Consider the following 49,324-nt stretch of genomic DNA (forward strand, 5'->3'; position numbering starts at 1 on the left):
TGCCGTCGGCCTGGCGGAACGCGTCGAAGATGATCGCGAGTTTGTCCGGGGCGATGCCGATCCCGGTGTCTTCGACGGCGAACGCGAGTACGCCGGGGGCCTGGCGGAGCGAGTCGGCCTCGACCTCGCCAGGGTCGGCCATCCGGATGTGCAGGCGCACGCCGCCCTCGTCGGTGAACTTCGCCGCGTTGGACAACAGGTTCCGCAGCACCTGCTGCAACCGGTGTTCGTCGGTGTGGATCGACGACGGCACCGGCGGGTCGATCAGGACGGCGAACTCCAGCCCCTTGTCCGAGGTGAGCGGACGGCAGATCGATTCGACGTACTCGACCACTTCGGGCAGCGTGACGTCGGACATCTGCAGGTCGAGGTGACCGGCCTCGACCTTGGCCATGTCGAGGATGTCGTTGATCAGCTGTTGCAGGTCGCTGCCCGCCGAGTAGATCGTCCGCGCGAACTGGATCTGTTTCCCCGACAGGTTCCCGTCCGGGTTCTCCGAAAGCAGTTTCGCGAGGATCAGCGCGCTGTTGAGCGGGGTCCGCAGTTCGTGCGACATGTTCGCCATGAACTCGGACTTGTACTGCGACGCCATGGTCAGCTGCCCGGCACGCTCTTCGAGTTCCTGCCGTGCCTGCTCGATCTCGCTGTTCTTGACTTCGATGTCGCGGTTCTGCTGGGCCAGCAGCGCCGCCTTCTCCGCGAGATCCGTGTTGGACCGGCGCAGTTCCCGTTGCTGTGCCTGCAACTGCTCGGACCGGGCGCGCAGTTCCTGTGCCAGGCGCTGGGATTCGGTCAGCAGCGCCTCGGTGCGCGAGTTGGACTGGATGGTGCTGACGTTGACCGCGATGGTCTCCTTCAGCTGCTCCAGCAGGTCGATGTGGACGGTGCTGAAGGCGTTGATCGTCGCCAGTTCCAGCACACCGAGCACCTCGCCCTGGAACAGGACCGGCAGCACGATCACGTTCACCGGAGCGGCCGAACCCAGCCCGGACGAGATGAGCGCGTACTCCGGCGGGGCCTCGTGGACCAGTATCGTGCGGCGGTCGACGGCGGCCTGCCCGATGAGCGACTCGCCGGGGGAGAACCGCAGACCCGTCTGGGATTTCGCCAGCCCGTAGGTGGCGATGCTCTCCAGGACCACCTCTTCCTGCTCGTCTTCGCGGGCGAGGAAGAACGCGCCCTGCTGCGCGGACACCAGCGGGGTCAGCTCGGACAGGATCAGCGACGCCACCGACGCGAGATCGCGGTGCCCCTGCATGAGCGCGGACAGCCTGGCCAGGTTGGTCTTGAGCCAGTCCTGTTCGCGGTTCGCCCGGGTGGTCTCCTTCAGGTTCGCGATCATCTGGTTGATGTTGTCCTTGAGTTCGGCCACCTCCCCGGACGCGTCGACGGTGATGTGCCGGGTCAGGTCACCGGCGGTCACCGCGGTGGCCACCTGGGCGATCGCCCGCACCTGGGTGGTCAGGTTCCCGGCCAGCTGGTTCACGCTTTCGGTCAGCCGCGACCAGGTGCCCGCGACGCCGGGCACCTCCGCCTGACCGCCGAGCGTGCCGTCCGTGCCGACCTCACGGGCGACTCGGGTGACTTCGGAGGCGAAGGCGGACAGCTGGTCGACCATCGTGTTGATGGTGGTCTTGAGTTCGAGGATCTCGCCGCGCGCGTCGATGTCGATCTTCTTCGACAGATCGCCCTGCGCCACCGCGGTGGTCACCGTCGCGATGCTGCGGACCTGGCCGGTCAGGTTGTCGGCCATGACGTTCACGTTGTCCGTCAACGCCTTCCAGGTGCCCGCCACGTTCGGCACGCGGGCCTGGCCGCCGAGGATGCCTTCCGTACCCACCTCGCGCGCGACCCGGGTGACCTCGTCGGCGAACGCGCGCAGCGTCTCGACCATGCTGTTGATCGTTTCGGCGAGGACCGCGACCTCGCCCTGCGCGTCGATCGAGATCTTCTTCGACAGGTCGCCGTTCGCCACCGCCGTCGTCACCGTCGCGATGCTCCGCACCTGATCGGTGAGGTTGGTGGCCATGACGTTGACGTTGTCGGTGAGGTCCTTCCAGGTCCCGGCGACGCCGCGCACCTGCGCCTGCCCGCCGAGTTTGCCTTCGGTGCCGACCTCGCGCGACACCCGCGTGACTTCGTCGGCGAAGGCCGAGAGCTGGTCGACCATGATGTTGACGGTGTTCTTGAGCTCCAGGATCTCACCGCGCGCGTCGACGATGATCTTCTGCGTCAGGTCGCCCTTCGCGACGGCGGTGGTGACCTGGGCGATGTTCCGGACCTGGTCGGTCAGGTTCTTCGCCATGAAGTTGACGTTGTCGGTGAGGTCCTTCCAGGTCCCGGCCACGCCGGGCACCTGCGCCTGCCCGCCGAGCCGCCCGTCGCTGCCGACCTCGCGGGCGACGCGGGTGACCTCGTCCGCGAACGCCGACAGCTGATCCACCATGGTGTTCAGCGTGTTCTTGAGTTCGAGGATCTCGCCCTTGGCGTCGACGGCGATCTTCTGCGACAGGTCGCCCTTCGCCACCGCCGTCGCGACCTGGGCGATGTTCCGGACCTGCGCGGTGAGGTTGTTCGCCATGAAGTTGACCGACCCGGTGAGGTCACGCCAGGTACCGGCGACGCCGGGCACCTGCGCCTGCCCGCCGAGCTGACCTTCCGTGCCGACCTCGCGCGCCACCCGGGTGACCTCGTCGGCGAACGAAGAGAGCTGGTCGACCATCGTGTTGACGGTCGTCTTCAGTTCGAGGATCTCGCCGCGCGCGTCGACGGTGATCTTCTGCGTCAGGTCGCCCTTCGCCACCGCCGTGGTGACCTGGGCGATGTTGCGGACCTGGTCGGTCAGGTTGTCGGCCATCTGGTTGACCGAGTCGGTGAGCCCGCGCCACGTGCCCGCCACACCCGGCACGGTCGCCTGACCGCCGAGACGTCCTTCGCTGCCGACCTCGCGGGCCACCCGCGTGACCTCGTCCGCGAACGACGACAGCTGGTCGACCATGGTGTTCAGCGTGTTCTTGAGTTCGAGGATCTCGCCCTTGGCGTCGACGGCGATCTTCTGCGAGAGGTCGCCCTTCGCCACCGCGGTGGCCACCTGGGCGATGTTACGGACCTGGTCGGTCAGGTTGTCCGCCATCAGGTTCACCGAGTCGGTGAGGTCGCGCCACGTGCCGGCCGCGCCGGGCACCTGCGCCTGTCCGCCGAGCTGGCCTTCGCTACCCACCTCGCGGGACACCCGGGTCACTTCGTCGGCGAAGGCCGAGAGCTGGTCGACCATGATGTTGACGGTGTTCTTGAGCTCCAGGATCTCGCCGCGCGCGTCGACGTTGATCTTCTGGGTCAGGTCGCCCCGCGCCACCGCGGTGGTCACCTGGGCGATGTTGCGGACCTGGTCGGTCAGGTTGCTGGCCATCACGTTGACGTTGTCGGTGAGATCACGCCAGGTGCCCGCCACACCCGGGACCTCGGCCTGACCGCCGAGCCGTCCTTCGGTGGCGATCTCGCGGGCCACTCTGGTGACCTCGGTCGCGAACCGCGAAAGCTGCTTGATCAGGCCGTTGACCGTCTTCGCGACTTCGGCGAACTGGCCCTGCAGCGGCCGCCCGCCGACTTCCAGCGGCATCGGCTCGGACAGATCGCCTTCCGCGACCGCGCCGAGGACCCGGTTGAGCTCGGCCGTGGGCCTGCTCACGTCCTCGATCAGCCCGTTGACGACGTCGACCGCGGTGGCCCAGCCGCCGGGACCGATCTCGGCGGCGACGCGCTCGGTCAGCCTGCCTTCCTTGCCCACCGCCTCGCGGACGCGCAGGAGTTCGGTCACCAGTCGCTGGTTTCGTTCGGCGATGTCGTTGAAGGCGCCCGCGAGCTGGGCCGCGAGCCCGTCTCCGTGCGCCACGAGCCGCCGCCGGAAGTTGCCGTCCCCGAGGTCACGAGCCGCCGCGAGCAGGCGTTCCAGGGTCGCTTCGTCCACCTGGCCGCCACCACCTTCCACGGGGAGCCGGTCCCTTTGGGAGTGCTGTGTCATCTGTGTCGACCCTCTCCACCACGCATGCCAAGCCATGGTCGTCGCATCAGCGTGCCATGATTCGACCTACACTTCGAGCCAGTCCGCCCGCTCACACTGCGCTACCCGCAAGGCAGGAGGAGGTCCGGGAATGGTGTCACGGCCCGCCCCGGCCTCGACGTCGCTCCCCTCGGAGTCGTCGACCACGACGAGCGAGGGTGCGCTGCCCGAATCCGGCAGGTTCTGGCGTGAGCTGCTCGAAGACGTCCGTGACGCGGTGCTCGTGCAGGACGTCGGCGGCGCGCTGCGCTGGTCGAATCCCGCCGCCCGTGAGCTGTTCGGCGGCGGCCGCCCGGTGCTGACCGCGGAAGGCCCCGACGTCGGGCATGTCGAACACACCGGCCGCCGGTTCCCCGCGCGGATCCGGACACTGCCCGGCGGCTGGCACGCGTGGACGGTGACCTCCGCGGTCGCGGCCGACGGCCCGCGCGTGGACGGCTTCCTCGCCGCTTCGGCGCCCAGGCTCGCCTCCGCACGCGGACGGCACGGGACGGCCAAAGTGATCGCCGAGGTCGCCGCGGCCGAACTCGCCGACTGCGTGTTCGTCCTGCTGCCGACCACCCGCGGCCGCTGGGAGTGGTGGAGCTGCGACCATCGCACCAACCACGGCCACGGCCGGATCCGCCGCGTCCCGGCCCAGCTGGCGCCGGTGCTCGCCGGCACTTTCGCCTCCACCGAGGAACCCGAGGCCAAAGCGGTCCCGGAGGAGGAGGTCGCGACGCTGCCCGCGGTCGTCGCGGAGCGGCTCGCCGTCCATCCGTCGGTGACCGTGGTCTCACTCGGGTTCGACGGCGGTGCCGGGGTCACCGGCGCGGTAGTGCTCGGCAGGCGTGGCGCGGCCGCGTTCGGCGAGGACCATCCGCGCGCGGTGACCGAGTTCGCCCGCGCGGCGGGCACGGCGCTGGCGAACGCGCACCGCTACGCCCGCCAGGAAGAGGCCACGCGCGGTCTGGAGACCACGTTGCGCCCGACCCCGCCGCCGGACGTGCACGGCGTCAAGTTCGACGTCTGGTACGAGCCGTCGGGCGGGCTGCTCGACGTCGGCGGCGACTTCTACGACGTCCTGCCGCGGGAAGACGGCAGCGCGATGTTCGTCCTCGGCGACGTCTGCGGAAAGGGCGCCGAAGCGGCGGCGCTCACCGGCAGGGTCCGGCAGACCCTCGCCGCGCTCGACCTCGTCGAGCACGACAACACGACGTTGCTGAGCCTGCTCAACTCCCTGCTCATCACCGGCGGCAGCGGCCGGTTCGCCACCCTGGTGCTCGGTTCGGTGCTGGCGGGCGAAGACGGTCTCGGCGTCACCTTGGCCTCCGGCGGGCATCCCGCGCCGCTGGTGGTGCGCCGCCGCGGCGGGGTCGAGGAGATCACCCTGCCCGGCACCCTGGTCGGCATCTCCCCCCAGGCCCGGTTCGCCGAGACGGCCATCCGGCTGGCCGAGGGCGACGTCTGCCTGCTCTACACCGACGGGATCACCGAAGCACGGCATCACGAGCGGCCGTCGGACCTGTTCGGGGACGAGCGGCTGCGTGAACTGCTGGTCGGCTGCCGGGGGCTGTCCGGCCGCGAGGTGGTCGTCCGGATCCGGTCCGCGGTACGGGAATGGCTCGGCAGCGGGGCGCACGACGACATCGCCGTCCTCGCCATCGAGGCGTCACGACCCGTTCAGTAGCCGCACCACCGCCCGCTCGACGATCTGCCGCGCTTGGCGGTGAAGCCGTCGCCGTTGCGATAAGCGAGCAGGCGCACGTCGCCGCCCCGCACCCGCCGGAGGGAGCGGACCAGCCGCACCCGTTTCGCGTAGCTTGGGCAGCTTCCGTGCCGGCGCGTCGATCCGCTCGATCGTTCGCCGGTCCTTCAGCGGCTCGCCGTCCGGGGCCAGACAGCCGAAGCCACGACCTCTGCGGGGACCCCAGGTCCGCTCGCCGAAGTCGCTTGCGGGCAGATACCCGCCGCTGCGGGACTTCATGCCCATGGTTCGGCCGGCCCGGTCCGGGCTTCGACGCGCTCGTACTGCCCGGCGGCACGATGAATCCGCGATCGTGACCGCCTTCGCGAGGTAAACGAGTGGCGCGCGTCACAGGGATGGGGGATCGTGGTGGCAGAAAAGGAGGTGCCGCGATGACCGTGCATTCCCGACGCTACGGCCGGTGGTGCCGTGAGCATTTCGACACCGAGCCCGAGCCGGATCCGAAACAGCCCGCGGAGTCCGCCGCCACCCCGGACGTCACCGATGCCAGGGCCGAGCAGGCCCAGGCCGGTGACGCCCCCGAGGCGAAGCCGGGTTCGCTCAACTGAGCGTGCGCCGGTACCAGACCCGTTTCGGCCCGGGGAGGCCGATCCGCGAGACCAGGTCGGTCACCACGCCGCCGATGATCAGCCACAGCAGCGCGGCGAGACCGTCGTTGAACAGGGTGCGCAGTTTGAGGCCCTCCGGGGTGAACAGGTTGCGGAGCCCGAGCGAGACGCCGCGCGACCACTGGTCGATCAGCCGCGCGAACCCGTTCCCCGGATTGGCCTCGCCGAATACGAGCAGGATGTGCAAGATCAGCACCAGCGCGAAGATCCAGCACACCGCGTGGACGACGGCGTTGATGATCCGCACCGCGCGGATCCTGGCGGGTGTCTGTTCGACGATCTCTTCCTGCGGCTCGCGCGGGTCGTTGAGGTAGCTCATCGCCGTCTCCCATCCACTGTGGACACCCCGGCTGGGCGGTCGCTCAGCCGGGTGGTCCTGGCCTGCTCTTGGTCGGCGGGTTGGGTCTCGTTTTGCTCGGTTTGACCGAGGTTTCCGGCCGGTCGCTGGAAGCGGTCGTGCTTTTCGGCGTCGAGGTGGCACCGGTGCTTTCGGTGGTGGCCGTCGGATTCGCGGAGACCGGGACGGCCTCGGTCACCTCGACCGTGCCCTGGGGCGCGTTCACGCCGCCTGTGGGCACTTCGACGGCCTCCGAGGATGGCGCTCCTCGGCCCGCCACCGGAGTGGACGAGCCGGTCGCCGCCGGGGGGAACATTCCGCCTGGCGGAGCCGGCGGGTTCGCCCCGGTCTGGTTGGCCGCCAGCAGGACACCGATGGTGATCGCGGCGGCGGGCGCGCTGATGGCGGCGACCACGGCCGCCCGCCTGCGGGTGGCGGGCGCGAGAAGGACGACCTTCGTCCCGGTGGAGTCCTCCAGCAGGATCCGCGAGATCGCCGCGGCCGTCGGGCGTTGCGACGGCTTCCGCGCGGTCATCCCGCGCAGCAGCGTCGTCATGGTCACCGACAGCCCCTCGGGGATCCGGGGCGGCCGGTGCAGCCGTCCGACCGCGGCTTCGACCGGCGTCCCGGTGTACTCCCGCTCCCCGGACAGGCATTCGAGCAGGACCAGGCCGAGAGAGTAGATGTCGGCGGGCGGGCCGACGTTCTCACCGCGGACCTGCTCGGGCGCCATGTACGCCGCCGTGCCGACGACACCGCCGGTCTCGGTCACCCTGGTCGCGTCGAAGGCGTGCGCCACCCCGAAGTCCCCGATCAGCGGGCCGTCGTCGGCCATCAGGATGTTCGCCGGTTTCAGGTCGCGGTGGGTGATGCCGTGCGCGTGGACGTGCGCGAGCGCGTCGGTCAGCCGGGCGGCCAGTTCGACGACCGCGTCCTGGGGGAGCGGGCCCGAGCGCAGGAGCTGGGCCAGATTCGGCCCGTCGACCAGTCGCATCGTCAGATAGGTGTAGCCGTCGTCGGACCCCGCGTCGTACAGCGGGACGAGCCCGGGATGGCGGACCGCGCTGAGGGTCTCGATCTCCTGCTCCCGGCGGCGCTCGTCCCTGAGCATCGTGTCGGCGTGGAACAGCTTCAGCGCGACTTCGCGCCCTTCGCGCAGGTCGTGGGCTCGGAAAACGCGCGAGGTCGCGCCGCGGCCGAGCAGTTCGCCGACTTCGTACCGGCCGGCGAGCCTGCGCGGCAGATGGTCCGGGTCGTGGACGTTCAGGCTGAACCGGCGCTCGGTGGTCCCGGCGTCAGGCTCGCCGGGGTCTTCGACCTCACCGTCAGCGCGCGGACCCGCGTCGTCCATCGGTGCTACCTCCGTCTCACCGGCCGAACGCCGTATACCCGGTCCGGCCCCGGGTGAAACAAGGTTCGACAGCGTACCCGAGATGATCTGCGGGTTCACCCCGAACGGCGGGCAACCCCGGCGGGGGCCGGACGTCTCGTGGTCATGAAGCCGAACCGGTGGGCCGCGCTCGCCGCCACCGCCCTGACCGCCCTGGCCGTCTTCACTCCGCCCGCCGCCGCTGATTCGGCTGTGCCCAAGGGTTTCGCTCCCGCGTCGACGAGCTGGACCGGGCCGCTGCGTGGCTTCGTCCTCGGCTTCTTTCCGTGTGGCAGACCGGGATGGTGCGCGTCCCTGCTGTCGACGACCGACGGAGGGAAGCGGTGGCGGCGCGTCGGCGAACCGCCGATCTCGTTGCCGGACAACCACAATCAGGTCAAGCTCACGGTGGTCGACGAACGCGACGTCTTCCTCTCCGACGGCACCCGGCTGCTCGCCAGCCACGACGGTGGCGGCAAGTGGTCGGAGGTCCGGCTCGCCGGGGCCAGGGAACCCTTCTATATTTCGAAAATCACCGAAGCAGGGCCTCGGGTGTTCGCGATGGTCACCGGTTTCGGCAGCCCGTCGACGACGACGCTGTACGCGGGGATCTCCGGAACGCGGCTCCTCCAGCCCGTCCCGGGGTTCACCGTCACCGGCTCGTCCACCTATGGGGACGTCGCCACCAGCGGCGGGATCCAGGTGTCGATGGGAGCGGACTACCGCGTCCAGAAGTACTGGACGTCATCCGACGGCCTGACCTTCGCGCCCGCGCCGCCGCCCTGCCCGGCGGACAGCGCGGCTTCGCTGAGCGGAGTCCGGCAGGGGCACGTGCTGGCGTTGTGCAGCGGGGGACCGGGGACACCGCAGCCGGGGGCGACCGTCCGGCGGCTGTGGCGCGCGCCGAAGCTCGGCGGCCACTTCACCGGAACGGCGCAGGCGCCCACTCTCGGGATCAACCAGAGCTTCAGCGCGGCGTCGCCCTCGTCGGCGACCGTCGCGGCGGAAGGCGGCGGCACCGGGTTCCTGCACAGCACCGCCGACGGCGGGGCGACCTGGACGACCACGGAGCTCAGTGGCCGCGGCGTCTGCCTCAACGACCTGGACTTCCCTGACGAACGGGTGGGCGTGGTCGTGGACGGGCTGCCCGATGCCGACGGCGGATCGGCCGTGTACCGCACCACCGACGGTGGTGGCACGTGGCGTGAGCTCGCTTTCGGGTGATCATCGCAGGTGGGCAAGGCCCTTGGGGAGGTTCACGTAGATGCACGCCATGTCGTAATCTGTGTACGGTCCGTCGATGTCGAGGGAGCCGTGGGCACGTTCACGTGGCCCGTGCGCGGCTGAAGGGTGGAACGTGTCCATGACTTCGGACGAGGTCCGGTCTGTGCCGAGGCGCCCGCTTCCCCTCGACTACAGCAAGCCCAACCTCGCCCGGATGAAGGACGCCCTTCTCGGCGGGCACGACCACTACGAGGTCGACAGGCGGGCGGTCGACGACCTGCTCGCCCTCGCCCCCGACGCCGCCGCGATGGCCAAGGAGTTCCGCTCCTGGGCGAACCGGGTGGTCCGGTTCCTCGCCGGCGCCCGCGGCATCGACCAGTTCCTCGACCTCGGCTCCGGCCTGCCCGCCGCGGAGAACACCCATCAGGCGGCGCAGCGGTACAACCCCGACGCACTGGTCGTCTACGTCGACCACGACCCGGTCGTCCAGGCACACGGGCTGGCACTGCTGGAAGACCACCTCGTCCACGTCAGCGGCGCCGATCTGACCGATCCCGAGCAGACCCTCGCCGATCCGGTGGTCACCGAGCACATCGAACTCGACCGCCCGGTCGCGGTGATCCTGAACTCGGTGCTGCACCACATCGAAGACTTCGGCAAGGCGCGGGCCGTCGTCCGCGCCTACGTCGACGCGATCGCGCCGGGATCCTACGTACTGATCACCCACGACTTCACCCCCGGCGAGGGCGCGCGCGGCGCGCTCGCGCGGAAACTCGACGACCTCATGGGCAGCACCGGGCATCGCACGGTGCACCGAAACCGCGAGGAGATCGAGTCCCTGTTCGACGGGCTGGAGATCCTCGAGCCCGGGCTGGTCCACCTGCACGAATGGTGGCCGGAAGGCCCGCGCCTCGCGCCGCTGACCGAGCTGAACCACCTGAGCCTCGGCGGCGTGGGGATCAAGCTCTAGGTCGCCGGTCCCTCTTCACGGAACTCGGAAGGGGCGATCCGGGCACCCGCGGCCTTGCCTTGTGTCCATAAAGGACGGTCGCGGACGAGTTCTCCTGGTAGTGAGGGCCTCCTTGCCTACTCTGACGGTAGTGAAGGAGGCTTTCGCTACCGTCGGATGTGGTCCCTGGTGACAGTGGGGCGGCTGCGACCTCCGGCGGCTGGTCGTGAAGTACATGAAGGCCCCCTTCCTTGCGCCTAGCGCAAGGAAGGGGGCCTTCATGTACTTCGGTAGGCGTGACTCGCGTGCCTGGATGCGAGAACCCTCACGACAGCGCCCGGCCTCAGACCTTCAGCGAGCTGAAGAACGCCTTCAGTTCGTCGTGGGCCGTGCCGAAGTCCTCGGTGTTGCCGGTCATCGCGAGTTCCAGCGTTTCGCCGTCGGAGAGCTCCAGCGTCAGGAACACGGTGAGTTTCCGGCGGGGGAAACCGCCGTCAACGATGTCCGCGAACGGGACCCGCCGCGCGCCCGGTTCGGCGCGCAGATCGTCGAGGCCGCGCTCCCGCAGCTTCCGGATCCGTTTGCGGTCCGACACCCCGCGCGCCCCGATCAGGCCGGCGAGTCCGCGGCGGACCAGCACCGAGCGCGCCATCGGCAGCAAGATCACTTCGGTGTCGCAGACGATCAGGTCGTAGAGCCTCCGGTTGGCCTTCAGCGCGGTGAACAGCCCGAGCATCCGGGCTTCGGCGGGATCGGGCTCGGGCTGGGGCTCCTGCTTGCAGAAGTACGCGGCGGGCACGTTCAGCAGTTGCAGGTTGTGGACCAGTTCGTCGACCGCGCGCGGGCTCCGCACCGCCGGGGCGACCAGCTCGGCGACGTCGAACGGCTCGCCGTCGCCGAGGCACAGTTCCCAGCCGCCGCCCCAGTTCAGGCGGTGCGCGGCGACGCCGTTGTCGATCATCGCGGCGGTGACGGTGTCGGCGAACAGTTCGGTCAGCAGGTCGAGGCCCTCTTCGCGGGACGGGGCCCGCAGGGGCCTGGCGAGCGCTTCGGCGTCACCGTCGCGCAGGACCCGCACGACCTCGCCGATCGTGCCGCGCGGCGCCAGCCTGCTTTCGAGCCCGGCGGAGGTGAGCAGCCTCGCGCCCTCCGCGACCGACGCCCGGCCCGCGCGTTTGACGACCTCGTCCCAGTCCGCGCGCGGCCCGACGTCGCGGATCAGCACGTCCAGCTCCGCCTCCGGCACGTCGACCTTCGGCGCCCCCAGCAGCGACCAGCCCGGCCGCGCGTCCGGCTTCACCGGGTTGTCGGGCACGCCGGCGAGCGCGGCGATCCGGCGTTTCGTCGGCGGATGACTGTCGTACTTCGACAGTTCCTCGCCGTCGATGATGTCTTCGGCGTACTCGGCCACCCAGTCTCGCTGGACGGGGTGATTGAGGTACGACCGGAACCCCAGCAGTACCGGGGGAGTGCGCCGCGCCGTCGCGCCGAGTGAGAGGTAGCGCTCGGCGTAGTCCTTCCAGAGCGGGCTCAGCGTCGCGACCTTCCGCAGCGCCGCTGCCGCCGTCCGGCTGCCCGCCGCGAGCACCGACGCCTCGTCGGCCTGCAGTTCCTGCCGCCGGTTCGCCGACCGGGCGACCAGGAGGTACAGCTTCGAGTAGGCGGAGAGCAGCGCCCTGGCGGGGCCGCCGTCCAGCCTGTCGACGGTGAAGGCGAGCGTCTGGGTGCCCCGATAGGTCAGCGCGAGCAGCCGCGTGTGGCCGCCGCTGTAGTGCCCGAGTTCGTGCGCCAGCACCGAACGCAGCTCGCTCACGCTCATCGCGGCCAGCAACGGCAGCCCGATCAGCATCGTGCGGCGCCCCGGCCGCAGACCGAGGAACCGGGCGTCCTCACTGACCGCCGCGTTGATCTCGCCGATCAGCACGATCTCGTCCGGCGGCCGCGTCTTCACCTGGGCGGCGAGGTCGTCGATCATCTCCCACAACGCGGGATGGGCGTCGCGGTCGAGCCGCGGCCCCTCGATCGGGGGACGCCGCGCCCGCAACGCGCTCACCAGGCCGAAGCCCAGCGCGATCATGATCGCGAGCCCGGCGAGCATGACGTACATGCCGATCTTGCCCTGGATCCGCAGGCCCGCCAGCACACTGGCGACACCCACCGCGACGACCACCACTGGGAACGCCACGAGCAGAAGTGTCGCGAGGACGGCGCGTCCTCGGGCCTGCATCGTCCGGTTACCTCTTTTCGCACAAGTGCCGTCTGTGCGGCCGAATAGTAACCGGCTACACAGCGGCTCCGTGCCGGAACAAAGAGCTACGCCCACGACCTGCGAACACGCGATCAGTCACCTACTTGCGCTCACAGAGCGCGCGACGTGCTCCTGGGAGGCCGCAAGTAGGTGACTGATCGGGGGAGGGGGCTAGGCGACGTTGAAGGTGTCGGGGTCCGGACCGGTCCGCTCGCCCCGGTCCAGCACGGACAGCGACGCGATGTCCTCCTCCGACAGCGTGAACCCGAAGACGTCGAGGTTCTCCTTGATCCGCGACGGCGTCACGGACTTCGGGATCACGACGTTGCCGAGCTGCAGGTGCCACCGCAGCACGATCTGCGCCGGGGTCCGGCCGTGCTTCGAAGCGAGCGTCTTGATCGCGTCCTCGCCGAGCAGATCGCCGCCCTTGGCCAGCGGGCTCCACGCTTCGGTCGCGATGCCGTGCTTCGCGTCGTACTCGCGCACCTCGGCCTGCTGCAGGTACGGGTGCACCTCGACCTGGTTGACCGCCGGGGTCACGGAACCGGCGTCGAGAAGCCGTTCGAGGTGCGCGGGCTGGAAGTTGGACACGCCGATCGCGCGCACCCGGCCGTCGGCGTAGAGCTTCTCGAAGGCCTTCCACGTGTCCCGGTAGAGATCGCGCTCCGGCGTCGGCCAGTGGATGAGATACAGGTCCAGTTTCTCCAGGCCGAGTTTGGCCATGCTGGCGTCGAACGCCTTCAGCGTGGCGTCGTAGCCCTGTTCGCTGTTCCACAGCTTGGTGGTGATGAACAGTTCGTCGCGGGCGATCCCGGACTCGGCGAGCGCCTTGCCGACGCCCGCTTCGTTGCCGTAGACGGCGGCGGTGTCGATGCTGCGGTAGCCCGCGTCCAGCGCGGCCTTGACGGCGGCGGTGGTCTCCTCGTCCGGCACCTGGAAGACGCCGAACCCGAGCTGCGGCATCTCCACCCCGTTGTTGAGCTTGACGGTGGGAATGTCGGTCACTTGCGTTCCTTTCGTGGGTACTTGCGGGTCAGGCGGCGGGGGCCAGTTCGGCGCGACGAGCCTTTCGCCGCCCGCCATCGAGCATGCCGGAGATGACCGCGACCAGCAGTCCGGCGAGGGCGAGCCCGGCGCCGATCCAGTTGGGCGCGGTGTAGCCGAGACCCGCGTCGATGGCCTTGCCGCCGAGCCACGCGCCCGCGGCGTTGCCGAGGTTGAACGCGGCGATGTTGGCGGCCGAAGCCATCGCGGGCGCGCCTTCGGCCTTGTTCATGACGCGGGCCTGCAACGGCGCGACGGTCGCGAACCCGGCGGCGCCGAAGACCGCGATGGTGATCGCGGCGGGGAGCTGGGCGTGCGCGGTGAAGACGAACACGACCAGGACGGCCGCGAGCACGGCGAGGATGACGTACAGGCTGGGCATCAGCGCCCGGTCGGCCGCCTTTCCGCCGAGCAGGTTGCCCGCGAACAGCCCGGCGCCGAACAGCACCAGCAGCCAGGTCACCGCGCCGGGGGAGAAGCCGGCGACCTCGGTCATCATCGGGGCGATGTAGGTGAAGGACGCGAACACCCCGGCGAAGCCGAGTGCCGTCATCGCCAGCGCGAGCCACACCTGCGGACGCCGGAACACGGCCAGTTCGCTGCGCAGTCCCGCGCTCTTCGTCGTCGACTGGACGGGAACCAGCGCGAGGATCCCGATCAGGCCGATGACTCCGAGTGCGCTGACCGCCCAGAACGTCGAGCGCCAGCCCAGTGCCTGCCCGAGCGCGGTCCCGGCGGGGACGCCGAGGACGTTGGCGACGGTGAGGCCGGTGAACATCATCGCGATGGCGCCTGCCTGCTTGTTGGGCGCGACGAGCGAGGCCGCGACGACCGCGCCGGCGCCGAAGAACGCGCCGTGCGAGAGCGCGGCGACCACGCGGCCGGTCATCAGCAGGCCGTAGGTGGGGGCCAGCGCGGAAACGACGTTGCCGGCGATGAACAGGACCATCAGGCCGACGAGGACCGTCTTGCGCGGCACCCGCGACGCGAGCGCGGTGAGTATCGGGGCGCCGACCACGACGCCGAGCGCGTATCCGGAGATCAGCAGCCCGGCGGAGGGGATCGATACGCCGAAGTCGCCCGCGACCTCGGGCAACAGGCCCATGATCACGAACTCGGTGGTGCCGATCCCGAAGGCGCTGATCGCCAGTGCGAGCAGAGCGGCAGGCATGGGGTTCTCACTTCTTCCCGTAGAGTGGTGTTACTGGCGTGAGCAACTACGAGCGTCCGAAATAGTTGCACGCGCCGCATATTGCACACGCTTGATGATGCATGACGCAACGAAGCTCGGGCAACCGGGGAAGAGGTGAACCGTGTCACTGGCCGACGACGCCGTGGAGGCACGCGCGCAGGGCTGGCGGACCCTGGCCGCACTGCACGCGCGGATCGAGGACGCGCTCGAGCGCGCGCTGGCGCAGAAGCACACCCTGTCCGTCACCGAGTACACCGTGCTGGACGTGCTCGCCCGCCAGGACGGTTTCCACCTGCGGATGAACCAGCTGTCGAACGCCGTCGTGCTCAGCCAGTCGGCGACGACCCGGCTGGTGTCGCGGCTGGAGGACCGGGGACTGCTGCAGCGGTACCTGTGCCCGGACGACCGGCGGGGGATCTACACCGAGGTCACCCCGGCCGGGCAGGAACTGCTCGCGGCCGCGCGGCCGACGCACGACACCGTCCTCACCGAGGCACTCGCCGCCGCCGAGGAACTCCCCGAACTCGCGCCCTTGGTCGCCGCGCTCGGAAAGCTCACCTTCGCCCGCTCCTGACGTCCCGCGATTCGGCACCTGCTTGCGGTGGTTCGCGATGCCGACCACCGCAAGCAGGTGCCGAATCGCGGCACTGGCTGGCAAGGTGAGGGCGTGGAAGATCTTCTGTTGCGCCGGGTCCGGGTCGGCTTGGCGGGTTCCCTGTCGGACGTGCTGATCAAAGGCGGCCGGATCGCGGCCATCGCGGGACCGGGGCAGGCGGGTGAGGCGTCGGAGATCCTGGACGGCCACGGCGGCACGCTGCTGCCCGGCCTCGTCGACGCGCATGTGCACACCGCGCAGTGGTCGGCCGCGCGCCGCCGGATCCCGCTCGGGGAGGCGACGTCGGCCGCCCACACGGTCGAACTCGTGCTCGCTCATCTCCTGGCGAATCCTGTGCCGCCCGGCGATCTGGTCCTCGGCGCCGGATTCCGCGACGGCCTCTGGTCCGACGCCCCGCACAAGGACCTGCTGCAGAAGGCGCTGCCCGGGCATCCGGTCGCCCTGTTCAGCGCCGACCTGCACACGCTGTGGCTCAGCCCGGCAGCGCTGAAGCTCATCGGCCGCGAGCACCCGACCGGCGTGCTGCTGGAGAACGACTGCATGAGCGCGACGGCCGAACTCCCGGTCGCCCCCGACGACGTCATCGACGGCTGGGTCGCCGACGCGCTCGGCGCGGCGGCCGCCCGCGGTGTCACCAAGATCGTCGACTACGAGTACGCCGACACCGTCACCGACTGGCGGCGACGGCTGGCGCGGAAACCCCTGCCGGTCCGGATCTCCTGCGTGATCGCGAAATACCTGCTCGACACCGCCGTCGAACGCGGCCACCGAACCGGCGACGTCCTCGAAGACACCGGCGGCCTGCTCACGGTCGGCCCGTACAAACTGTTCGTCGACGGTTCGCTGAACACCCGCACCGCGTACTGCGTGGGCCACTACGCCGGAACGGAGTCCCACGGGCTGCTCGAACTGCCGCCCGAGGAGCTGGAACCGTTGATGCGCAAGGCTTCCGAACACGGCCTTTCCCCGGCGGTGCACGCGATCGGCGATCATGCCAACAAGATCGCGCTCGACGCCTTCGCCGGCGTCGGGTGCTCGGGCCGCATCGAACACGCGCAGCTGCTGTGCGCCGAGGACGTCGCGCGCTTCGCCGAACTGGGCGTCGCGGCGAGCGTCCAGCCCGCCCATCAGCCGGACGACCGCGACGTCGCCGACCGGCACTGGCACGGCTGGACCGATCGGGCCTTCCCTTACGGCGCTTTGCATCGCGCCGGGGTGCGGCTGGAGTTCGGCTCCGACGCGCCGGTCGCGCCGCTGGACCCGTGGGACGCGATCGCGTCGGCGGTCAGCCGCACCGACGACGACCGGCCGCCGTGGCATCCCGAGCAGGCCATGCCGCTGGAGGCCGCGCTCGCGCCGTCGTCCGGCGGCCGGATCGGAGTGGCCGTCGGAGACGTCGCGGACCTGGTCGTCACCGCGGTGGACCCGTCGCGGCTGACCCCGGCAGGGTTGCGCGAGACCCCCGTCACGGCCACCGTCATGAACGGCCGGGTCACCTACGCGGCTTGACCCTTTCCTTGCCAGAGCGCAACGCCTTAATGGAAGGGCATGGATCACCGCCTGCTCGACCGGCTCCGGGACCTCCACGGCTCCCTGAGCACCGACATCACCTTCGTCACCCGGATGGTGGAGGACGACGTGCCGCGCGCCGACGTCCTCCGCGATCTCGGGGAACGGCTCACCGACCTCGGCGGCGCGCTGCTCCGCCGCTCGGACGACGTCAACGCCGACGTGCTGGCGAAGCTGCCGGACGACGGCTGGCTGCCCGGAGCGGGCGAGCATCACCAGTCGCTGAGCGTGGCCCACAACGTCGGCGGACGGCCGCTGCGCTGCGGGCGGATCTATCTCGCCCTCTGCGGAGCGCCGTGCTTTCCCTTCTACGGCAGGGACCCCTCCGGCCGCACCGCACGGCACGAGCGGTGCCCGGCCTGCCGGGACCGCCTGTTCCGGTGACGGCGGCTGCGGACGGCCGCCACGTGGGGCAGGGTGAGGTGATCGCGGAGGGAGCGCCCATGAACACCGAGAAGCTGTTCCGGATCGCCATCACCCTGAAGGGGCTCGACGGCGCGTTGCAGCTGGTGGGCGGGCTCGTCCTGATGCTCGTCCCGGCGTCGGCCGTCTCCGGTTTCGCGCACGCCGTGGTCACCCGCGACCTGCTCGGCGACCCCGAAGGGACGCTGGCCCGGCACCTCGAACTCGCCGCCGGCCACTTCGTCGAAGGCCGGATGTTCGCCGTCGTGTACCTCGTCGCGCACGGACTGATCAAACTCGGCCTGGTCTGGGCGCTGGCGAAGAAGGTGATGCGGGCGTACCCCGTCGCCGCCGTCGTGCTCTCGGCGTTCGTGGTCTACGAGATCTTCCGCGCGATCCACACGCACTCGCTGGCGCTGCCGTTCTTCGCCGCCCTCGACGTCGTGATCGTCGTGCTGGTGCTGCGCGAATACCGGCAGCTGAAACGGGATCGCGTCGCGGCCTGACCGCCCGGTTCAGGCCGCGACGCGAAACTTTTCCGTGGTGACCTCCGCACTGGGCGGATCCACCACGATCGCGGTGGCGTTGTCCGAGCCACCGAGCGAGATCGCCGTCCGCACCAGCTCGGTGGCCGCCCTGTCCGGCATCCCGAGGATGTCGAGCATGGTCGGCCCGCTGAGCGTCTTGTGCACACCGTCGCTGGTGAGCACGAGCCCGCCGGTCGTGACGGTGGCCGTGCCGATCTCGTGCGCGGCGGCCGTGCGGACGCTGGTGGTGACGACGTGTTCCATCCGCGGTGTCACGGGCTGTTCGTGGTCGCGGAAGTACTGCGCGAGCGTATGGTCCTTGGTCACTTGCCGCACGGTGTGACCATCCCAAGCGTACGCCCGCGCGTCCCCGACCCAAGCGATGCCATACCCCTCGTCTGTGCGGACGGCCACGACGAGGACGCAGTCACCGGTCCCGCCGAGCCCGAGTACAGCGCGCTGAGCAGCGAGAACAGCCCCGGTGGCGCCCTGCTCGACCGGTGTCCGGGCCGCCGCCGAAGCCGCCGTCCGCGCCGCTCGTGCCGCGTTCGGGTGATCTCCGACTCCGTCGGCCAGCGCGAACACGATTCCCCGGCCGCCCGCGGCCGCATACGCCGCGACGGCGTCCGCGTTGTGCTCGCGCGGCCCCTGCGCGCTCGCCGTGTGCCAGTGTGGAAGCTCCCTCATGGTCTTCTCCTCACCCCTGGGTGATCCGCCTGCTTCCAGCGTCCGCCCCTTTCCTGTGGGCGAGCTGAGGGTGGGGTGATAGCCGGCTGTCGGTCCCGTCTCGTGATCAAAGGCGTAACTCGCGTGATCAGAGGCGTAACTCGCGTGATCAGGCGCGATCCGTCTCCAATCACGCGAGTTACGCCTCCAATCACGTGAGTGCGGTCTCTGATCACGCGAGTCACGCCTTGCCGCTCACGCCTTCGGTCACCGCAGCCGCGTGATCAGCGTCCGCAGCCAGCTCTCCGCCATCGCCGGTTCGCTCCGAAGATGCCGCACCAGCAGGTCTCGCGCCGCCTTCGAACGGCCCGCCTCGACGACCGCGACCGCTGCGGCCAGCCCCCGCAGCCGCTTTTCCGAATGCTCCGGCGCGCGGCCGTTCTCGTCCGACCAGCGCGGCCGCGGGAACGACGCCGTGAGCTTGGGCTGCGTGTTCCCGAAGTAGAGCCACACCGGCTCGTCGAGCGAGATGTTCCGCACGCCGTGCGACGGCAGGTCGGCGGGCCAAGCGAACTGCTGCTGCCAGCGGAACGCCGACGGGGTCGTGTCCTCCCGGATGGTGATCCCGAGGAACCGCAGCCGACCGCGGATGATGCTCCAGGCCTCGCGTTCGTCGTCGATCCAGTCGCGCAGCAGCCGGTACAGCTCGGTGAACGTCCGTCCTGTGTAGACCAGGTCGACGAACACCTTCGGCCGTCCGCGCGCGAGGTCGTACGGGCTGAGCCCCGCCGCGGTGAGATTGGCGCGCAGCCGCGCGACATCGGCGGCCGTCGGGTCGTCACAGGCTCCGGCGAACGACAGCGGCAGCTGGTGGATCCGTTCCCGCCACGGGGTTCCGCTCAGCAGGTCGTGCACGCTGTCCGCGGAACGCCCGACGAAATACAGGTCCGCGTCTCCCGCGCGGGCGATCACCTTCGCGGCGCACGCGATCAGCTCGTCCAGGAACCACAGCGAAGGTTTTTCGGCGCGTTCCAGCAGCGTCCCGAGCTGGTCGGGGCGCACGAGGTCCCAGCGGTACGGCCGATTCACGCCGTCCAGGATCCCTGTGCGCCCCAACACTTGTCGAAGCATTTTCAGGAGAGCAGGCGGTACACCGTCTGCTCGCCGACGGTGGTGGCGGCGAAGTTCTCCGCGACCCATTCGGCGATCTCGTCCGAGCCGCCACCGGGCCCGCCGCGGCCGCCTTCGACGTAGTAGGTGATGTCGCCGTTCGCCACGTACTGCTGGAATTCCGCGAGTGTCGGCGCCGGATCCGAACCGCTCCAGCCACCGATGCCGATCACCGACTTCCCGCTCGCGAGTTCCAGATTCGCCGCGGACTGCGAACTCGGCGCCGCGGCCGCCCATTTCGTCGTGGTCGCGGCGAGCAGGGCCCCGATCTCCGCCGACGAACCCTCGTCCATTCCCATGCCCATCCCGCGGGAGTCGTTCACGGCCGGACCGGAGATCGGGATCGAGCCGGAGTGCGCCTGCGAAGCGGTTTCGACGCCGAACGCGGTGGTGCCGAGGCCGACGGTCAGCACGGCCGCCGTCGCCACGACGGCGACGAGTTTCCGGATCGGCGGGACACCCACCAGGACAATGGTCGCGGTCACCAGGCCGAGCCCGGCGATGGTCCAGCGCAGCGCGGGCAGCCAGTCGGCGTTGCGGTCCAACAGGATGTACGCCCAGACGGCGCTGGCCGCGATCATCAGCGACAGGAACACCCTCGGCGCGAGATGCGCCCGGCCGCGCCACAGCGAGGTCCCGGAGATCGCGACCACGGCGGCGATCGACGGCGCCAGCGCGACGGCGTAGTACGGGTGCACGATGCCGCTCATGAAGCTGAACACCAGCGCGCTCACGAGCATCCAGCCGCCCCACATGATCAGCGCGGCCCTCGTCCGGTCGGTCCCGGCGGCCCGCCTGGTGAACCACAGCCCCGCGACCAGCCCGATCAGCGCGGCGGGCAGCAGCCACGACACCTCGCCGCCGAAGCTGGCACCGAACATCCGGGTCAGGCCGCTCTCGCCGCCGAAGCCGACGTTCCCGCCGGCCGAGCCGCTCACGGTCCCGCCCGGACCGCCGACCATCACGCCGCCCCCCTTGCCGAAGATCCGGCCGAGGCCGTTGTAGCCCAAGGCCAGTTCGAGCAGGCTGTCGCCGTCCGAACCCCCGATGTACGGCCGGGACTCGGTCGGCCACAGATCGACCAGCGCGATGAACCAACCAGCTGACAGGACGGTCGCGCTCAAGGCCCCGAGCAGGTGAAGCAAGCGTTTGCCCAGCGAAGTAGGCGCGGCGATCAGATAGGCGAGCCCGAAGGCGGGCAGCACCAGGAACGCCTGCATCATCTTGGTGAGGAAGCCGAACCCGACGGCGACACCGGCGAAGGCCAGCCAGCGCGGGCTCGCCTTTTCGATCGCGCGGATCGTGCAGTACCCGCCGGCGATCAGCAGCAGCGTCAGCAGCGCGTCGGGGTTGTTGAACTTGAACATGAGCGCGGCGACCGGGGTGACGGCGAGCGCCGCCCCGGCGAACAGGCCGGCGACCGGTCCGGAGGTCCGCTTCACCGTCAGGTACAGCAGGCCGACGGAGGCGACCCCCATCAATGCCTGGGGTGCCAGCACGGTGAAGCCGGAGAAGCCGAAGAGCCGGGCGAACGCCGTCGTGACCCAGAGCGCGGCCGGGGGTTTGTCGACGGTCAGTACGTTCCCCGCGTCGAGGGAGCCGAACAGCCACGCCTTCCAGTCCTGGGTGCCGGACTGCACGGCGGCCGCGTAGAACGAGTTGCCGTAGCCGGAGGCGGTCAGGTTCCAGAAGTACAGCAGCGCGGTGGCGGCGAGCAGCCCGAAGACGGCGGGCCGGACCCACCGGCCGGGTGGTTTCGCGGTGTTTTCGTCGACGTGTCCAGGCTCCGCCCGGGAAGCGAGTGCGGTGGTCATGGGGTCAGCTCTCCATCTCGGTGGCGGTGCGGCGGCGGAACACCCAGCCGCGCAGCAACAGGAAGCGCAGGACGGTGGCCGCGAGGTTCGCGAGCACGAGTGCGGTGATCTCGAGCGGCAGTCCCGGTGCCGTCATCGTGTGCAGCAGCGCCAGCGCGCCACTGGTGAGCGCGAGCCCGAGGCCGAACACGATGAGGCCCTGGAACTGGTGCAGCCCGGCGCCTTCCCGGCCGCGGATGCCGAAGGTCAGGCGCCGGTTGAGGGCGGTGTTGCCGATCGCCGTCACCAGCAGTGCGACGAGGTTGGCCACCTGTGCGCCGGTGAACGTCCGCAGCAGCAGGAAGAGCACGAGGTAGGCGATGGTGCTGGCGACGCCGACGGCGGCGAACCGCACCAGTTGCCGCACCAGGCTCGGCGCCACTCCCGGTGCCCGCACCTGGATCGGCGCGCGGCCGAGCTGTTCGCGCAGGCCGCTGATCGGGATCTCGCCGGTCAGCGTCGCCTTGGTCAGGCGCGCGATGCCTTTGAGGTCGGCGGTCGCGGTGGCGACGATGTTCACCGACGAGTCCGGGTCGTCCACCCAGTCGACCGGGACCTCGTGGATCCGCAGCCCCGCTTTCTGCGCCAGCACGAGCAGTTCGGTGTCGAAGAACCAGCCGGTGTCCTGGATGTGGGGGAGCAGGCGCTCGGCGACGTCGGCGCGGATCGCCTTGAACCCGCATTGCGCGTCGCTGAACCGCGCCGCGAGCGTGCCTCGGAGGATCAGGTTGTAGCAGCGGGAGATGAACTCCCGTTTCGGCCCGCGCACCACCCGCGCGCCGCGGGCGAGCCTGCTGCCGATGGCGAGGTCGGAGTGCCCGGACAGCAGTGGTGCGACGAGCGGCCCGAGCGCGGCCAGATCGGTCGAGAGGTCGACGTCCATGTAGGCCAGCACCGGAGCGTCCGAAGTGGACCAAACGGCGCGCAGCGCGCGGCCGCGGCCTTTCTCCTCGAGGTGCCGGACTTCGACGTCGTCGAACTCGCGGCTCAGCCGTTCGGCGGCCCGGAGGGTGCCGTCGGTGCTGGCGTTGTCCGCGACGGTGATCCGGAACGGGTACGGGAACTGCTCCACGAGGTGCGCGCGCAGCCTGCGGATGCACGGCTCCAGATCGGTTTCCTCGTTGTGGACGGGGATGACGACGTCGAGGACGGGCGAGCCGTCCGGGGCGATGGCGGGGCGGCGGCCGGTTTCGGCGCCGGAGATGATCGCGGCTGTCATAGCGTCAATCTCGGCCATCGCGCTGAGGCCGGCTTGTGTCCCGGCTGTGCCGTCGCTGTGTTCCGGCACGGGTTTCACCGGCTCAGGTCGTAGACGGTGACGCCGTCCACAGTGGTCGGTGGGTAGGTTTCCGCGACCCAGGCGGCGATCCGCTCGGCGGCGTCGCTGCCGGTCTCCCCGCGCATCATCATGCCTTCGCCGAGGAAGTAGTGGATCCGTCCACTTCGGACATGATCCTGGAACTGTTCCAGGGTGGGTGCCGGATCCGTGCCGTTGAACCCGCCGACGGCCAGCACCGGTGCCCCGCTGCCGAGCTGGTAGCCCGCCGCGTTGTTGGAGCCGACGGTCGCCGCCGTCCAGGTGTAGTTCTCGCTTCCCTGTCGGAGCAGGGCGGCCAGGTCTGCGCCGGGCAGGCTCGTCCCGAGCAGACCGCCGGGGCCACCCATTCTCATGCCACGGCCCGTTTCCGGTCCGGCGGAAGGCAGCGCGCCCGAATGCGGAGTGGCGGCCGTCGCGACGGTGTACGCGCCCGTGCCCGCGAGAACGGTGATCAGCGCGCCGACGGCGACCAGACGCCTTGCCACATCAGGTAAGCGCGCTGCGACGAAGACCAGAAACGCGCACAGCAGGCCGGTGATGAGGATCGCGATCGACAGCCCGGGAAGCCAGTCGGATTGCCGCGACAGCAGGAGATACGCCGTCAACGCGGTCAGCCCGATTCCGGCGCTCAAGGCGCCCGCGGCGGCCGGATTCCCCCGTGCGCGCCACAACTGCGTGCCCGCGATCCCGACGAGCGCCGCGATCGCCGGGGCGAGCGCGATCGTGTAGTAGGCGTGGATGATGCCGCTCATGTAGCTGAACACCACGGCGGTCACCAGGAACCAGCCGCCCCAGACGATCAGTGCCGCGCGGCCGCGGTCGGTGCGCGGGGCCCGGCGGGTGAACCACAACCCGGTGGCCAGAGCGAGGACGGCGGCCGGGATCAGCCAGGCGATCCCGCCCGCCATTTCGCTGCCGAACAACCGATCCCAGCCCGTGCCGCCCCAGCCGCCTCCGCCGACACTGCCGACCTCGTCGCCGGTGATGCGGCCGAAACCGTTGTAGCCGAAGGCGAGTTCCCACAGGCTGTTCTCCTGCGAGCCGCCGATGTACGGCCTGTCCGCGGCGGGCCACGACGCGACGACGGCGAGATACCAGCCGGCGGACAGGAAGGTGCAGATCAAGGCCCCGAGCAGATGCAGCAGCCGGCGGCCCAGCGGGATCGGCGCGGCGATCAGGTACGCGAGCCCGAACGCGGGCAGCACCAGGAACGCCTGCAGCATCTTCGCGAGGAAACCGAATCCGACGGCGACCCCGGCCAGCGCCAGCCAGCGCGGACTCGCCTTCTCCAGCGCGCGGACGACGCAGTAGGCGCCCGCGGTCAGGAGCAGGACCAGCAGCGCGTCGGGGTTGTTGAACCGGAACATCAACGCGGCGGCCGGGGTGAGTGCGAGTACTGATCCCGCCAGCAGACCCGCGGCCGGGCCGGACGTCCGCCGCACCGCGGCGAACAGCAACGCCACCGAGCCGACACCCATGAGCGCCTGCGGCACCAGGACGCTCCAGGCGTTGACGCCGAACAGGCGCGCGGAAAGGCTCATCACCCACAACGCGGCCGGTGTCTTGTCCACCGTGATCGCGTTCGCGGCGTCGCTGGAACCGAAGAACAACGCTTTCCAGCTCAGCGACCCGGCCTGCGCGGCCGCCGAGTAGAAAGCGTTGGCCCAGCCGGATTCCCCGAGATTCCACAGGTACAGCACCGCGGTCGCGAGCAGCAGCGCGGCAACGGACGGCCGGACCCAGCGCGGATCGGCCGGTGTGCCTCGGGCGGGGGGAGCGGTTCGATCGGCTTCGTCGCGGGAGGCGAGGAGGGTCATGGCCTCAGCGTCGGGGGCCGACCTGGGGCGTGGTTGTGCCGAAGCTGTGCACCCGCTGTGAGGAACCGATCACCGGCAGATGGACGGCGAACTCGGTGTGCCCGGGACGGCTGTGCACCTCGATCGTGCCGTGATGGGCGACGACGATGGCCGACGCGATCGCCATCCCGAGCCCGGTGCTGCCCGCGGTCCGCGACCGGGAAGTGTCGCCGCGGGCGAAGCGTTCGAACACGGCCGGCAGGAGTTCGGGGGCGATCCCGGGCCCGTTGTCGGTGACGGTGAGCACCGCGGATCCGCTGTGGGAGCGGTTCAGTGCGGTGCTCACCGTGGTGCCCGGCGGGGTGTGCGTACGCGCGTTGGACAGCAGGTTGGCCAGGACCTGGTGCAGACGCTGGACGTCGCCGCGCACGAACACGGATTCCGGCGGGAGCCGCAGTTGCCAGCGGTGGTCCGGGCCGGCGACGTGCGCGTCGCCGACGGCGTCCGCGGTCAGCCGGGTGAGGTCGACTTCGGCCGCTTCGAGCGGTCGTCCGGCGTCGAGCCTCGCCAGGAGCAGGAGGTCCTCGACCAGTGTCGTCATCCGGGCGGCCTCGGACTGGATGCGGGACATCGAACGCGCGACGTCCGGCGGAACCAGCGCGCTGCCGCGACCGGCGAGTTCGGCGTACCCGCGGATCGCCGCGAGCGGGGTGCGGAGTTCGTGGCTCGCGTCCGCGACGAACCGGCGGACCCGGGTCTCACTGGCGTGCCGGGCTTCCAGCGCCCGCGAGATGTGCCCGAGCATGAGGTTCAGCGCCGAACCGACCTGGCCGACCTCGGTACGCGGATCGGTGTCGCTCTCGGGCACCCGCACCGAGAGCGCGACGTGACCGCGGTCGAGCCGCATCGCCGACACCCGGCCCGCGGTCGCCGCGACCCGGTCGAGTGGCCGCAGCGTGCGCCGCACCGCGAACGCGCCGAGGAACCCCGCACCGGCGACACCCGCCGCCGCGACCCCGAACAGGATCCACCGGACCGTGGTCAAGGTGTCCTGCATCGGCCCGAGTGGGAGCCCGGTGACGACCGCGCCGCCGGGGATCGAGACGGCCTGCACGCGGTATTCGCCAAGGCCGCCGAGCGTCATCGTCATCGGCGGCCGGTCCGCCGGGACGGAGAACAGACCAGCCTCTTGTTCGGCCGACAATCCCTGCGGAAGCCCTTGCACGGTGAGGATTCCCGCGTACAGCACCCGGTCACCGGAGAACCGCACGCTGAGCGTCCCGGAGGCCTGGCCCGGCGCTTCGAGCGGATCGGGACCGAGATCGTCCTCCGGCGGCCGGTTCGCGAAGTCGTGGGCACGGGCCGACGCGGCCGAGAGCTGGTCGTCGATCTGGCGGGTGAGGAACGACCGCAGGGCGACCTCGCCGGCGACGCCGATCACCAGACAGACGAAGGTGAGCAACAGCACCATCGAGCCGGTCAGCTTGGCGCGCAGGGAAAGCCGCCCGGGCCGGAACGACCGGCGCGGGCCGGTGGTCGGGACCGAACCGGGTGCCATGACCTCGAGGGTGCGCCGCGGTCGTATGCGCGCGTTGTGACCCGCCTGTGAGCCCGCTGTGCGCGGCAGGCAGGGCATGGCCCGGCCCGTGAAGGCCTCCTTGCCTACCCTCAGGGTAATGAAGGCGACCCTCACTACCCGCCGGCGTGCAACCTTTTCGGGACATCAGGCGTCGCGAAAGTGGCTTTCGCGACCAGTCTTCTACCTGTACTCAAGGCGGGGGCGAAGGCCGGCGGAGGATTCGCCGCCCTTGCGCCCGGGGCCAGAGTGCCCCGACCCGCTGCAAGTAGGTGACTAATTGCGAAGGGCTCAGCGGTCGTAGTCCACGCCCAGTTCGGCCGAAGTCGCCACCGCCCGGCAGGTCAGGATCTGCCCGGCCGCGACCTCCTCGTCCCCGAGCGCGTAGTGCACGTCCATCCGCGCGCTGCCTCGCACCACCGTCGCCCGGCAGGTGCCGCAAGCGCCGCCGACGCACGCGTACGGCGCGTCGACGCCGTGCCGCAGCGCGGCGCTGAGCACGGTTTCGCCCACCGTCGCGGCGATTTCGACGGTCTTCCCGGCCGCCGTCACCGTCAGCGTCGGGCCCGGCCGCCGTGAGGGGCGGACGGGAAGCGCGCCTTGGAACAGTTCGAAGTGGACGTGTTCCTCGGGGACGTCACGGTCGGCCAGTGTCCGGCGGGCCATGTCGACGAGGTCGCGCGGGCCGCACAGGAACCAGTCGTCCACCTTCGCCGGGTGCAGCCGCGCTTGCAGCAGCGCGCGGAGGCGGGTGCTGTCGAGCCTGCCGCGCTGGTAGCGCTCATGCGAGATGGCCAGCGCCTCGCCGACGATGTCGAACGGCTTCTCCAGCCGGTGTGTGCGCAGGTCCGGGTCGCGTTCGTCGGTGCGGTAGTGCACGACGTGCAGCCGTCCGCCCAGCCGCGCGGCGAGGCCGCCGAGTTCGTCGGCGAACATCGTGCTGGCGCCGGAGGTGTTGATGTACAGCAGGGTCGCCTTGCTGTTCGGCTCGTTCTCCAGCGTCGCGGTCAGGATCGACAGGATCGGCGTGATCCCGCTGCCCGCGGCGAGCGCGACGTACCGGCCCGCGCGGCCTTGCTCCGGGGTCAGGGTGAAAACACCGTCGGGGGGCAGGACGTCCAGTTCGTCGCCCGGCGCGAGTTCCGTCGTGGCGAACGTCGAGAACGCGCCGCCGAGCTGGTGCTTGATCGCGATCCGCAGGATGCCGGAGTCCGGCGTCGAGCAGATCGAGTAGGCGCGCCGCACCTCTTCCCCGTCGACCTCGGCGCGGATGACGAGGTGCTGGCCAGGGGTGAACCGGAAGGTCTCCCGCAGCCGCTCCGGCACGTCGAACGTCACGGTGACGGCGCCCTCGCACAGCGGCCGGACCTCGGCCACGCGCAGCGAGTGGAACCGGCTCGGCCCCCGGGGCTGGGGAGCGGGCGGTTCCTCGTCGAACGAACCGGTGAGCTGACGCCATTCGCGGTACTCCGTCGACGTCAGCTCGCGGCCCCACGGGGTCGCGATCGGGACGTCCCTGGCGAGGTAGGCGTCGCGGTTGTCCTTCCACGTGCGCAGGTACCGGTAGAACGGGATCGCCGGGTGGAGATGGTGCACCAGGTGATAGTTCTGGCACAGCATGATCGGCGTCATCAGCCATTCGAGCCCGACGCGGACGCGAGTGGCGCCGAACCGGTTCTGCCGCTGCGCGCCGAGGTCGTGATGGGGGAGCCAGTCGAACCACCAGGCGAGTACGGCCAGCCCGAGGCGCTGCGGGACCAGGTAGACCATCAGCAGTTCCCAGCCGTGGCCGGTCACCGCCAGCCAGGCGAACGCGGCGAGGCTCAGCGTGACGACGGCCGCGGTCTCGATCCGCTCCGACGGCGGGCGCGTGCGCTGCCGGGCCACGTAGAAGCGGGCGTACCAGAAGTCGATGGTCAGCCAGCGCAGCGGCAACTGCCACCAGGGGCCGTGCGCGGTCCAGGCGTCGGGATCGGTGTGGGCGTCCTCGTTGGTGTTGCGGTGGTGCTCCAGATGGATGTAGCGCACCAGGGGAAAGGAGCCGTAGGCCGCCACGAACGGCATCGCGAGCCTGCCGAGCAGTTCGTTGACCCAGGTGAGCTGTCCGGCCGCGTGATGCGTCGACTCGTGCAGCACGGTGAACATGGTGAAGGTGACGAGCGCGTGCAGGGGAATGGTCACCCACAGCGGCGCGGCCTCGTTGACTACCAGCCAGGTGGCGCCGCTCCACACCATGAGGCCGCCGGTGAACAACAACACTGTCGGAACCGAGACGACCGGCAGCGGGATCCGCGGGCTGGGCACGCCGCGTCTCGGTCTTCTCTCGGGTATCTCCCCCGTGTCCTCGGACCGGGTTACGGCGACGGTCATCGATCGTTCCCCTCGGTCGATGGCTACCGGGACAAGCTGTCACACCGTAGACAATTAGTACTGGGTTGTAAACTTCATCCGAGTGCTGAAACACCACGTCACAGCGCCCGATGGTGAGGCGTGGCGCGCATCCGTGTCCAGGAACGGGCCGCTTCGTAACAGAGAAGAACCGAAAACTCGTCCGATCGGGTGGTCCACGTCCCGTTTGCCGGACCGCGCGCGGGGGCTGTGCTCGGCGGGGGAGGGCGGGCTGATGGCCCCGGGCCCGGGCCTATCAGGGCTACGGCCTAGACTCGGACGGCCCTGTCCACAAGCTGGCCAGGGCACATCCGCTGTCGACCGCATGCGGATGCCCCATCACATCGTTTACCGCTCGAGGAGAATACGTTGAAGAGCACCGTCGAGCAGCTCAGCCCGACGCGAGTCAAGATCAATGTCGAGGTGCCGTTCGACGAGCTCAAGCCGAACTTCGACCGCGCCTACCGCAAGATCGCCCAGCAGGTGCGCATCCCCGGCTTCCGCCCGGGCAAGGCGCCGGCTCGCGTGCTGGAAAGCCGGATCGGGCGAGCCCCGGTGCTCGACGAGGTCGTCAACGAGGTCATTCCGGCCAAGTACATGGAAGCCGTGCGCGCGGGCGAGGTCCGCACGCTGGGCCAGCCCGAGTTCGAGGTGACCAAGCTGGAGGACCGTGAGGTCCTCGAGTTCACCGCCGAAGTCGACATCCGCCCGGAGATCTCGCTGCCCGACCTCGAGGGCTTCGTGGTCAGCGTCGACGACGTCGAACTGACCGACGCCGAGGTCGACGAGCAGCTCGACGAGCTGCGCGCCCGCTTCGGCACGCTGACCGGCGTCGACCGTCCGGCCGAGAACGGCGACTTCGTCTCGATCGACCTCGCGGCCACCGTCGACGGTCAGGAGGTCGAGGAGGCCTCGACCACCGGCCTGTCCTACGAGATCGGCTCCGGCCAGCTCGTCGACGGGATCGACGAGGCGATCATCGGTGCGAAGGCGGGCGAGACCAAGACCTTCACCACGAAGCTGGTCGCCGGCGAGCACACGGGCAAGGACGCCGACGTCACCGTCACCGTGCAGACCATCAAGCAGCGTGAGCTGCCCGAGGCGGACGACGAGTTCGCCCAGATGGCGAGCGAGTTCGACACGATCGACGAGCTGAAGGCCGACCTTCGCGAGCGTCTCGGCCGCGTCAAGAAGATGCAGCAGGGCGTCCAGGCCCGTGACAAGGTCCTCGAGGAGCTCCTCGAGCGCACCGAGGTCGCGATCCCGGAGAAGGTCCTCGAGGCCGAGATCGAGAACCGCAAGCACGACGCGATCCACCCGTTCGACCACGACGAGGCGCAGTTCGCGCAGGCGCTCGAGGCCGAAGGGCGCACCCTCGAAGAGTTCGACACCGAGGTCCGCGAGGAGTCGGAGAAGGCGGTCCGCACGCAGCTGCTGCTGGACAGCATCGCCGACGCCGAGCAGACGTCGGTCAACGACGGCGAGCTCACCGAACGCATCATCTACCAGGCGCAGCGCTTCGGTGTCAGCCCGGACGAGTACGTCCAGCGGGCGCAGCAGTCCGGCCAGCTGACCGCGATCTACGCCGACGTGCGCCGCGGCAAGGCGCTGGCCTCGGTGGTCCGCAAGACCACCGTGACCGACGCCTCCGGCGCCACGGTCGACCTCGAAGAGCTCTTCGGCCCCGCAGCCGAGGAGACGCAGGTCACCGAAGAGACCGCGAAGACTGCGGCCGAGTAGGGAATACGCGGTCCGGTCGAAACGGACCGTAAAGCTGTAAGCGAACTTGGGCGGTGTCAGGCATTCTGCACCGCCCAAGTTCGTTAGGGTCGGTTGCAAGATCCTCAAGCATCTGGACATACGCGGCGGCGAACGTTCCACCCGCCGCCGTCGGCGAAAAGGCAGGCATGACGTGACGCAGCACACGCCCCAGGCGCGGACCGGTACCGCAGGGCTCAACCTCACCGACTCGGTCTTCGAGCGGTTGCTCCAGGAGCGCATCGTCGTCCTCGGCTCCGAGGTCAACGACGAGGTCGCCAACCGGATCACCGCCCAGTTGTTGCTGCTCGATGCAGACGACTCCGAGTCGGACATCCGCTTCTACATCAACTCGCCCGGTGGCTCGGTCACCGCGGGTTTCGCGATCTACGACACCATGCAGCTGATCCGCCCGGACGTCGCGACGTACGCGATGGGCCTGGCCGCGTCGATGGGGCAGTTCCTGCTCTCCTCCGGCACGCCCGGCAAGCGGTACGCGCTGCAGCACGCGCGCATCCTCATGCACCAGCCCTCGGCGGGTGTCGGCGGCACGGCCTCCGACATCGCCATCCAGGCCGAGGTGTTCGGCAAGTGGAAGCAGGAGCTGGCCAAGATCACGGCCGAGCAGACCGGCCAGACCGTCGAGCAGATCGTCAAGGACGGTGACCGCGACCGCTGGTTCACCGCGCAGGAGGCGAAGGACTACGGCTTCGTGGACCAGGTCCTCACGCGCGAGAACCCGCTTCCCAACAGCTGATCCGCGCCGGCACACAGGAGAATTTTCAATGAGCAACTTCCAGCTTCCGATCGGGTCGCAGGCGCCTGGGATGCAGTCGCGGCTCCAGCTGCCGCAGTCGCGGTACGTCCTGCCCTCGTACGTCGAGCGCACCAGCTACGGCATCAAGGAATCGAACCCGTACAACAAGCTGTACGAAGAGCGCCAGATCATGCTCGGCGTGCAGATCGACGACGCGTCGGCGAACGACGTCATGGTCCAGCTGCTGCACCTCGAGCACGAGGACCCGGACCGCGACATCATGATCCTGATCAACTCGCCCGGTGGCTCGTTCACCGCGCTGATGGCGATCTACGACACGATGCAGTACGTCCGCCCCGACATCGTCACCATGTGCATCGGCCAGGCCGCTTCGGCCGCCGCGGTGCTGCTGGCGGCCGGGACCCCCGGCAAGCGGTTCACGCTGCCGAACTCGCGGGTGCTGATCCACCAGCCCGCGACCGAGGGCACCTACGGCCAGGTTTCGGACCTGGAGATCCAGGCCAACGAGATCCAGCGGGTGCGGCGCCAGATGGAGGTCATCCTGGCGAAGCACACGAAGAAGGAAGCCGACGACATCAAGAAGGACATCGAGCGCGACAAGATCCTGACGGCCGACGAGGCCAAGGCGTACGGGATCGTCGACGAGGTGCTCGAGTACCGCAAGGCCTCGAGCAGCTGATCGCGGGAGGGGCCCGGTGCGTGTCGGGAGACGACACGCACCGGATCCCTGGTCTAAGGTCAGCTTCTGGCGTGCTCAGATGTGACGTTGGTTCTCCCGCCGACGGCATCGGGCGGGTACCGTCAGTGGCAGTGTGTGAGGCTCCGAGCGGTCATCCGTGACCGGGGCGGTAAGACAGTCAGGCGCGTATCGCGCCGGAGGGGACGAGGTCAACGGCCATGGCACGGATCGGTGACGGCGGCGACCTGCTGAAATGTTCTTTCTGCGGCAAGAGCCAAAAGCAGGTGAAGAAGCTCATTGCCGGCCCCGGGGTCTACATCTGCGATGAGTGCATCGATCTCTGCAACGAGATCATCGAAGAGGAACTGGCCGAAGCCGGTGAGGTCAAGCTCGACGAGCTGCCCAAACCCGCCGAAATCCACGAGTTCCTCGAGCAGTACATCATCGGCCAGGACGACGCGAAGCGTTCGCTGGCCGTGGCGGTGTACAACCACTACAAGCGTGTGCAGTCCGACGACAAGGCCGGGCCGAAGGATTCCAAGGACGAGACCGTCGAACTGGCGAAGTCCAACATCCTGATGCTCGGGCCGACGGGTTGCGGCAAGACCTATCTGGCGCAGACGCTGGCGAAGATGCTGAACGTCCCGTTCGCGATCGCGGACGCCACGGCGCTCACCGAAGCCGGCTACGTGGGCGAGGACGTCGAGAACATCCTGCTCAAGCTGATCCAGGCGGCGGATTACGACGTCAAGCGCGCCGAGACGGGCATCATCTACATCGACGAGGTCGACAAGATCGCCCGGAAGTCGGAGAACCCGTCGATCACGCGTGACGTGTCGGGCGAGGGTGTTCAGCAGGCGCTGCTGAAGATCCTCGAAGGCACCACCGCGTCGGTGCCGCCGCAGGGCGGCCGCAAGCACCCGCACCAGGAGTTCATCCAGATCGACACGACGAACGTGCTGTTCATCGTGGCCGGCGCGTTCGCCGGGCTGGAGAAGATCATCAACGAGCGGGTCGGCAAACGCGGCCTCGGTTTCGGCGCGGAGATCCGCACCAAGGCCGAGATCGACGAGAGCGACATCTTCTCCGACACCATGCCGGAGGACCTGATCAAGTTCGGGTTGATCCCGGAGTTCATCGGCCGCCTCCCGGTCGTGGCGACGGTGACCCACCTGGACAAGGAGTCGCTGGTCAGCATCCTGACCACGCCGCGCAACGCGCTGGTGAAGCAGTACAAGAAGCTCTTCGAGATGGACAACGTCGAGCTGGAGTTCACCAAGACCGCGCTCGAGGCCATCGCCGACCAAGCCGTGCTCCGCGGCACCGGCGCCCGTGGCCTGCGCGCGATCATGGAAGAGGTCCTGCAGCCGGTCATGTACGACATCCCCAGCCGCGACGACGTCGCGAAGGTCGTCATCACCGAGCAGACCGTCCGCGAGAACGTGAACCCGACGATCGTGGCGCGTCAGCCGTCACGCCGTCGTGGCAACGAGCGCGGCGAGAAGTCAGCCTGACAAAAGCACGTCAGCGTCAACGATGCCCCGGCCGGAGCCTTCCGGCCGGGGCATCGGTTTCTCCGGCCAGGTCCGGCCGGTGACCGGACCGAGATAGGATGCGATGGTGCCGCTGACTCCCACGAAGGACGAGAACGAGGCTCCCGAGCTGGAAGCCGCGAGTCCACGCGAGGTCAGGGGACTCGTCGAACTCACCGAACGCATCGTCGTCGGGGCGTATCGAGGGCATCCGTGGATCCCGCGCGCGCTCACGATCGCGCTGGGCGTGCTGGTGGCGACCTGCCTGGTGGCCGGTGTCGTCCGGTTGTCGCCGCTTCCGCTGATCCCGCTGCCGTTCTTCGCCGTCTCGGCGTACGCGCTCGTCCGGATCAAGACGGCGCGAAGCGCGGAGGCGAACTCTTCACTCGTCGCCTGGACAGGACTCTTCACCGGTGCGACGCTCGCCGGATTCTGGTTGATCTCGATGGCGGGACGCTGGCTCGGCTGATCGGCCCGCACCATTTTCGGATTTCCCTCCGTTAGCGGGGTTTCAGAACCGCTCCAACGGGGTAAGACGAGTCCGTGACAGTCACCGCGGGTCCCTTCACCCACGTGGGCCTGCTCTACTCCGGTGACACCGAGTACCTGGACGGAACGATTCCGTACATCCTCGAGGGCTTGAAGCTCGACGAGCCGGTCGCGGTCGCCGTCCCGGGCCGGAACCTGACGCTGATCGAAGACGCGCTGGGCGATTCCGCCGCCGAGGTCGAGCTCATCGACATGACCGAAGCGGGCCGTAACCCGGGCCGCATCCTTCCCGGCGTGCTGCTCGCGTTCGCCGACAACCGGCCGGGGCCGGTCCGGATCATCGGCGAACCGATCTGGGCGGGCCGGTCGCCCCTCGAATACCCGGCGTGTGCCCAGCACGAGGCGCTGATCAACTTCGCGTTCGGCGACCGCGACCTCAGCATCCTGTGCCCGTACGACCGGACCAGGCTCGAAGACGGCGTCCTCGCCGACGCCGAGCGGACCCACCCGATCCTCTCCGGCGCCGACGGCGACCGCCGCAGCGAGGGTTACGCCCCCGACGCGGTCGTCGAGCAGTACAACCTGCCGCTGCCCGAACCGGTCGTGGCCGACGCGTTCCGGTTCGATCTCGCCAGGCTCAGCGCGGTGCGGCACTTCGCGCAGGTGCGGGCCGAGGAGAGCGGGCTCGCCCCGAACCGGGTGGAGGATCTCGTGCTCGCCGTGGCGGAACTGTCCGCCAACAGCGTGCTGCACGGTTCGGGCCAGGGTGTCGTCCGCGTCTGGCGCGACGAGGACCACGTGCTCTGCGAGGTCATCGACGAAGGCACCCTGAGCGATCCGCTGGCGGGCAGGCGGCCCGCCACCGCCGGACAGATCGGCGGACGCGGTCTGGTGCTGGTGAACCAGGTCGCCGATCTCGTCCGGCAGTACCTGAGACCGGGCTCGACCGTGACCAGGATCTTCTTCCGCGTCTGAGCGCTCAGGCGTTCTTCGGGACGTGCTTGCCGAGGAACGCGACCAGGCTCGGCACGACGGTGCGGTTGAACGTGTCGCCGTGTTTGCCGCGCGCCGTGTGCGCGACCATGGGCCGCGCTTCGGAGATGAACTTCCGCACCCCGCCGATGAACGGATCTTCGGTGCCGCACCAGATCCCGGTCGGCACCTTCTTGGTGACGTCGATGTGGCGCAACGGGTCCAGCGAGCCCCAGTCGGTGGCGTCGCGGAACGCGCGCCGTTTGCTCATCTCGGCCCACGACGTCATCAGCGCGGGCGCGAGCGCCGCGACCGCGGCGGGCGGGCGACGGCGTTCGAGACGGCGCCGCGTGTAGAGCAGCGCGCCGAAACCGCCCATCGAAAGCCCGGTGGCGGCGAACGGCAACCCGTCCCGGCCGCCGAGGCCGCGGGCGGCAAGCCAGCGGGGGACCTCTTCGAGCAGCATCGCCATCGGGTTGTCGCCGGGCTGGTTCTCGTGCCAGTAATGGTCGCCACCGTCGACCGCGACGAACCCGTATGGGGGCACCGCCTTACGGGCGACCTCGCTGCTGAGTTGCTTGAGCAGCCCGGTGGGGGCCGCGTGCCGCGCGGTGCCGTGGAGGCCGTGGAGCATCAGCGACATCGGCAGGCCCTTGGGCGGTGCCTTGGTCGGCAGCATGAGCACGAGGTCGACCTCGCGCCCGCGGGCTTCGGAATAGACACGCTCGACGCGGGGGCTGCCCAGCTGGGTCGCCGGGGTCGGCGACGCGACGCCGAGTGCCCGTTGGAGCGCCTCACTGAACGGCAGGGCTCCGGTGGCCGTTCCGGCGGCGAGCCCGGCGACGCCGAGACCGGAGGCGCCGGCGATCAGCACGGACCGGCGGCTCAGCCAGCGACGGGCGCCGTCCACCCCCGGCAGCGTCGTGTGCCCCTGATCGTCCTCGTTCACCGATCCCCGTTCCCGTCCCCAGTCCCCCGTCGGTCTCTTACCAGCCGTGGGCCTCCACCAGGTCAGACGCACGTTTCCGCTGGAAGGTTGCACATGTCACCGACCTGTGACCGGGGTATCGCCGGATCAGGTGCCGATGTTTCCCTCTTTCGCGCGCCATGCCTCGATCGAGATCCGCGCGGACCGCGTCGCGGCCTCGTAAGTGTCGCCGAGACCCACGCCGAGGGCGGTGGCCAGGGGAATCAGGATGTGGTCCACACCATTCCCGCTGTCGCCGAAGTGGCCGGCGACCTCCAGCGTGATGTAGCCGTGCACGGCGCTCCAGAGCTGGGCGGCGACATCGAACTCCGGGGCCGGCCGGAACCGGCCCGCGTCGATCACGCGTTTCGCGGCACGGACGAGGTAACCGAAGGCCTCGATGCCCTCGTCGCTGAGGCTCTCGCGGGTCTCCTTGCTGGTCATGTCGACCAGTGCCGCCTTCTGCCCGTTGGGCTGGCTCTGGCCGAAGGTCACGGCGTAGAGCTGCGGGTTGTCCACCACGGTCCGCCGGTACGCCAGCGCCAAGGTGAGGATGTCGGCCGCCGGGTCGGCGGTTTCCCGGACCTCGCCCAGATTCGCCGAGAGCCGCCGGAATCCCTCGCGCGCGACCTCGTCCACCAGTGCGCCCATCCCGCCGAAGTGGGTGTACACGGCCATGGTCGACGCGCCGATCTCCGCTGCCAGCTTGCGGGCCTGCAGTGCCTCCGGGCCGCCGTCCGAGAGCAGCCGGATCGCCGCTTCGACCAGTTTCGCCTTGACCTCGGTGCCGGAGGGTTTCGGTGACATGCTTGCCAGTATTCCATAACCCTGTTATAAATGTATCCATAACTGTGTTATATCCGTCGCTAGGGGGCCTTTGATGGGCAACAAGTTCCTCCAGGGCAACTTCGCCCCGGTCAGCCGTGAACACACGATCACCGAACTGAGCGTCACCGGGCACATCCCGGAGTACCTGGACGGGCGCTACCTGCGGAACGGGCCGAATCCGCTGTCCGAAGTGGACCCGGAGGCCTACCACTGGTTCATGGGCGACGGCATGGTGCACGGCGTCCGGCTGCGTGACGGCCGCGCCGAGTGGTATCGCAACCGCTGGGTGCGCAACCCCCGGCTGTCGCGGCAGATCGGCGAACGCTGGGAAGACGGACCGGTCTCCGGGGTCTCCTCCCTCGGGGCCAACACGAACGTGATCGGCCACGCCGGCAAGACCCTCGCGTTGATCGAAGGCGGGGCCACCAGCTTCGAGCTCACCGACGAACTCGACACTGTCGGCGCCTGCGACTTCGACGGCACCCTTCCCGGTGGCTACACCGCGCATCCGAAGCGTGATCCGGAGACCGGCGAACTGCACGCCGTGTCGTACTTCTTCGGTCAGGGCAACAAAGTGCAGTATTCGGTGATCGACGCCCGAGGCCGCGCGCGGCGCAAGGTGGACATCGAGGTCACCGGTTCGCCGATGATGCACGACTTCTCCCTGACCGAGAAACACGTCGTCTTCTACGACCTCCCGGTCACCTTCGACACCGAACAGGCCGTCGCCGCGTCCGTCCCGCCGTTCCTGCGCACTCCCGCCCAGCTGGTGCTGTCCGCGCTCGTGGGCAAGGTGAAGGTGCCGGATCCCCTCAGCGCGAGGCTGCGTCAGCGGATTTCGGGCAACTCCGGCCTGCCGTATCGCTGGAACCCGAAGTACCCGGCACGGATCGGGGTCATGCCGCGAGAGGGCGGCGACGGCGACGTCCGCTGGTTCGAGATCGAGCCGTGCTACGTGTTCCACCCGATGAACGCCTACGACGACGGCGACGACATCGTGCTGGACGTCGTCCGCCACCCGAAGATGTTCGACACCGAGTTGCTCGGCCCTGCCGAAGGGCCGCCGACCCTGGACCGCTGGACCATCGACCTGACCGTCGGCAAGGTCGTCGAGGAGCGCCTCGACGATCAGGGCCAGGAATTCCCGCGCGTCGACGAGCGGCTGGTCGGGCGACGGCACCGCTTCGGCTACTCGGTGTCCACAAGGGACGGATCGGCGTCCTCGGGTTCCTTGCTGAAGCACGATCTGTGGAACCGGTCGGTCGCCTCGAGGGAATTCGGCGAGGGCAGCCAGGTCGGGGAGTTCGTGTTCGTCCCGTCCTCAGCGGACGCCGGTGAGGACGAGGGCGTGCTGATGGGTTTCGTCTACGATCCCGCGACACAGAAGAGCGACCTGACGATCCTGGACGCGGGAACGCTGGAGACCGTCGGTGCCGTGCATCTGCCGGACCGGGTGCCCAACGGTTTCCACGGTAACTGGGTGGGCACCGACTGAAGGCGCTCGGCCGCTGACGTGCCGTGGCGAGTGTCGCGAAAGTGGCTTTCGCGACACGGGCCCCGGTCCGGGCTCAGGCGAGCCCGAGCACCCGCTGTTCGCCGGTGTAGAGGTTCATGCTCTCGCCGCGCAGGAAACCGATGAGGGTCATGCCGTTCTCCTCGGCCAGTTCCGCGGCCAGCGACGACGGCGCGGAAACGGCCGCCAGCAGGCCGATCCCCGCCATGGCGGCCTTCTGCACCAGTTCGAACGAGGCGCGTCCGGACACCAGCAGGCCGGCGTCCGACGCGGGGATCCGGCCTTCCTGCAGTGCCCAGCCGAGGACCTTGTCGACGGCGTTGTGCCTGCCGACGTCCTCGCGGACGACGGCGAGGTTCCCGTCGCCGTCGAACAGGGCGGCCGCGTGCAGCCCGCCGGTGCTGGAGAAGACCTTCTGATGCGTGCGCAGCGTGTCCGGGAGCTTCGCCAGCACGTCCTTGCTCACGGTGAATCCGGACTTCTCCGGTGAAAACCGGCTTTTGAGCTTCACCGCGTCGAGCGCGGCCTTGCCGCAGACGCCGCACGAGGACGTGGTGTAGAAGTTCCGCTCGACGCCCGTCTCCGGTGGCGCGACACCTTCGGCCAGCGCGATGTCCAGGACGTTGTAGGTGTTGCGCCCCTGGTCGTCGACGCCGTCGCAGTACCGGGCGACCGCGACGTCCTCGCGGGAGGCGAGCACGCCCTCGGACAACAGGAACCCGTGCGCCAGTTCGACGTCGTTACCGGGTGTCCGCATGGTGACCGCGAGTGCCTTGCCGCCGACGCGGATCTCCAGCGGTTCTTCGGCCGCGAGCGAGTCGGGTCGTCGCACGTCCTTCGTCGCGGAGATCATCCGCACCGGACGCCGCACCGTCACCCTGCCCACGTGTGGTCCACCCTTCTGACCGATTGCTCGACGCCGAAACATTCAACACCTGAGTACTGCAACGTCGGGAATTAAGTAATACATTCCCAGTGCACATCCCCAGAGTACGGAGGCGCCGGATGGCTGTCGGCTTCCTGGACCGTTCCCGCATCGTCGCATCACCGGGCTGGAGCCGCTGGCTGATCCCTCCCGCCGCGCTGGCCGTCCACCTGTCGATCGGGCAGGCGTACGCGTGGAGCGTCTTCAAGGCGCCGCTGGAGAAGACCCTCGGGCTCACCGGCACGCAGAGCGCGCTCCCGTTCCAGCTCGGGATCGTGATGCTCGGGCTCTCGGCGGCCTTCGGCGGGACGCTGGTCGAGCGCAACGGGCCGCGCTGGGCGATGTTCGTCTCGATGGTCTGCTTCAGCTCGGGCTTCCTGATCTCGGCGCTGGGTGTCGCGACGTCGCAGTACTGGCTCGTCGTCCTCGGCTGGGGCGGGATCGGCGGTATCGGGCTCGGGATCGGCTACATCTCGCCGGTGTCGACGCTGATCAAATGGTTCCCCGACCGGCCGGGGATGGCCACCGGTATCGCGATCATGGGCTTCGGCGGCGGCGCGCTGATCGCCTCCCCGTGGTCGACGCAGATGCTGGGCGGCTCGCCGTGGTCGATCGGGACGGTCGCGACGGCCTTCCTCGTGCACGGCCTGGTCTACGCGGTCTTCATGAGCCTGGGCATCATGCTGGTGCGGGTCCCCGCCGACGACTGGAAGCCGAAGGGCTGGACGCCGAAGACCGACCACGGCAACGCGATGATCACCACCGCGAACGTGTCGGCGCGCAACGCCATCAAGACGCCCCAGTTCTGGCTGCTCTGGGTAGTCCTGTGCTTCAACGTGACCGCGGGGATCGGCATCCTGGAGAAGGCGGCGCCGATGATCGCGGACTTCTTCCGCGAGACGTCGACGCCGGTCGGCACCGCCGCCGCCGGCGGGTTCGTCGCGCTGCTCTCGCTGACCAACATGCTCGGCCGGTTCGTCTGGTCGTCCACTTCGGACCTGGTGGGGCGCAAGAACATCTACCGCCTCTACCTCGGTGTCGGCGCGCTGCTGTACCTGGTGATCGCGCTGACCACCAACGCTTCGAAGCTCGTGTTCGTCCTGTGCGCCATGTTGATCCTGTCGTTCTACGGTGGTGGCTTCGCGACCGTGCCGGCGTATCTGAAGGACCTCTTCGGCACCTACCAGGTCGGCGCGATCCACGGCAGACTGCTGACCGCCTGGTCGATGGCAGGCGTGCTCGGACCGCTCATCGTCAACGCCATCTCCGACAGCCAGAAGGCGGCGGGCAAGGTCGGCCCCGACCTCTACACGACGTCGCTGTTCATCATGATCGGCCTGCTGGTGGCCGGTTTCGTCGCCAACGAACTGGTGCGCCCGGTCAACCCGAAGTTCCACGAGCCGGCGCCGTCCGGCGAGCCCGCGAGGAGCGAGACCCGATGACCGAACAGGCTCCCGAACGCCGCCGCACCGGGTTGATGGTCTTCGCCTGGCTGTGGGTCGCGCTCCCGTTCGCCTACGGCGTCTACGAACTGTTCCGCAAGATGGTCCAGCTCTTCGGCGGCTGAGTGGTCACGTCCGGAAGCCTGTCGGGGTCTCGAACTTCGGACGTGACCACTAGGGTCGGCCCGTGGGAATTCTGGTCACCGGGGCTTCGCGCGGCATCGGCCGTGCGATCGCGCGTGCCTTCGCGGAAAAGGGCGACCGTGTCGCCGTCCATTACGCCTCGAACAGGGAGGACGCCGAGCGGACGCTCGCCGGACTGCCGGGTTCCGGCCACGGGCTCGTCCAGGGCGACCTCTCGGATCCCGAAGTGGCCCAACGGGTCGCCGACGAAGCCGAGGAGCTGGCCGGCGGTGTCGACGTCCTGGTGAACAACGCCGCCTACGCGCCGTCCGCGGCGGCGGCCCATCCCGTCGCCGAAGTGTCCTATGCGGACTGGCAGCGGATCTGGCGGCGGATGGTCGACGTCAACGTGCTCGGCACCGCGAACGTGACCTACTGCGTGGCCCGGCACATGATCGAGCGCGGCGCGGCGGGCCGGGTGGTCAACATCGGTTCGCGGGGCGCCTTCAAGGGTGAGCCCGAGTTCCCGGCCTACGGCGCGAGCAAGGCCGCGCTGCACTCGCTCGGACAGTCGCTCGCCGTCGCCCTCGCCCCGCACGGGATCGCGGTGACCTCGGTCGCACCCGGCTTCACCGCCACCGACCGGGTCGCGGCGAAGGTCGAAGGCGCCAGCGGCGAGAGCCCGTTCGGCCGGGTCGGGACGCCGGAGGAGGTCGCGGCGGCGGTGCTCTACCTCGCCTCCGCCGACGCCGCATGGGCGTCCGGCGCGATCCTCGACCTGAACGGCGCGTCGCATCTGCGGATGTGAAGTGGCTCACCCTTGCAGCAATCACGGCCTCCCGTGCGTCTTAGGGAGGTGCACAAGCTGGGGAAGGTCCTGGTCGCCGCGATGGCGGTGGCGGTGTTCGGCGGGACCGCGTACGGATACACGACGCTGGAGTCGCTCGAAGGCGTCACCCGCGAAGACGTGATCGAAGCGCCGGACCCGGGGGAGCAGCCCGCCGACGGTTCGCTGGACATCCTGCTGGTCGGGCGCGATTCGCGGACCGACGAGCACGGTAACCCGCTGTCCCCGGAGATGCTGCGCGAGCTGCGCGTGGGTGCGAACGGCGACGACCTGACGGACACGCTCATCGTCCTCCGCATCCCGAACGGCCAGAAGGCGGTGAAGGCCTTCTCCATCCCGCGCGACTCTTGGGTCGCGGAGCCGGGGACGAAGGACAAGACCAAGATCAACGGGATCTTCGGTCACGCCAAGTTCGCTTCGGCGAGTGCACAGCGCACGGCGGGCAAGACCGACAAGGCGGAGATCGACAAGGTGGCGATCACGGCCGCGCGGAAGGCGACCTTGAAGGCGGTCGAGGACCTCACCGGCGTCAAGATGGACCACTTCGCCGAGGTCAACCTGCAGAGTTTCTACGACATCAGCAAGGCCGTCGGCGGGGTCGAGGTGTGCTTGAAGAGGGACACCAAGGACATCAAGTCCGGGGCGAACTTCAAGGCGGGGAGGCAGACGATCCAGGGCGCCGACGCGCTGGCTTTCGTGCGCCAGCGCGAGGACCTGCCTCGCAGCGACCTCGACCGCGTCCGCCGTCAGCAGGTATTCCTCGCGGGACTGGCGAAGCAGGTGCTCTCCGCCGGAACTCTCGCCAACCCGGCCCGCCTCTCCGAACTGATCGACGCGGTGAAACGTTCCGTCGTGCTCGACGGCTCGTGGGATCTGCTCGACTTCGTCCGGCAGATGCGGGGCGTCTCCGGCGGCGGGATCGCCTTCGACACGATCCCGGTGGTCAACCCCGACTACCGCTACAACCCCAGGCAACCGACCGCGACCGCCGTGCAGGTCGACCCCGCGCAGGTGCGCGCCTTCGCCGCCTCGCTGATCGGCGTCCAGCCCACGACGCCGCAGGCGCCCGCCGGCCCCAAGGTCGACGTCGTCAACGCGAGCGGCAAGGACGGCCTGGCCGCTCGCGTTTCGGATCTACTGGCGGAGAAGGGATTCGGCAAGGGCGAGACGACGGCCGATACCGGACGGCGGACCTCCGTCGTCCGGTTCAGCGACGCGTCCGGCCCCGCCACGGAGATCGCGAAACTGCTCGGCGGTCTGGAAACCGAGAAGGCCGCTTCCGTCGCGGCCGGCCATGTCCAGGTCGTGCTCGGACAGGTCTACAAGGGACCGGGCGTATCCGCGGGCGGCGGGGCGGCCGGGGTCCGGACCGACCAGCCCATCACCTCCGAAGACACCGAGTGCATCAACTGAGGGTCAAGCCACCGGTTCCAGCCGCACCACGATCGCCTTCGATACCGGGGTGTTCGACTTGTCCGCCACCGAATCCAGTGGCACCAAGGCGTTCGCCTCGGGGAAGTACGCCGCCGCGCAGCCCTTCGCCGTCGGATAGGAGACCACCCGGAACCGCGGGGCCCGGCGGTCGCCGTCCCGCCATTCCGAGACGAGGTCGACCATCGCGCCGTCGGTCAGCCCGAGCGACACCAGGTCTTCGGGGTTGACCAGCACCACGCGCCGGGCGTCCTCGATCCCGCGGTAGCGGTCGGAAAGACCGTAGATCGTGGTGTTGTACTGGTCGTGGCTGCGCATCGTCTGCAACAGGAGCCTGCCGTCGGGCACCTGCGGGTACTCGAGCTCGGAGGTGGTGAAGTTCGCCTTGCCGTTGGCGGTTCCATTGAACTGCCGGGAATCGCGCGGCGCGTGCGGCAGGACGAAGCCGTCGGGCTCGCGCACCCGGGCGTTGTAGTCGTGGCAACCGGGGACGACACGGGCGATCCGGTCGCGGATGAGGTCGTAGTCGGCGTGGAAGTCCCGCCACGGCACGGCATGTCCGGGACCGAACAGCGCTTCCGCGAGATGGCAGACGATCGCGACCTCGGAGAGCAGCTTTTCACTGGCCGGGGCCAGCCTGCCGCGTGAGGTGTGCACCTGCGACATCGAGTCCTCGACGGTGACGAACTGCTCGCCGCCGGTCTGGACGTCGCGTTCGGTGCGGCCGAGGGTGGGCAGGATCAGCGCGGTCTTGCCCGGGACGACGTGCGAGCGGTTGAGCTTCGTCGACACGTGCGCGGTCAGCGAGCACGACTTGAGCGCCTTCTCGGTCAGCTCGGTGTCCGGGGTGGCGGAGGCGAAGTTGCCGCCGACGGCGAAGAAGACCTTGCCCTTGCCGTCCCGCATCGCGCGGATCGCGGCGACCGTGTCGTAACCGTGCTCCCGGGGGACCTCGATGCCGAACTCGGCGTCGAGACTGTCCATAAAGGACTCCGGCATCTTCTCCCAGATGCCCATCGTCCGGTCGCCTTGGACGTTGGAGTGCCCGCGCACCGGGCACAGTCCCGCGCCCGGCTCGCCGATCATGCCGCGCACCAGCGCCAGGTTCGCGATCTCGGAGATCGTCTGCACCGCGTGCTTGTGCTGGGTCAGGCCCATCGCCCAGCAGTAGATGGTCCGCTCCGACGTCGCGATCATCCGCGCCAGCCGCTCGATCTGCTCACGCGGCAACCCGGTCGCGGCGCCCACTTCGGTCCAGTCGATCTCCCGCAGATGCTTCGCGTAGTCCTCGAAGCCCTCGGTGGACGACTCGACGAACGCGCGATCGACGATCGTACCGGGGGTCTCCCGTTCCCACTTCAGCAGCAGATGACCGATCGCCTGGAACAACGCGAGGTCGCCGCCGAGCCGGATCTGCGCGAACTCGTCGGCCAGCGGGGTTCCCTTGCCGATCACGCCACGGACGTTCTGCGGGTTCTTGAACCGCATCAGGCCGGCTTCGGGCAGCGGGTTGACCGCCATGATCTTGGCGCCGTTGCCCTTGGCCTCCTCCAGCGCGGAGAGCATGCGCGGGTGGTTGGTGCCGGGGTTCTGGCCGACGACCACGATCAGGTCGGCCTTGTGGATGTCGGCGAGCGACACCGAGCCCTTGCCGATCCCGGTCGTGGCCGCGAGGGCCGCGCCGGACGACTCGTGGCACATGTTGGAGCAGTCCGGGAGGTTGTTGGTGCCGTAGGAACGCACGAGCAGCTGGTAGAGGAACGCGGCCTCGTTGCTGGTGCGGCCGGAGGTGTAGAAAATCGCCTCGTCCGGGTTCCGCAGCGCGCGGAGCTCGTCCGCGACCAGGGTGAAGGCGTCGTCCCAGGAGATCGGCTCGTAGTGCGACGCCCCCTCGCGCAGGACGAACGGCTCGGTGATGCGGCCCTGCTGCCCGAGCCAGAAGTCCGTCTTGTCCGCGAGATCGTGGATGGAGTGCTCGGCGAAGAACTCGCGGCCGACCCGGCGTTTCGTCGCCTCCTCGGCGACGGCCTTCGCCCCGTTCTCGCAGAACTCCGCGAGCTTGCGGTGCTCGCCGTCGACCTCGCGCGGCTCCGGCCAGGCGCAACCGGGGCAGTCGAAGCCGTCGCGCTGGTTCAGCAGGCGCAGCGTCTTCACCGTGCGCGCGGCGCCCATCTGCTCCATGCCACGCATCAGGGAGACGGCGACCCCGGGGATCCCTGCCGCCCAGCTCTTCGGTTTCCCGACTTCGAGCTGTGTCTCGTCAACGTCGTTCGCGGGTGCTTCGCGGGTCATGGACCCCATCGTGCGCCTTGCCGCCTCCGCGCGCGACCGAGGGGTGTCAGGCGTCGGTGACGAGCCGGGTGATCTGCGATTCGTCCAGCGGGAACCAGGGCGTCTCGTTGACGCCGTGTTCCTGCACCGCGTTCACCGTCACCGCGGCCACGACCAGCACGATCAGGCCGGCGATCGCGGCGATGCCCGGCCACCGGCTCGAACCCGGCGCGGAGTAGCCGCCACCGGAGGAGGCCGCCTTCCGCTGCTTACGGCGCTTCTTCTTGAGTTCCTTCTTCGCACCCAGCCAGGCGTCCAGTTCGGCATGTTTCTGCCAGTTCGGGTCGACCAGGTCCGGATGGGTCTCGATCCGCCGGTCCTCTTCGTCCATCTCTGTCCTCTTCCCCAGTGTTTCGGCCCGCTACCCGCAGGTGTCCAGCGACGGCAGGGGTTTCGTCGGGTCGTAGGCAGCGGCATCGTCGCCGACGGGTACGCCGACGACCGGTCTGCCCTTGTCAGCGTACTGGGGCGCGAGGATACCCGTCTTGATCGCGTCGCAAGCCATGCGCGACGTGTAGCCCGAACCTTCCCCGATGCTGAGCCCGGCGTCGGCCTTCGCGAACGGCGGAGCCTTGCGGAGCACGTAGTCCTGTTCCTCGCGGACGAACGGGACGATGTCCGCCGGTGACCGAGCCTCGTCCGGGCGAGCGTCGAAGGCGTAGGCGACCGCGTAACTCGCGTGGACGATCAACTCGCCCTTGCCGCCGGGCTTCGCCGTGAGTGACCCGGTCATGCGCGGCGGCACCTGCGACAGCCCTTTCGCTCCGATGAGGGTGAAGTACCGATGCCCCGGCGGCACGGTGATCCCGGCGATGCCTTCGCGCCAGTTCGCGGCGGGGGTGCGGTCGAATGGCCGGTCGAGGTCGACGCCGCTGAGCACCGGAGCCACCTTCGGAGGTCATCCGGAGACGGCGCTGCCCCGCATCTGGTTCACGACCACCACCGCGGCCGCGAGCACGGCCACGGTCATGACCAGGAACAGGACCACGACGTGCCACCGGGACATCCGGAACCGGCGGCGCGGCCGCTGTTTCCGCCGCCGTTCGAGGTCCAGCTTCGCGCCGAGCCGTGCGTCCCGTTCGGCCCGCTTGCGCCATTCCGGATCCATCAGATCCGGATGCGTCTCCAGCTGCCGGTCTTCTACGAGCCCGCCTTCCCCCAGTGCGTGACGACATCCCCTCATCGGCTGGGAACGGCGGGCGTTACGGCCGGTGAGGAACTCGTCGGAGGGGGTTCGTAGACTTGACAACTGTGACCGAGAACGCCCAGCCGCAGCAGACCGACCTTCCGGGTGCCTGGAACCCGGCCGACGAAGAAGCCTCGCTCTACCAGCGTTGGGTAGACGCCGGCTACTTCACGGCCGACCCCACGTCGGACAAGCCGCCGTTCACGGTAGTCATCCCGCCTCCGAACGTGACCGGTTCGCTGCACATCGGGCACGCGTTCGAGCACACCCTGATCGACGCCATCACCCGCTACCACCGCATGCTCGGCGACGAGACGCTGTACCTGCCGGGGATGGACCACGCGAGCATCGCGGTCCACGCGCTGGTCGAGAAGCAGCTCCGCGCCGAGGGCACCAGCCGCCGCGAGCTCGGCCGTGAGGCCTTCGTGGAGCGCGTCTGGCAGTGGAAGAACGAGCACGGCGGCAAGATCCTCGCCCAGATGAAGCGCCTCGGCGAGGGCGTCGACTGGTCCCGCGAGCGGTTCACCATGGACGACGGCCTGTCCAAGGCCGTCAACACGATCTTCAAGAAGCTCTTCGACGACGGCCTGATCTACCGCGCCGAGCGGCTGGTCAACTGGTCGCCGGAGCTGCGGTCGGTGCTGTCCGACGCCGAGGTGAAGCACGAAGAGGTCGAGGGCGAACTCGTCTCCATGCGCTACGGCGACGGCGAGAACGCGATCGTCGTGGCCACCACCCGGATGGAGACGATGCTCGGCGACACCGCCGTCGCGGTCCACCCGGACGACGAGCGCTACACGCACCTCATCGGCACCGAGGTCGAGCTTCCGCTGACCGGGCGCAAGATCCCGATCGTCGCGGACAAGCACGTCGATCCGGAGTTCGGCACCGGCGCGGTCAAGGTGACCCCCGCACACGACCCGAACGACTTCGAGATCGGCCAGCGGCACGACCTGCCGATGATCACGATCATGGACGAGCAGGGCCGCATCGACGGCACCGGTACCGAGTTCGACGGCATGGACCGTTTTGAAGCCCGTGTCGCGGTGCGGGAGAAGCTGCGCGAGCAGGGCCGCATCGTCGCGGAGAAGCGTCCGTACCTGCACAGCGTCGGGCACTCCGAGCGGTCCAAGGAGCCGATCGAGCCGCGGCTTTCGCTGCAGTGGTTCGTCAAGGTCGGCCCGCTCGCGAAGGCCGCCGGCGACGCGGTGCGCGACGGCCGGGTGAACGTCCACCCGCCGGAAATGGAGAAGCGCTACTTCGACTGGGTCGACAACCTGCACGACTGGTGCATCTCGCGTCAGCTGTGGTGGGGCCACCGGATCCCGGTCTGGTACGGCCCGAACGACGAGGTCGTCTGCGTCGGCCCGGACGAGGAGCCGCCCTCCGGCGAAGGCTGGACCCAGGACCCGGACGTGCTCGACACCTGGTTCTCGTCGGGCCTGTGGCCGTTCTCCACCCTCGGCTGGCCGGAGAAGACCCCGGACCTGAACAAGTTCTATCCGACGTCGGTGCTGGTCACCGGCTACGACATCCTGTTCTTCTGGGTCGTGCGGATGATGATGTTCGGCCTCTACGCCACCGGCGAGGCGCCGTTCAAGACCATCGCGTTGCACGGCATGGTCCGCGACCAGTTCGGCAAGAAGATGTCGAAGACCGCGGGCAACGGTGTCGACCCCATCGAGTGGATGGACCGCTACGGCACCGACGCGCTGCGGTTCACCCTCACGCGTGGCGCCAACCCGGGCACCGACGTCCCGATCGGCGAGGAGTGGGTCGCGGGTTCCCGGAACTTCACCACGAAGCTCTGGAACGCCACCAAGTTCGCGATGATGAACGGCGCGGACGCGAACGCCCCGCTGCCCGCCCCGGCCGAACTCACCGAGGCGGACCGCTGGATCCTCGGCAGGCTCGGGACCGTCGTCGACGAGGTCACCGGATACCTGGCGGACTACCAGTTCGCGAAGGCCACCGACACGCTCTACCAGTTCACCTGGACCGAGCTGTGCGACTGGTACCTGGAGCTGTCGAAGGTCCAGGTCTTCCAGGGCGACGAAGCCCGCGTGACGGCGACGCGCGCGGTGCTGGGGCACGTGTTCGACACCGTGCTGAAGCTGCTGCACCCGTTCATCCCGTTCATCACCGAGAAGCTGTGGACGGCGCTGACCGGCCGCGAGTCGCTGGTGATCGCCCCGTGGCCGGTGGCGGACGCCTCGTACGCCGACGCGGTGGCCGACAAGCGGATCGCGGACGTGCAGAAGCTGGTGACCGAGGTCCGCCGGTTCCGCGCGGACCAGGGCCTCAAGCCCAGCCAGAAGGTGGCCGCGCGGCTGTCCGGCGACGGGTTCGCCGAGCTCACCGGACACGACGAGCCGATCCGCGCGCTGGTCCGCCTCACGCAGCCCGAAGATGGCTTCGCGCCGAGCGCGTCGCTCGAGGTCGGGCTGTCGGCCGGTGTCGTCACCGTCGAACTGGACCTGTCCGGCACGATCGACGTCGCCGCGGAGCGCAAGCGCCTGCAGAAGGACCTCGGCGCGGCGGAGAAGGAACTGGCGCAGGCCGAGGCCAAACTCGGCAACCAGGCCTTCATCGACAAGGCGCCGGAGCCGGTGATCGGCAAGATCCGGGCCCGCAAGGAGACCGCGGTGGCCGACATCGAGCGCATCAACGCCCGGTTGGCGACGCTGCCCGCCTCCTGACGACTGCAATGAAGGGGCCTTTCATAGCAAAATTTGCTATGAAAGGCCCCTTCATTGAGCCTTTTTCATCCTGGTGGTGGGGTAGGTGTGTTGGTGCTGTGAACGTGGCGAAGCTCCTGGTAGATGGATCGTCGACCAAGATCAACCCAGGAGCCACCAGGAGCT

40 protein-coding genes (1 of these 40 only partly in view) are annotated in these 49,324 nt (G+C 69.3%); 20 read left to right on the top strand and 20 right to left on the bottom strand.

Annotated features, from left to right (window positions below; genetic code table 11):
- Positions 1 to 4,021, bottom strand: the 5' portion of a protein-coding gene (locus DL990_RS37985; RefSeq protein ID WP_370451405.1) for a HAMP domain-containing protein. 674 nt of this gene lie to the left of the window's left edge; the window shows 4,021 of its 4,695 coding nt (coding positions 1-4,021); the start codon lies at positions 4,019 to 4,021; the stop codon falls past the left edge of the window.
- A 130-nt stretch (positions 4,022 to 4,151) separates the two neighbouring features.
- Here DL990_RS37985 and DL990_RS37990 point away from each other — a divergent pair, with 130 nt between their 5' ends.
- Both DL990_RS37990 and DL990_RS41620 read left to right on the top strand, forming a co-directional pair.
- Positions 4,152 to 5,729 (top strand): SpoIIE family protein phosphatase, encoded by a 1,578-nt coding sequence (locus DL990_RS37990; RefSeq protein WP_125801561.1) that lies wholly within the window; start codon positions 4,152 to 4,154, stop codon positions 5,727 to 5,729.
- Between the two features lie 449 nt (positions 5,730 to 6,178).
- On the top strand, positions 6,179 to 6,355 hold the full coding sequence (locus DL990_RS41620) for a hypothetical protein (RefSeq protein WP_199746775.1): 177 nt from the start codon (positions 6,179 to 6,181) through the stop codon (positions 6,353 to 6,355).
- Here the strand turns inward: DL990_RS41620 and DL990_RS37995 are convergent.
- Positions 6,348 to 6,734, bottom strand: coding sequence for a hypothetical protein (locus DL990_RS37995; RefSeq protein ID WP_125785971.1), 387 nt, complete (start codon positions 6,732 to 6,734; stop codon positions 6,348 to 6,350). The genes DL990_RS41620 and DL990_RS37995 overlap by 8 nt on opposite strands.
- Before the next feature lie 43 nt (positions 6,735 to 6,777).
- The gene (locus DL990_RS38000; protein WP_125801562.1) at positions 6,778 to 8,103 is read right to left on the bottom strand and encodes a serine/threonine-protein kinase; all 1,326 of its coding nucleotides are present in this window, start codon (positions 8,101 to 8,103) and stop codon (positions 6,778 to 6,780) included.
- Between the two features lie 144 nt (positions 8,104 to 8,247).
- On the opposite strand from DL990_RS38000, the gene DL990_RS38005 reads away from it, so the two are divergent.
- The gene (locus DL990_RS38005) at positions 8,248 to 9,345 is read left to right on the top strand and encodes a hypothetical protein (RefSeq protein WP_125801563.1); all 1,098 of its coding nucleotides are present in this window, start codon (positions 8,248 to 8,250) and stop codon (positions 9,343 to 9,345) included.
- Between the two features lie 139 nt (positions 9,346 to 9,484).
- On the top strand, positions 9,485 to 10,315 hold the full coding sequence (locus tag DL990_RS38010; RefSeq protein WP_125785968.1) for an SAM-dependent methyltransferase: 831 nt from the start codon (positions 9,485 to 9,487) through the stop codon (positions 10,313 to 10,315).
- Between the two features lie 322 nt (positions 10,316 to 10,637).
- Here the strand turns inward: DL990_RS38010 and DL990_RS38015 are convergent, their stop codons facing one another.
- The 3 genes from DL990_RS38015 to DL990_RS38025 form a co-directional block, all read right to left on the bottom strand.
- The gene (locus DL990_RS38015) at positions 10,638 to 12,479 is read right to left on the bottom strand and encodes a M48 family metalloprotease (protein ID WP_233620691.1); all 1,842 of its coding nucleotides are present in this window, start codon (positions 12,477 to 12,479) and stop codon (positions 10,638 to 10,640) included.
- Between the two features lie 234 nt (positions 12,480 to 12,713).
- On the bottom strand, positions 12,714 to 13,547 hold the full coding sequence (locus DL990_RS38020) for an aldo/keto reductase (protein WP_125801565.1): 834 nt from the start codon (positions 13,545 to 13,547) through the stop codon (positions 12,714 to 12,716).
- 28 nt (positions 13,548 to 13,575) lie between these two features.
- Positions 13,576 to 14,757, bottom strand: coding sequence for an MFS transporter (locus DL990_RS38025; RefSeq protein WP_125801566.1), 1,182 nt, complete (start codon positions 14,755 to 14,757; stop codon positions 13,576 to 13,578).
- A gap of 142 nt (positions 14,758 to 14,899) precedes the next feature.
- On the opposite strand from DL990_RS38025, the gene DL990_RS38030 reads away from it, so the two are divergent.
- The 4 genes from DL990_RS38030 to DL990_RS38045 all read left to right on the top strand — a co-directional run bounded on the left by DL990_RS38030 (position 14,900) and on the right by DL990_RS38045 (position 17,871).
- A complete protein-coding gene (locus DL990_RS38030; protein WP_125785964.1) occupies positions 14,900 to 15,352 on the top strand; it encodes a MarR family winged helix-turn-helix transcriptional regulator in 453 nt (150 codons plus the stop codon).
- 93 nt (positions 15,353 to 15,445) lie between these two features.
- Positions 15,446 to 16,903: an amidohydrolase gene (locus DL990_RS38035; protein ID WP_125801567.1), complete on the top strand. Its 1,458-nt coding sequence runs from the start codon at positions 15,446 to 15,448 to the stop codon at positions 16,901 to 16,903.
- 39 nt (positions 16,904 to 16,942) lie between these two features.
- Positions 16,943 to 17,347 carry a hypothetical protein gene (locus DL990_RS38040; protein ID WP_125785962.1) on the top strand — a complete coding sequence of 135 codons (405 nt, stop codon included), beginning with the start codon at positions 16,943 to 16,945 and terminating at the stop codon, positions 17,345 to 17,347.
- A gap of 59 nt (positions 17,348 to 17,406) precedes the next feature.
- Positions 17,407 to 17,871, top strand: a complete 465-nt coding sequence (locus tag DL990_RS38045; RefSeq protein ID WP_125801568.1) for a DUF2127 domain-containing protein — start codon at positions 17,407 to 17,409, stop codon at positions 17,869 to 17,871.
- 9 nt (positions 17,872 to 17,880) lie between these two features.
- Here DL990_RS38045 and DL990_RS38050 read toward each other — a convergent pair whose 3' ends face one another.
- The 7 genes from DL990_RS38050 to DL990_RS38080 all read right to left on the bottom strand — a co-directional run bounded on the left by DL990_RS38050 (position 17,881) and on the right by DL990_RS38080 (position 28,575).
- Positions 17,881 to 18,579 (bottom strand): PP2C family serine/threonine-protein phosphatase, encoded by a 699-nt coding sequence (locus tag DL990_RS38050; RefSeq protein ID WP_125801569.1) that lies wholly within the window; start codon positions 18,577 to 18,579, stop codon positions 17,881 to 17,883.
- Positions 18,580 to 18,825: 246 nt separating this feature from the next.
- Positions 18,826 to 19,647 (bottom strand): hypothetical protein, encoded by an 822-nt coding sequence (locus DL990_RS38055; protein WP_233620692.1) that lies wholly within the window; start codon positions 19,645 to 19,647, stop codon positions 18,826 to 18,828.
- 44 nt (positions 19,648 to 19,691) lie between these two features.
- Positions 19,692 to 21,542 (bottom strand): glycosyltransferase family 39 protein, encoded by a 1,851-nt coding sequence (locus tag DL990_RS38060; RefSeq protein WP_125785958.1) that lies wholly within the window; start codon positions 21,540 to 21,542, stop codon positions 19,692 to 19,694.
- 4 nt (positions 21,543 to 21,546) lie between these two features.
- The gene (locus DL990_RS38065; protein WP_199746776.1) at positions 21,547 to 22,800 is read right to left on the bottom strand and encodes a bifunctional glycosyltransferase family 2/GtrA family protein; all 1,254 of its coding nucleotides are present in this window, start codon (positions 22,798 to 22,800) and stop codon (positions 21,547 to 21,549) included.
- A 74-nt stretch (positions 22,801 to 22,874) separates the two neighbouring features.
- Positions 22,875 to 24,716: a glycosyltransferase family 39 protein gene (locus DL990_RS38070; RefSeq protein WP_199746777.1), complete on the bottom strand. Its 1,842-nt coding sequence runs from the start codon at positions 24,714 to 24,716 to the stop codon at positions 22,875 to 22,877.
- A gap of 4 nt (positions 24,717 to 24,720) precedes the next feature.
- Positions 24,721 to 26,253 carry a cell wall metabolism sensor histidine kinase WalK gene (locus DL990_RS38075; protein ID WP_125801572.1) on the bottom strand — a complete coding sequence of 511 codons (1,533 nt, stop codon included), beginning with the start codon at positions 26,251 to 26,253 and terminating at the stop codon, positions 24,721 to 24,723.
- Positions 26,254 to 26,562: 309 nt separating this feature from the next.
- Positions 26,563 to 28,575 carry a fatty acid desaturase gene (locus tag DL990_RS38080; RefSeq protein ID WP_125801586.1) on the bottom strand — a complete coding sequence of 671 codons (2,013 nt, stop codon included), beginning with the start codon at positions 28,573 to 28,575 and terminating at the stop codon, positions 26,563 to 26,565.
- A 453-nt stretch (positions 28,576 to 29,028) separates the two neighbouring features.
- Between DL990_RS38080 and tig the strand changes: the two genes are divergently transcribed.
- The 6 genes from tig to DL990_RS38110 all read left to right on the top strand — a co-directional run bounded on the left by tig (position 29,029) and on the right by DL990_RS38110 (position 34,870).
- A complete protein-coding gene (tig, locus tag DL990_RS38085) occupies positions 29,029 to 30,399 on the top strand; it encodes a trigger factor (protein WP_125785955.1) in 1,371 nt (456 codons plus the stop codon).
- Positions 30,400 to 30,571: 172 nt separating this feature from the next.
- The gene (locus tag DL990_RS38090; protein ID WP_125676314.1) at positions 30,572 to 31,174 is read left to right on the top strand and encodes a ClpP family protease; all 603 of its coding nucleotides are present in this window, start codon (positions 30,572 to 30,574) and stop codon (positions 31,172 to 31,174) included.
- A 28-nt stretch (positions 31,175 to 31,202) separates the two neighbouring features.
- Positions 31,203 to 31,874 carry an ATP-dependent Clp protease proteolytic subunit gene (locus tag DL990_RS38095; protein ID WP_125785954.1) on the top strand — a complete coding sequence of 224 codons (672 nt, stop codon included), beginning with the start codon at positions 31,203 to 31,205 and terminating at the stop codon, positions 31,872 to 31,874.
- 218 nt (positions 31,875 to 32,092) lie between these two features.
- On the top strand, positions 32,093 to 33,388 hold the full coding sequence (gene clpX / locus DL990_RS38100; RefSeq protein ID WP_125785953.1) for an ATP-dependent Clp protease ATP-binding subunit ClpX: 1,296 nt from the start codon (positions 32,093 to 32,095) through the stop codon (positions 33,386 to 33,388).
- A 103-nt stretch (positions 33,389 to 33,491) separates the two neighbouring features.
- Positions 33,492 to 33,875, top strand: a complete 384-nt coding sequence (locus DL990_RS38105; RefSeq protein ID WP_125785952.1) for a hypothetical protein — start codon at positions 33,492 to 33,494, stop codon at positions 33,873 to 33,875.
- A gap of 74 nt (positions 33,876 to 33,949) precedes the next feature.
- Entirely contained in the window at positions 33,950 to 34,870 is a 921-nt protein-coding gene (locus tag DL990_RS38110) for a sensor histidine kinase (RefSeq protein ID WP_305015727.1), read from the top strand.
- A 4-nt stretch (positions 34,871 to 34,874) separates the two neighbouring features.
- On the opposite strand, the gene DL990_RS38115 is transcribed toward DL990_RS38110, so the two are convergent.
- Together DL990_RS38115 and DL990_RS38120 are read right to left on the bottom strand one after the other, a co-directional pair.
- Positions 34,875 to 35,816 (bottom strand): alpha/beta hydrolase-fold protein, encoded by a 942-nt coding sequence (locus DL990_RS38115; RefSeq protein ID WP_125785951.1) that lies wholly within the window; start codon positions 35,814 to 35,816, stop codon positions 34,875 to 34,877.
- Positions 35,817 to 35,942: 126 nt separating this feature from the next.
- Positions 35,943 to 36,641 (bottom strand): TetR/AcrR family transcriptional regulator, encoded by a 699-nt coding sequence (locus DL990_RS38120; protein ID WP_125801573.1) that lies wholly within the window; start codon positions 36,639 to 36,641, stop codon positions 35,943 to 35,945.
- A gap of 73 nt (positions 36,642 to 36,714) precedes the next feature.
- Between DL990_RS38120 and DL990_RS38125 the strand changes: the two genes are divergently transcribed.
- Positions 36,715 to 38,157, top strand: a complete 1,443-nt coding sequence (locus tag DL990_RS38125) for a carotenoid oxygenase family protein (protein WP_125801574.1) — start codon at positions 36,715 to 36,717, stop codon at positions 38,155 to 38,157.
- 73 nt (positions 38,158 to 38,230) lie between these two features.
- Here DL990_RS38125 and fdhD read toward each other — a convergent pair whose 3' ends face one another.
- On the bottom strand, positions 38,231 to 39,061 hold the full coding sequence (gene fdhD / locus DL990_RS38130; protein WP_125801575.1) for a formate dehydrogenase accessory sulfurtransferase FdhD: 831 nt from the start codon (positions 39,059 to 39,061) through the stop codon (positions 38,231 to 38,233).
- Between the two features lie 119 nt (positions 39,062 to 39,180).
- Here fdhD and DL990_RS38135 point away from each other — a divergent pair, with 119 nt between their 5' ends.
- The 4 genes from DL990_RS38135 (at position 39,181) to DL990_RS38145 (ending at position 42,925) form a co-directional block, all read left to right on the top strand.
- The gene (locus DL990_RS38135; RefSeq protein WP_125801576.1) at positions 39,181 to 40,542 is read left to right on the top strand and encodes an OFA family MFS transporter; all 1,362 of its coding nucleotides are present in this window, start codon (positions 39,181 to 39,183) and stop codon (positions 40,540 to 40,542) included.
- On the top strand, positions 40,539 to 40,667 hold the full coding sequence (locus DL990_RS42275) for a hypothetical protein (protein ID WP_255431427.1): 129 nt from the start codon (positions 40,539 to 40,541) through the stop codon (positions 40,665 to 40,667). The genes DL990_RS38135 and DL990_RS42275 overlap by 4 nt, the downstream gene beginning before the upstream one ends.
- A 62-nt stretch (positions 40,668 to 40,729) precedes the next feature.
- Positions 40,730 to 41,473 carry an SDR family NAD(P)-dependent oxidoreductase gene (locus DL990_RS38140; protein ID WP_125801577.1) on the top strand — a complete coding sequence of 248 codons (744 nt, stop codon included), beginning with the start codon at positions 40,730 to 40,732 and terminating at the stop codon, positions 41,471 to 41,473.
- Between the two features lie 48 nt (positions 41,474 to 41,521).
- Positions 41,522 to 42,925, top strand: a complete 1,404-nt coding sequence (locus DL990_RS38145) for an LCP family protein (RefSeq protein ID WP_125801578.1) — start codon at positions 41,522 to 41,524, stop codon at positions 42,923 to 42,925.
- Between the two features lie 3 nt (positions 42,926 to 42,928).
- Here DL990_RS38145 and DL990_RS38150 read toward each other — a convergent pair whose 3' ends face one another.
- Genes DL990_RS38150 through DL990_RS42050 form a run of 4 tightly spaced genes read right to left on the bottom strand, consistent with a single transcriptional unit; the run spans position 42,929 to position 46,457 of the window.
- Positions 42,929 to 45,235: an FdhF/YdeP family oxidoreductase gene (locus tag DL990_RS38150; RefSeq protein ID WP_125785944.1), complete on the bottom strand. Its 2,307-nt coding sequence runs from the start codon at positions 45,233 to 45,235 to the stop codon at positions 42,929 to 42,931.
- A gap of 46 nt (positions 45,236 to 45,281) precedes the next feature.
- Entirely contained in the window at positions 45,282 to 45,605 is a 324-nt protein-coding gene (locus DL990_RS38155; RefSeq protein ID WP_125785943.1) for a hypothetical protein, read from the bottom strand.
- A gap of 30 nt (positions 45,606 to 45,635) precedes the next feature.
- Positions 45,636 to 46,154: a hypothetical protein gene (locus tag DL990_RS42045; RefSeq protein WP_233620693.1), complete on the bottom strand. Its 519-nt coding sequence runs from the start codon at positions 46,152 to 46,154 to the stop codon at positions 45,636 to 45,638.
- An 18-nt stretch (positions 46,155 to 46,172) separates the two neighbouring features.
- Positions 46,173 to 46,457 (bottom strand): hypothetical protein, encoded by a 285-nt coding sequence (locus tag DL990_RS42050; RefSeq protein ID WP_233620694.1) that lies wholly within the window; start codon positions 46,455 to 46,457, stop codon positions 46,173 to 46,175.
- Positions 46,458 to 46,525: 68 nt separating this feature from the next.
- On the opposite strand from DL990_RS42050, the gene DL990_RS38165 reads away from it, so the two are divergent.
- On the top strand, positions 46,526 to 49,159 hold the full coding sequence (locus DL990_RS38165) for a valine--tRNA ligase (RefSeq protein ID WP_125801579.1): 2,634 nt from the start codon (positions 46,526 to 46,528) through the stop codon (positions 49,157 to 49,159).
- Positions 49,160 to 49,324 lie beyond the last annotated feature (165 nt).

Source organism: Amycolatopsis sp. WAC 01416 (assembly GCF_003947485.1).
Lineage (GTDB): Bacteria > Actinomycetota > Actinomycetes > Mycobacteriales > Pseudonocardiaceae > Amycolatopsis.

What these genes read in the sequence shown, in the direction of transcription:
- DL990_RS38105 (WP_125785952.1), top strand. Translation starts at nt 33,492, where the DNA reads ATGGTGCCGCTGACTCCCACGAAGGACGAGAACGAGGCTCCCGAGCTG.
- DL990_RS38010 (WP_125785968.1), top strand. Translation starts at nt 9,485, where the DNA reads ATGACTTCGGACGAGGTCCGGTCTGTGCCGAGGCGCCCGCTTCCCCTC.
- DL990_RS38135 (WP_125801576.1), top strand. Translation starts at nt 39,181, where the DNA reads ATGGCTGTCGGCTTCCTGGACCGTTCCCGCATCGTCGCATCACCGGGC.
- DL990_RS42050 (WP_233620694.1), bottom strand. Translation starts at nt 46,457, where the DNA reads ATGAGGGGATGTCGTCACGCACTGGGGGAAGGCGGGCTCGTAGAAGAC.
- DL990_RS37990 (WP_125801561.1), top strand. Translation starts at nt 4,152, where the DNA reads ATGGTGTCACGGCCCGCCCCGGCCTCGACGTCGCTCCCCTCGGAGTCG.
- DL990_RS38155 (WP_125785943.1), bottom strand. Translation starts at nt 45,605, where the DNA reads ATGGACGAAGAGGACCGGCGGATCGAGACCCATCCGGACCTGGTCGAC.
- DL990_RS38125 (WP_125801574.1), top strand. Translation starts at nt 36,715, where the DNA reads ATGGGCAACAAGTTCCTCCAGGGCAACTTCGCCCCGGTCAGCCGTGAA.
- DL990_RS38070 (WP_199746777.1), bottom strand. Translation starts at nt 24,716, where the DNA reads ATGACCCTCCTCGCCTCCCGCGACGAAGCCGATCGAACCGCTCCCCCC.
- DL990_RS38060 (WP_125785958.1), bottom strand. Translation starts at nt 21,542, where the DNA reads ATGACCACCGCACTCGCTTCCCGGGCGGAGCCTGGACACGTCGACGAA.
- DL990_RS38120 (WP_125801573.1), bottom strand. Translation starts at nt 36,641, where the DNA reads ATGTCACCGAAACCCTCCGGCACCGAGGTCAAGGCGAAACTGGTCGAA.
- clpX (WP_125785953.1), top strand. Translation starts at nt 32,093, where the DNA reads ATGGCACGGATCGGTGACGGCGGCGACCTGCTGAAATGTTCTTTCTGC.
- DL990_RS38095 (WP_125785954.1), top strand. Translation starts at nt 31,203, where the DNA reads ATGAGCAACTTCCAGCTTCCGATCGGGTCGCAGGCGCCTGGGATGCAG.
- DL990_RS38150 (WP_125785944.1), bottom strand. Translation starts at nt 45,235, where the DNA reads ATGACCCGCGAAGCACCCGCGAACGACGTTGACGAGACACAGCTCGAA.
- DL990_RS38025 (WP_125801566.1), bottom strand. Translation starts at nt 14,757, where the DNA reads ATGCCTGCCGCTCTGCTCGCACTGGCGATCAGCGCCTTCGGGATCGGC.
- DL990_RS38050 (WP_125801569.1), bottom strand. Translation starts at nt 18,579, where the DNA reads ATGAGGGAGCTTCCACACTGGCACACGGCGAGCGCGCAGGGGCCGCGC.
- DL990_RS38075 (WP_125801572.1), bottom strand. Translation starts at nt 26,253, where the DNA reads ATGGCACCCGGTTCGGTCCCGACCACCGGCCCGCGCCGGTCGTTCCGG.
- DL990_RS38045 (WP_125801568.1), top strand. Translation starts at nt 17,407, where the DNA reads ATGAACACCGAGAAGCTGTTCCGGATCGCCATCACCCTGAAGGGGCTC.
- DL990_RS37995 (WP_125785971.1), bottom strand. Translation starts at nt 6,734, where the DNA reads ATGAGCTACCTCAACGACCCGCGCGAGCCGCAGGAAGAGATCGTCGAA.
- DL990_RS38005 (WP_125801563.1), top strand. Translation starts at nt 8,248, where the DNA reads ATGAAGCCGAACCGGTGGGCCGCGCTCGCCGCCACCGCCCTGACCGCC.
- DL990_RS38040 (WP_125785962.1), top strand. Translation starts at nt 16,943, where the DNA reads ATGGATCACCGCCTGCTCGACCGGCTCCGGGACCTCCACGGCTCCCTG.
- DL990_RS38000 (WP_125801562.1), bottom strand. Translation starts at nt 8,103, where the DNA reads ATGGACGACGCGGGTCCGCGCGCTGACGGTGAGGTCGAAGACCCCGGC.
- DL990_RS38065 (WP_199746776.1), bottom strand. Translation starts at nt 22,800, where the DNA reads ATGACAGCCGCGATCATCTCCGGCGCCGAAACCGGCCGCCGCCCCGCC.
- DL990_RS41620 (WP_199746775.1), top strand. Translation starts at nt 6,179, where the DNA reads ATGACCGTGCATTCCCGACGCTACGGCCGGTGGTGCCGTGAGCATTTC.
- DL990_RS42275 (WP_255431427.1), top strand. Translation starts at nt 40,539, where the DNA reads ATGACCGAACAGGCTCCCGAACGCCGCCGCACCGGGTTGATGGTCTTC.